This is a genomic window from Empedobacter sp. UBA7252, from assembly GCF_002472765.1.
Classification (GTDB): Bacteria; Bacteroidota; Bacteroidia; order Flavobacteriales; family Weeksellaceae; genus Empedobacter; species Empedobacter falsenii_B.
In genome coordinates, this window is sequence record NZ_DKSQ01000051.1 from 1 (window position 1) to 42,221 (window position 42,221).

35 protein-coding genes are annotated in these 42,221 nt (G+C 31.3%); 22 read left to right on the forward strand and 13 right to left on the reverse strand.

Features of this window, described 5'->3' with window-relative positions; translation table 11 throughout:
* The 3 genes from B2X73_RS07505 to B2X73_RS07515 all read left to right on the forward strand — a co-directional run.
* A partial coding sequence (locus B2X73_RS07505) for a S41 family peptidase (RefSeq protein WP_291096116.1) occupies positions 1-624 on the forward strand: 624 nt, incomplete at its 5' end.
* An 80-nt stretch (positions 625-704) separates the two neighbouring features.
* Entirely contained in the window at positions 705-1,697 is a 993-nt protein-coding gene (locus B2X73_RS07510; protein ID WP_291096118.1) for a hypothetical protein, read from the forward strand.
* Positions 1,698-1,877: 180 nt separating this feature from the next.
* Positions 1,878-2,342, forward strand: coding sequence for a GNAT family N-acetyltransferase (locus B2X73_RS07515; protein WP_088161568.1), 465 nt, complete (start codon positions 1,878-1,880; stop codon positions 2,340-2,342).
* A 111-nt stretch (positions 2,343-2,453) separates the two neighbouring features.
* Here B2X73_RS07515 and B2X73_RS07520 read toward each other — a convergent pair whose 3' ends face one another.
* The gene (locus B2X73_RS07520) at positions 2,454-3,635 is read right to left on the reverse strand and encodes an MFS transporter (RefSeq protein WP_291096122.1); all 1,182 of its coding nucleotides are present in this window, start codon (positions 3,633-3,635) and stop codon (positions 2,454-2,456) included.
* Positions 3,636-3,760: 125 nt separating this feature from the next.
* On the opposite strand from B2X73_RS07520, the gene B2X73_RS07525 reads away from it, so the two are divergent.
* The 4 genes from B2X73_RS07525 to B2X73_RS07540 all read left to right on the forward strand — a co-directional run bounded on the left by B2X73_RS07525 (position 3,761) and on the right by B2X73_RS07540 (position 8,868).
* Positions 3,761-4,609, forward strand: coding sequence for a DUF6929 family protein (locus tag B2X73_RS07525; RefSeq protein WP_171622147.1), 849 nt, complete (start codon positions 3,761-3,763; stop codon positions 4,607-4,609).
* Between the two features lie 121 nt (positions 4,610-4,730).
* On the forward strand, positions 4,731-7,646 hold the full coding sequence (gene secD / locus B2X73_RS07530) for a protein translocase subunit SecD (RefSeq protein WP_291096124.1): 2,916 nt from the start codon (positions 4,731-4,733) through the stop codon (positions 7,644-7,646).
* A gap of 92 nt (positions 7,647-7,738) precedes the next feature.
* The gene (locus B2X73_RS07535) at positions 7,739-8,293 is read left to right on the forward strand and encodes a twin-arginine translocase TatA/TatE family subunit (RefSeq protein WP_236688155.1); all 555 of its coding nucleotides are present in this window, start codon (positions 7,739-7,741) and stop codon (positions 8,291-8,293) included.
* On the forward strand, positions 8,293-8,868 hold the full coding sequence (locus B2X73_RS07540) for a phosphatase PAP2 family protein (protein ID WP_221854685.1): 576 nt from the start codon (positions 8,293-8,295) through the stop codon (positions 8,866-8,868). Before B2X73_RS07535 ends, B2X73_RS07540 begins: the two co-directional genes overlap by 1 nt.
* A gap of 111 nt (positions 8,869-8,979) precedes the next feature.
* On the opposite strand, the gene B2X73_RS07545 is transcribed toward B2X73_RS07540, so the two are convergent.
* From B2X73_RS07545 to B2X73_RS07560, 4 genes are all read right to left on the reverse strand, one after another.
* On the reverse strand, positions 8,980-9,411 hold the full coding sequence (locus B2X73_RS07545; protein WP_219034573.1) for a hypothetical protein: 432 nt from the start codon (positions 9,409-9,411) through the stop codon (positions 8,980-8,982).
* A 33-nt stretch (positions 9,412-9,444) separates the two neighbouring features.
* Complete coding sequence (locus B2X73_RS07550) at positions 9,445-10,593, reverse strand: AI-2E family transporter (protein ID WP_291096126.1); 1,149 nt, start codon at positions 10,591-10,593, stop codon at positions 9,445-9,447.
* 145 nt (positions 10,594-10,738) lie between these two features.
* Entirely contained in the window at positions 10,739-12,907 is a 2,169-nt protein-coding gene (locus tag B2X73_RS07555; RefSeq protein ID WP_181816304.1) for a S46 family peptidase, read from the reverse strand.
* Between the two features lie 196 nt (positions 12,908-13,103).
* A complete protein-coding gene (locus B2X73_RS07560) occupies positions 13,104-13,724 on the reverse strand; it encodes a hypothetical protein (RefSeq protein WP_125350692.1) in 621 nt (206 codons plus the stop codon).
* Between the two features lie 147 nt (positions 13,725-13,871).
* On the opposite strand from B2X73_RS07560, the gene lipB reads away from it, so the two are divergent.
* The 10 genes from lipB (at position 13,872) to B2X73_RS07610 (ending at position 28,869) form a co-directional block, all read left to right on the forward strand.
* Positions 13,872-14,585 carry a lipoyl(octanoyl) transferase LipB gene (gene lipB / locus B2X73_RS07565; protein ID WP_125350693.1) on the forward strand — a complete coding sequence of 238 codons (714 nt, stop codon included), beginning with the start codon at positions 13,872-13,874 and terminating at the stop codon, positions 14,583-14,585.
* 60 nt (positions 14,586-14,645) lie between these two features.
* The gene (locus B2X73_RS07570) at positions 14,646-17,363 is read left to right on the forward strand and encodes a helix-turn-helix and ligand-binding sensor domain-containing protein (RefSeq protein WP_291069938.1); all 2,718 of its coding nucleotides are present in this window, start codon (positions 14,646-14,648) and stop codon (positions 17,361-17,363) included.
* Positions 17,364-17,541: 178 nt separating this feature from the next.
* Positions 17,542-20,472, forward strand: coding sequence for a SusC/RagA family TonB-linked outer membrane protein (locus B2X73_RS07575; RefSeq protein ID WP_291046557.1), 2,931 nt, complete (start codon positions 17,542-17,544; stop codon positions 20,470-20,472).
* Between the two features lie 19 nt (positions 20,473-20,491).
* Positions 20,492-21,925: a RagB/SusD family nutrient uptake outer membrane protein gene (locus B2X73_RS07580; RefSeq protein WP_286495499.1), complete on the forward strand. Its 1,434-nt coding sequence runs from the start codon at positions 20,492-20,494 to the stop codon at positions 21,923-21,925.
* Positions 21,925-23,265, forward strand: a complete 1,341-nt coding sequence (locus B2X73_RS07585; protein ID WP_221855170.1) for a glucoamylase family protein — start codon at positions 21,925-21,927, stop codon at positions 23,263-23,265. Before B2X73_RS07580 ends, B2X73_RS07585 begins: the two co-directional genes overlap by 1 nt.
* Before the next feature lie 10 nt (positions 23,266-23,275).
* Entirely contained in the window at positions 23,276-25,522 is a 2,247-nt protein-coding gene (locus B2X73_RS07590) for a glycoside hydrolase family 3 N-terminal domain-containing protein (RefSeq protein WP_291046564.1), read from the forward strand.
* Between the two features lie 93 nt (positions 25,523-25,615).
* On the forward strand, positions 25,616-26,068 hold the full coding sequence (locus B2X73_RS07595; protein WP_219034582.1) for an endonuclease/exonuclease/phosphatase family protein: 453 nt from the start codon (positions 25,616-25,618) through the stop codon (positions 26,066-26,068).
* 29 nt (positions 26,069-26,097) lie between these two features.
* Positions 26,098-26,454: an endonuclease/exonuclease/phosphatase family protein gene (locus B2X73_RS07600; protein ID WP_349676192.1), complete on the forward strand. Its 357-nt coding sequence runs from the start codon at positions 26,098-26,100 to the stop codon at positions 26,452-26,454.
* 5 nt (positions 26,455-26,459) lie between these two features.
* Complete coding sequence (locus B2X73_RS07605; protein WP_219034584.1) at positions 26,460-27,914, forward strand: glycoside hydrolase family 30 protein; 1,455 nt, start codon at positions 26,460-26,462, stop codon at positions 27,912-27,914.
* Positions 27,915-28,017: 103 nt separating this feature from the next.
* Positions 28,018-28,869 carry a carboxylesterase family protein gene (locus B2X73_RS07610; protein ID WP_219034585.1) on the forward strand — a complete coding sequence of 284 codons (852 nt, stop codon included), beginning with the start codon at positions 28,018-28,020 and terminating at the stop codon, positions 28,867-28,869.
* A 373-nt stretch (positions 28,870-29,242) separates the two neighbouring features.
* Here B2X73_RS07610 and B2X73_RS07615 read toward each other — a convergent pair whose 3' ends face one another.
* Genes B2X73_RS07615 through B2X73_RS07630 form a run of 4 tightly spaced genes read right to left on the reverse strand, consistent with a single transcriptional unit; the run spans position 29,243 to position 31,487 of the window.
* A complete protein-coding gene (locus tag B2X73_RS07615) occupies positions 29,243-30,169 on the reverse strand; it encodes an alpha/beta hydrolase (protein WP_291053337.1) in 927 nt (308 codons plus the stop codon).
* Positions 30,166-30,762, reverse strand: a complete 597-nt coding sequence (locus B2X73_RS07620) for a hypothetical protein (protein ID WP_291053334.1) — start codon at positions 30,760-30,762, stop codon at positions 30,166-30,168. The genes B2X73_RS07615 and B2X73_RS07620 overlap by 4 nt, the downstream gene beginning before the upstream one ends.
* Positions 30,743-31,222, reverse strand: a complete 480-nt coding sequence (locus B2X73_RS07625) for a PH domain-containing protein (RefSeq protein ID WP_291053330.1) — start codon at positions 31,220-31,222, stop codon at positions 30,743-30,745. Before B2X73_RS07625 ends, B2X73_RS07620 begins: the two co-directional genes overlap by 20 nt.
* Positions 31,215-31,487: a DUF2089 family protein gene (locus B2X73_RS07630; protein ID WP_038331614.1), complete on the reverse strand. Its 273-nt coding sequence runs from the start codon at positions 31,485-31,487 to the stop codon at positions 31,215-31,217. The genes B2X73_RS07625 and B2X73_RS07630 overlap by 8 nt, the downstream gene beginning before the upstream one ends.
* 125 nt (positions 31,488-31,612) lie before the next feature.
* On the opposite strand from B2X73_RS07630, the gene B2X73_RS07635 reads away from it, so the two are divergent.
* The gene (locus B2X73_RS07635) at positions 31,613-32,155 is read left to right on the forward strand and encodes a lipocalin family protein (protein ID WP_219034590.1); all 543 of its coding nucleotides are present in this window, start codon (positions 31,613-31,615) and stop codon (positions 32,153-32,155) included.
* A 60-nt stretch (positions 32,156-32,215) separates the two neighbouring features.
* Here B2X73_RS07635 and B2X73_RS07640 read toward each other — a convergent pair whose 3' ends face one another.
* Positions 32,216-33,586, reverse strand: coding sequence for a peptidylprolyl isomerase (locus B2X73_RS07640; RefSeq protein ID WP_291053327.1), 1,371 nt, complete (start codon positions 33,584-33,586; stop codon positions 32,216-32,218).
* Positions 33,587-33,722: 136 nt separating this feature from the next.
* Positions 33,723-34,589, reverse strand: coding sequence for a hydroxymethylglutaryl-CoA lyase (locus B2X73_RS07645; protein WP_291096129.1), 867 nt, complete (start codon positions 34,587-34,589; stop codon positions 33,723-33,725).
* A gap of 64 nt (positions 34,590-34,653) precedes the next feature.
* On the opposite strand from B2X73_RS07645, the gene pepT reads away from it, so the two are divergent.
* Positions 34,654-35,895 carry a peptidase T gene (pepT, locus tag B2X73_RS07650; protein ID WP_115000674.1) on the forward strand — a complete coding sequence of 414 codons (1,242 nt, stop codon included), beginning with the start codon at positions 34,654-34,656 and terminating at the stop codon, positions 35,893-35,895.
* Between the two features lie 88 nt (positions 35,896-35,983).
* Complete coding sequence (locus tag B2X73_RS07655; protein ID WP_125350349.1) at positions 35,984-36,652, forward strand: head GIN domain-containing protein; 669 nt, start codon at positions 35,984-35,986, stop codon at positions 36,650-36,652.
* 33 nt (positions 36,653-36,685) lie between these two features.
* Here the strand turns inward: B2X73_RS07655 and B2X73_RS07660 are convergent, their stop codons facing one another.
* Both B2X73_RS07660 and B2X73_RS07665 read right to left on the reverse strand, forming a co-directional pair.
* Complete coding sequence (locus B2X73_RS07660) at positions 36,686-37,777, reverse strand: DUF3810 family protein (RefSeq protein ID WP_291096131.1); 1,092 nt, start codon at positions 37,775-37,777, stop codon at positions 36,686-36,688.
* Positions 37,758-38,732, reverse strand: a complete 975-nt coding sequence (locus B2X73_RS07665; protein ID WP_115002064.1) for a bile acid:sodium symporter family protein — start codon at positions 38,730-38,732, stop codon at positions 37,758-37,760. Before B2X73_RS07665 ends, B2X73_RS07660 begins: the two co-directional genes overlap by 20 nt.
* Before the next feature lie 158 nt (positions 38,733-38,890).
* Between B2X73_RS07665 and B2X73_RS07670 the strand changes: the two genes are divergently transcribed.
* Complete coding sequence (locus B2X73_RS07670; RefSeq protein ID WP_038331633.1) at positions 38,891-39,229, forward strand: hypothetical protein; 339 nt, start codon at positions 38,891-38,893, stop codon at positions 39,227-39,229.
* Between the two features lie 151 nt (positions 39,230-39,380).
* Complete coding sequence (gene uvrA, locus B2X73_RS07675) at positions 39,381-42,182, forward strand: excinuclease ABC subunit UvrA (RefSeq protein WP_291096133.1); 2,802 nt, start codon at positions 39,381-39,383, stop codon at positions 42,180-42,182.
* Positions 42,183-42,221 lie beyond the last annotated feature (39 nt).

Sequence of the window (42,221 nt, forward strand, 5' to 3'; positions counted from 1 at the left end):
TTCGCAGTAGATCTAAACTACTTCGCCGAAAATTCAAATGAATTGTTGTATTATAAAGTTATAAATGAAAACACGGGGTATGTCAAAATCAATAATTCATTGGGGAATAACAACTTGATCGGTGAATTTGATAAAGCTCTTGACAGTTTGATTTCTAATAAAAACCTTATTTTGGATTTGACTGAAACTCCTAGCGGCGGAAATTCAACTGTTGCGAGGGCTATTATGGGGCGGTTTGTCAATAAAGTTCTGCCTTATCAGATTCACGAATTTGATGAGAAGGATTATGACACAAAACGACATTGGGTAGAGTATGTAAGTCCACGTAAGAAAACCTACAAGGGTAATGTGTATATCCTCGTGGGACACTGGACAGGAAGTATGGGAGAAGGGATAGCTATTGGTTTTGACGCGCTAGATAGAGCTACAGTTATTGGCACACCTATGGCGGGACTATTAGGCGCAATTTCAAATTTCCGTCTCACAGAAACAAAAATTGGATTCCAATTTCCGACTGAAAGATTGTATCATATCAACGGAATACCAAGAGAGGAATTTATTCCCAAGATTTTATGTAAAAATATCGAAGAAACATTAGAAAAAGCTAAGGAGGTGGCTTTTTAGATTAAGTAGGGGATTCCGACTCAGTTTGTCCTAAAACTTGTGGAGCAATGTTTTGATCAATGTGAACAAATAAAAAGTTTATGCTTAATAAAGTTAACGATACTTTTATCCTTCTTTTGTTTATGCTTCTTTCCAACTACTGCAAAGCACAAACGGAAAATAAGAGCTTAAATATACCTGTATTTGTTAAAGGATCTACCTTTTTTAACGCGGATAAAAAAAACTGCATAGCGCTTCCATTTGGCTATTCAAATATTTCAAAACAACTGCCTGTCGACTCCATATTGTCTGCTATACAAGATCATCGTGGCTTAGAAAATCTTTATGCGCTCAAATTTGAGCAATTACTCAAAAACAATCTCGTGGTGCTACCAGAAGCATATGACGTCTCTTTTCCATTTGAGCAAGCTATCGGCAAAGAATATAATCAGATTGGAATTGCCTCTAATTTTATCCGTTATAGGGGGTATTCGCTGCATTTTTTAGCTGTATATAATGCAGTCCGTTATAACGAGCCATTCGTGGAAAAAATATATCTAATTTCAGTAAAGAATGGGAATCCAGTTGATGTAAAAAGAATATATCTTTATCATGAGGGAGAAATGGGATTCACGAACTATACATTATTTTATATAGATAAAAATTTTATAATCTCATTGCGGGATTATGAGTTTAATGAGAATCCCTTTAGACAAAAACCTGTTTATCAATTTCAGCTTTTACGTAACGGAGTATTTGTCAGATATTATGCTCAGAATTGTTTATATAAAACTGATGAAGAACAGGGCTCAATAAAAAATCACCACAAAGACGGAAATTGGATAGAATTTAAAGCAAATCGGTATGTGGATTTACAAGAATATCCATCATTTACAGATTCGTATACGTACTTGGAAGCAAGGTATAAAGGAGGTCTTCCTGATGGCAAATGGAAGTGTTATAAATTATTACAAGAATATAATGAAGAAACGGGGGAACCAATAATCAACACAAGAAAAAGAGGCCCGTTGGTTTATACTGAACTATACAAAAATGGGGTATTGGAAAAACGAGAGTATGTTCTTGATAAATAGGCCGTCTGTTATAAGTGATAAAACATGTAACTTGTATTTGAAAAGGCAAAAAGGTTCTTAAGTTCCTTTCTACAAGAACTTAAAATATGAAAATAATACTATAGTTGCTATTCGTTTTGTAATTTGCAAACAGTGGATATAGCCAACAAAAGGCAAAATAATAGACGTAGATTCTTAATTATGGAAATAATCATCAGACAAGCAAAAGAAAGCGAAATCAATGTATTAATTGAGTTTGAACAGGGAATCGTTGAAGCGGAACGACCTTTTGATAATACATTAAAGTTAGGCGAAATTCATTATTATGATCTCCTAGAACTGATCAAGTCCAGGGAGGCTGAAGTTCTTGTTGCAATTGTTGACGATCAAGTTGTCGGATCAGGATATGCGAGATTATTGGATGCAAAACCTTATCAAAAATATGAAAAGTATGCTTACCTCGGATTTATGTTTGTTAAACCCGAATATCGAGGTCAGGGTATCAACAAAATGATTTTACATCGATTGATCAACTGGGCAAAAGAAAGAAATATTTCAGAAGTAAGACTTCAGGTTTATGAAGAAAATACGAGTGCAAAAAAAGCCTATGCAAAGGCAGGATTTAGACCAAATCTTCTGGAAATGCGTATGGAAATCGATGACTGATACTAATGAAAATTCATTGGGATAATTTCTATAACAAATTAAAAAAAAGACAGCTTTTAAAAATTTAAAAGCTGTCTTTTTTTTGGCGTTATGCACTCATTCGAAACCGATTTATTCATTATTATGCTCAATTTCGGCAATGATTTCTTTAGCAGATTTGATGACTTGATTATTCAGCTGAATAATCATATTTGCTTGAGATGCTGCATTGATAAGGATTCCTTTTACTTTTGGCGATGCATTAACTGCTTTATACATCATATCGGGATTTATATTTGCATTAGGAATGGATACTAGTTCATCGGCGAGCTTAAAAACCAATGCGTTGTAGTAGGTTTGCCAATCGTCTTTTGATGGCACTACGGTTTGATAATATTCCAAAATTCCTGTTTTTAATTTTCGATCCTTGATGAGACCAATTTTGCCACTAGATCGGAATCCTTCATAATTTCCGGTATTTCTGATCTTAAAGATCGGATTAAGGTTCATCTTAATACGGTCATTCGGGTTGACTTTCACCAAGCTATCAATTTTTTGTTGGTTTAGTTCTCCATAAAATTTACAACCTTCAGCTGTATTTGTCAAGTAGGAATTTTGCTTTTCCAAGTCGTGGACATCTTTTTGGAGGTCGACTTTTAGATCTTCCAAAAATTCTTTTACTTCTTGTTGTTCAATTTCCTTTGCTTCTTCTTCTACTGTGTTTCGTTCTTTTCTACCATAGAAAAAAGAAACGAATACAATTCCTGCGATAAGTGCTGCACCTGCATTACAATAGAAAAGCAAATCGTACGAATAATTGGATAAGAATCCGCCCATCGATGGTCCAATAGAAAAGCCTAAATTAATTGCCATACGGTTTAAAGAAAATGCACGGGTAATGTTTTGTTTTTTAGCATAACGTGTAATGGCAACCGAGTTAGCTGGACGAAACATTTCGCTTATTGTACTTAAAATAAGCATGATGATTGAAAACGATAAGACCGTTGAAAAATAAGGCAAGATTAAAAATAAAGGCGCACTCAAAAATAAACTTAAAGCTTGTACTTTGAAGTTACCAATTTTATCGGTAATCCATCCGCCAAGCCATGAACCTAAAACTGCTCCAATTCCATAACAACTTAAAACAATTCCAGATTGTTCTAAACTAAAATCAAGTTCAGAAATCAAATAAATTCCTAAAAAAGGTAAAACCATCGAACCCATCCGATTTAACAACATGACGATGGCTAACATCCAAGATTCCTTCGATAATCCACTGTAAGCGTCAATGTAAATTTTCAGAATTTTTTTCATCTCTTCATTTTCTTTAAAAAGTGGTACAAAGTTAAGTCCTTTTTTTGCAAAAAGTCGTTTATTTATCAAGCTTTCTGATATTCTTTGATTACTTTTGAGACCAGTAAGAAAATAAACTCATCACTATGCTATTTTATCACTTCATTCTAAAGATCTTAATTGTCATCAATGGGCTTGGAGCTGCCTCAGGATTGGTTGTAGATAAACGCTATGTTTATACTATTTCTGATGATAATCCACATTTATTTGTCTACGATAAGAAGAAAAAAGAAGTTGAAAAAATAAATTTGAATCCTGAAGTAAAGTCTGAAGGAAGCCATAAAAAAGATAAACCAGATTTTGAAGCAATTACGAAATACAAAGATCATTTATATATTTTAGGTTCAGGATCAAAAGAAAATCGTTTCGATTTGATTTCATATAATCTTAAAACGAAGCAAGTAGAAAATAAAACGTATCGTGATCTTTTTGAAAAGTTTTTAAGTGTTTCGAAATTATCTAAAAAAGATTTTAACATCGAAGGTATCATTACAGATGGATATTGTACTTATTTTTTTAACAGAGGAAATGGACCTGCTGCTGCAAATGGAATTTATAGAGTGGGAGGTGCTTTAAATGATTTGAAAAATAAACCAATTGACTATTTTCCAATTACATTACCAAAATTAAATAACGAAATCACAACTTTTTCTGATGCGATTATGGTTGATGGTAAAATATTGTTTACGGCAACGGTAGAATCTAAAAGTACAACTCAGTTTAATGGAGAAATAAAAGGCTCTATTATTGGCGAGTTGGATTTAGCCATTATGGAGGTTACACGTTGGCAAAAAATATCAGACGATAAGAAAATCGAAGGATTAGCGTTATACAAAGAATCTCGAAAAAACTATACCTTGTATTTGTGCGAAGATAATGATGATGATTCGAAAAATGCATCGATTTATATCTACAAATATCAAAAAGAACTTTAAATTTTAGAATAACGATGATCAAAATACGGACATTGATTTTCGATTTATTCTTAAAAAATTGTGAAAGTATTTTCAAGACTATTATATTTGTCCGTCAAAATTTATTTATCAATTAAACATTATGCGAGGAAGATGGCTCATTGCAGCATTTGCAATCATTTTAAGTCTCTTGTGTATCAGACAACTAAGTTATACTTGGTACACCACTAAAGTAGAGAATGAGGCTGCGCGTTTGGCGAGTAAGCCAGAAGACGAACCAAGAATTTTAGATAGCTTGGCTCAGCATCCTCTTGATTTAGGAATTATCAAGTACGATTACGAGTATGCCAAAAACAATGAAATCAATTTAGGATTAGATTTGAAAGGTGGTATTAACGTAATTTTACAAGTTTCTGAAAGAGATTTATTACTAAATTTATCAGCGAAAAGTCAAAATCCAATGTTGGCAGCAGCTTTGGACGCTACTGATAAAGCCCAAAAAACAAACGGTAACGTACCTTATGTAGAATTATTTTTTCAAGAGTTTGATAAAATAAAAGGAGGAACAAAATATGCAGCTGCGGATTTGTTTGGTAACAAAAACAATGCAGATAAAATTGCTTATAACGCTTCTGACGATCAGGTAAAAGAGGTGATTCGTAAAGATATCGAAGCTAAAGTTGCCACTGCATATGATGTAATAAAGTCTCGTATCGACCAATTTGGAGTTGTAGAACCAGTTGTTCAACGATTAGGAGATAAAGGTGATGGACGTATCTTGGTAGAATTACCAGGTGTTTCTGATACTGACCGTGTAAAAAAATTATTACAATCTACAGCAAAATTAGAGTTTTGGCAGGTTGTTCGTCAAGATCCAACAGTTTTGCAATATTTTTCTGGTGTAAATACAGAAAAGTACAATGTAAAAAATGACAAAGGACAAACGATTAAATCGTTAGCTGAAGTTATGCAACCAACAGGTTCTAATGCGAGTTTTGTTGTAAATGTTAAAGATACCGCTGTTGTTAATCGTGTGTTACAAGACAAAAGTTTTGTGCCTGGTTTACCAGCAAACATCAGAGGATATAAATATTCTTGGGCGAATAAGCCAATGAATTTAGGAAATCAAGCTAATGATAAATCAGCGCCTAAATTATTAGAATTTTATGTTTTAAAAGGGAAAAATGGTTCTCAAGAGCCATTAATTGAAGGTGATAAAGTAGTTTCAGCTTCTGCAGATCGTAACCCAGGCTCTATTACAAATGAACCAGTAGTTTCGATGCAAATGAATCCAGTAGGCGCACAAGAATGGGCACGTATTACGGACGAATTAAAACCTTCTTCAATTGATCGTGACGGTCAAGGTGTTGCAATTGTGTTAGATAATATGGTGTATTCTGCACCGAATATTAAAAACCAAATTACAGGAGGTAACTCTCAAATTTCGGGTAACTTTACGTTAGAAGAAGCAAAAGATTTAGCAAATATTTTACAAGCAGGTTCTTTACCAGCTTCATCTAAAATTGTTTCAGCGGAGGTTGTAGGACCTTCATTAGGACAAGAAGCAATTAACAGTTCTTTGATTGCATTTGGTTGTGCGTTTACATTGGTATTAATCTGGATGTTGTTCTACTACAGCCGTGCAGGTATCTATGCGAACATAGCATTAATCGTTAACTTATTATTCTTATTAGGATTCTTAGTTTCATTAAAAGCTACTTTATCTTTACCAGGTATCGCCGGGATTATCTTGACGTTGGTAACAGGAATGGACGCGAATATCTTAATTTACGAACGTGTAAAAGAAGAATTAAGAAAAGGAAAATCATTACGACAAGCAGTAGATTTTGCTTACTCTTGGAAAGGTGCTTTCTCTGCAATTATTGATGCGAATTCAACATCATTTATCACAGCTTTAATTTTATTCTTCTTTGGTAAAGGTCCAGTTGTAGGTTTCGCAACAACGTTTATGATTGGTATTTTTACTTCTACATTTACAGCGATTTTTATTACACGTTATTTTGTAGAAGGTCGTTTAGCAAAAGGAAAATCAGTTCCTTTCTATACATCTTTTACAGCGCATTGGTTACAAAATATCAAAGTTGACTTATTAAAAACAAGAAAGATTTCGTATGCGATTTCAGCTGTTTTAACTACTGTAGCATTGATTTCTATTTTCACAAAAGGATTTGATATGGGTATCGAGTTTCAAGGTGGACGTACATATACAGTTCGTTTTGATAAACATGTAGATCCTCAGCAAATTTCTGAAAGTTTAGGTGATGTCTTTGTTTTGGACGGAGAAAAAATGCAACCTCAAGTAAAAACATATGGTGGTCAAAACCAAGTAAAGATTACAACTGCTTACAAAGCAGATGAGGATGGAACTAATGTAGATGACGAAATAAAAGATAAATTATATACAGGGCTTAAATCTTATTTACCAGCTAGTATGTCTGAGAAAGATTTCTCAGAAGATAATGCGACAATAGGTTTAATGTCTTCTGCAAAAGTAGGTCCTACAATTGCTGATGATACGACAAGAGCTTCATTTATTGCAGTTTCTTTAGCATTAGTAGCAATTTTCTTCTACTTAATCATCATGTTCAAACGTTGGCAATTCTCATTATCAACTATCATTGCTTTGGCGCATGACGTAATTATTGTATTAGGTGTTTTCTCTTTATTTAAAGGTGTTTTACCATTCAATATGGAGATTGACCAAGCCTTTATTGCTGCGATTTTGACAGTAATTGGTTATTCGATGAATGACTCGATTATTATCTTGGATCGTATTCGTGAGAATTTAACAGTTGAGAAAAACCACAACTTGTACGATATTATTAATATTTCTACTTCAGAAACATTATCACGTACAATTAATACGTCTTTATCAACGTTCTTAATCGTATTAATCATTTTTGCATTTGGTGGAGAATCAATCAAAGGATTTATGTTTGCGAAATTAATCGGTATCGTAATTGGTACATTCTCGTCTATTTTCGTTGCATCTCCTTTATTGTACGACTTTACTAAAAAAGGTCAAATGAATAAATAAGATTCAAATTTTAAATAAATTTTAAGAAAGCCATCAAAGAAATTTGATGGCTTTTTTTCTTCTACTAAATTTAGATTTTATACATTTGTTTAGTGAATAGTTTAGTAATATACCCAGCGTTTTTAGACTTCCAGGAAGTCGTGATTATTATGGTGGTTGCTGTAGTGATTTTTGGACCAGATAAAATTCCAGAAATTGCTCGTGGTTTGGGAACTGCTGTGCGCAAATTAAAAGAAGCATCTGAAGATATCAAGCAAGAGATTATGAATCCTGTTCAGGATGTTGATCCTACAAAAGAGATTCAGAATACCATAAAAGAGTTAAATCCAATGAATGAAGTCAAAGATTCTTTTGCGAAAATTAATCCAATGGAAGATTTTCAGAAATCATTTGATGAAGTTCGTAATCCAGTAGATGAAATGCATCAAGCTATTCATCAAGACAATACAGTAAATGCAGCGTTGAAAGATGATGCACCAACTATGAAAGCTGTAGATCCTGTACAGGATTTGGAATTGGATGTGCAAGAAACAACAGAACCCGTTATAGAAAATGTGGTTGAGCCAATTGTGGAAGAACCTGCGGTTGTTGTAGAACCAAAATCTGTAGACGAAGCATTAGGTTTAGGCGGATCAGTAAGTAGGTAATGATACAAGATTATTTTGATTGGGACGTACAAATATTTTTGTATTTCAATAATTTAGGGAATGAAAAATGGGATTGGTTTTGGTTATTAGTAACCGATAAAAAAACATGGATTCCGTTGTATATCATCTTTCTCATCTTACTTTATGTAAAACTTGGTTGGAAAAAAACCTTATTGGCTGGAGTTTGTATTGCACTGATGATAGCGTGTGCAGATCAATTTACAAATATCTTGAAAAATTCTTTTCAACGTTTTCGCCCATGTTACACCGAATCGATTCAAGGATTATTTCGCCCGATAGATTGCGAGGGTAGAGGTAAATACGGTTTTACTTCGGCGCATGCATCTAATCATATGGCGATTGCAATTTTTATTGGAATACTGCTAAGACGCCATTACAAATGGTTACTTTATGTCTTACTTGTTTGGGCGTTAATGGTTGCTTACAGTAGAGTTTATGTCGGGGTACATTTCACAGGAGATATATTTTTCGGAACACTAATCGGAATATTTTTCTCGATTCTTTTCTTGAAATTGTATTATTTCTTAGAAAAAAAATATTTGAAGAAGAATTAGATTCATAATAAATAAATACAAAAAAAGTCTATAACAAATTGTTATAGACTTTTTTTGTATTGTCAAACTGAATTTATTTCAGTTTCTCATCCTATTTGATAAAATAAAATTTTATTTATAACGATCTATTATTTTAGAAATATTCTTAGTTTCTTCATTAAATGTTTTCCAATCACAAACAGAATTTAGATTAATAGAATAAGTGCTATTATGATTGGACATACTAATATTTATTTTCCCCACATAGTCTGTGCAAAATATTTCATTTTCATATGGAGTTGTAACTATTTTATAAATATTCTCTTCCAATGCTTTTTTATCGTTCTTAGAAATTTTGAATGATTTTGTTGTGTAATCATTGATATTCTTCCATGTTATAAATTCTATTGAATCAGAGTAATCATAAATTCTTATAGATAAATTTCTATCATCAATTGACATCGTATTATACATATATTTTTTATTTACTTCTTTTTCTAACTTCTTTTCGCAAGAAATACTGAAAATCAATAAACTAAAAATGAACAATAAATTATATTTCATAAATAGCGATAATTATGTAAAATAGAAATCAGACTATTCCAAATTCTCGTCCAACATCTTTGTTTTTTTCTTTGATTTTTTAGCTTTCTTTTTGGCTAAAAATGTATTTAAATCATCATCAATTTCTGTAGAATCTTCATCACCCAAAAGATAACCCCAAGGTTTTAATTCAGCCACATTATCAAAAACAATTTTCATCAACGCAAGTATTGGAATCGATAATAGCATGCCCATAATTCCCCACGTCATTTCTCCAATTACTAATCCAATAATCACAATCAAAGAATTAATTTTTACTTTAGAACCTACAATTTTTGGCATCACTACATTTCCATCAATTGCATGAATTGCAATAAATGCAATTAAAACAAAGAACAATTTTGAAGCTGACATTGTGGCAAATGTGATTATTAGCGTTATAATTAATGAAATAACAATTCCTACATAGGGAACAACATTTAGAACACCAGTTAAAATAGCTAAAACAAATTTGTATTTAAGTCCAAGGATAGAAAATGCAATAAAAGATAAAATTGATACGACTAACATTTGTAAAAATAAGCCAATCAAATATTGTTTGACCATTTTTTGAATAGATGTAATGACGTTATAAACCTGGTCGTGTGTATTTGAATTGAATGCGTAATATAAGAATTTTACTAAATGACGACGATAAATCAACAAGAAAACAATGTATAAAAAAGTGAACAAGACTGTAACAGCCATCGATGAAACAATAGAAATTACTTTTTCGATTACAATTGTACTCGTTTCGATAGTCGTTTTGACATTCTTTGTCAAATATTCCATTTGCGCATGCGAATTAACACCAAAGGTATGGTGAATCCAATCTTGCAAATTCATAAATGCTTCTATGATTTGTTTCTGAAACGTAGGCCATTCATTTGCTATTTCAGCCATTTGTATAGCAATCAAATAGAAAATTCCTAAGATAAATGCTGCAAAAAGCAAGGTGGTAATGATACTTGAAATAACACGTGGAATGCGTAAATATCTTTCGAAAAATGAACAAACGGGTGCTAATAATATTGAAATTAAGAAGCCTAATATTAATGGAACTAAAATTCCTTTACCTATTATTGAAATAAATGTTAAACAAATGATTGACAATAATGTGCAAGTTAGTTTTAAATAAAAAGGCCATTTTCTAATGACTTCCATAATTATGAGTGTTTTATTTTGACAATTTTTTAGATAAGTTGTATAAATATAGTTTTATTTCTTAAGACTTTATTTGAATCTTACGTTTATTTCAATAAAAAAACCACGTTATAAAAACGTGGTTTTCAGAATATAGTGAAAAATATTATTTTTTCTTTGCATTTTTGCTTTCGTCAACGATAGTCATTTCATCAATCAAACGTTGCGCATTAGCATACTTGTCAACTACCCACAAAATATAACGAGAGTCCACCATAATATTACGACAAATCTCTGGATCATAATTTAAATCTGACATTGTTCCTTCCCAAACACGGTCAAAATTCAATCCGATTAATTCTCCTTTTGCATTCAATGCAGGAGAACCAGAATTACCACCAGTTGTATGGTTTGTTGCAATAAAGTTTACAGGTAATTTTCCGTTTTTATCGGCGTATTTTCCGTAATCTTTTTTATCGTATAAACTTAACATTTGTTTTGGTAAATCATACTCATAATCTCCCGGAATATATTTTTCCATTACACCTTCCATGTGCGTTACAGGTTCGTAATAAACCGCATCGCGAGGTTGGTAACCATCAACTTTTCCGTAAGTTACACGTAAAGTTGAATTTGCATCTGGGAAGATTTTCTTGTCTGTAAATACATCCATTTGCGCTTTCATATACGTACGCATCAACTTGTTGATTTTATCTTGATTCGCTAAATATGTAGGCGTTACTTTCGTTTGATTTGCATCTAAAATTAAACGAATTTGAGCAATTAAGGCATCTTCTTTTAAGGCTTTGATAAACTCAGCATCATTTTCAGCCAAAGTTTTGATATTTCCTAAAACAGATTGACCATTAATTTTTTTCGTTCCGTTGATTACCGAATTTCCTAAAGCTGTTTTGATATTTGCAGCAGTTGTAGTTGGTAATAAATTTTGAGGAACAACTTTGAAATAATTATCTGCTAAATCAGAAGAAATTGTTTTATCCAATTCTGGATTATAATCCTTGTGCATAGACGCAACTGTATTCAACGCTTTAGCTTTTGTTTCTGCGTAATTTTTTTGTCCAACCGCATTCAAAATATTGTTCAATGTTAACGCCATTCTGAATGTTTCTGAATTTGAGAAAAACGTTTCAGAATACATTGTGTACGCTAAATTGTAATCTTGATTTGCTTTATTAACTTGATTTAATTCAGAAATAATATTCGAATATTCACCTTTTAATTTCGGATTTTTCGCAATACGATTCATGAATTCTTGTTCATATTGTTGACGTTTTTCTACAGCTTTCGAACGGTTTAATCCTAAAACTTCGCCAATCCATTTTTTATGTGCATTCGAAATACGCGCTTGTTTAGACGCATAAGCGATACGAGTTGCATCGTCTTCACGCATTTTTTTATCAATATGAGATAATGCAATTGTACGCACATTGATACGCGCAGGATCAATTACATCTTTTATTTGCTGGATAGAAGAAGCTGGTAAATATTCGTCCGTCGTACCTGGGAAACCATATACAAACGTGAAATCGTCCTCACTAATTCCCGAAATATTAATTGGTAAGAAATGTTTTGGTTTGTACGGAACATTGTCTGGTGAATAATCTGCAGGTTTGTTGTTTTTATCTGCATAAATTCTAAACATCGAGAAATCTCCTGTATGACGTGGCCAAACCCAGTTGTCTGTATCATTTCCATATTTTCCAATTGCAGAAGGTGGCGCACCAACTAAACGAACATCTTTGTATGTTTCTGTCGTAAATTGGTAATATTTATTTCCTTTGTAAAAAGGTTTGATAAATACTGAACGATAAGCTTCTGTTTTAGTTTTTGCATTAAAATCTTCAATATTTTTCTTGATGATTTTGTTACGATCTTCCTCCGACATATTATCGTTAACACCAGCTAAAATTGCAGTAGTTACATCTTTAATGTCTACAATAAAAGTCGCTGTTAAACCTTCGTTTGGTAATTCGTCTTTCAACTCTTTAGCCCAAAAACCATCTGTTAAATAATCATTTTCTAAAGATGAATGTGCTTGGATTTCTCCATAACCACAGTGATGATTCGTTAATAATAAACCATTTGGAGAAATAACTTCAGAAGTACAACCGCCACCAAAGTGAGCAACTGCATTGTTGATACTTTTATCTCCTGTACTGAAAATGTCTTTTGATGAGATTTTCAATCCCATGTCTTTCATTTCCTTTTCATTCAATTCTGTCGGAATCCACATTCCACCACTTTGTTGTGCAAAAACGCTAAAGTTTGCAAACAAAGCCATTAAAATAGATCCTTTAACGAATAGTTTCTTCATTTTTATTTGATTATTTTATTCTACCGATTTCTTAGAATTCCAAAGATAAAGATTTTTATTCAATCGTTAATGAATTGCTTAAAACCATTATTATTAGTGAGGTTTTAAAGAATAATTTATTCATAAACTTCGATTTTATTAAGATCAATTGAACCAACAATATAGGTGATTAAAAGTGACTGAATGTTTTTATTTATTAAATTTTACCAATCATTTCTATTATTTCTAAAAAACTATTTTCTTTACTAAAACTTTTGATTTTTTCTATTACTTCAGGATAGTCTTTAAATAAAATATACAAATCCGCTTTCGCTTTTTCATATTTTTTGTCTTTCATTCTGATTAAATAAGGATAAGCAATAAGTTTATTGTTTAGATTATTTGCATCCTGAAAAATAAAGTTGAGATAATCTTCTCTAGTTCTACTAATTGGATTATACCCTGCTATAGTAATTAAGTAAATATTAAATTTTCCTTTAGAAACGACTTGCGCAAAAGATTCTTTAATTTTCGTAGTTTGTCCTATCAAAGCATAATTATCAGAGTAAACAACAAGATTTTTTAAAGAGACAAAACTCATTTTATCAATTGTAAAACCAATAATTTCATTCGGATTGTATTTTATCACTTTATCATCTTTCGTTTTTCTAAATTTTAAGTCACTATCATGACTTGGAGTCCATTTAAGCTCTCCATTTAATTCAGATAGATCATTTAATGTAACTTTTCCAGCAACAAAATCTTTGGCAAAAGAATATTCTTGAGCGTTTATAACAAGAGAACTAATCATTAGTGTGATTAATAGAATTGTTTTCATAAAAAATAAATTATTTATGAATTCGAAATTACTTTAAACAATTTATATATGCAATTTTGTTAGATGAAACGATTTAAAGAATAGCTAAGCTAAAATTAATTATTAACTGATTCTTTCGTAAATTTGACATTCGAAACACATTGTGAAATGAAACAAATTGTCGAATTCCAAGATTTAGGAATTAACAGAGATTACCAAGAAATTTGGGATTATCAAGAAAGTCTTTTAGCAGAAAATATAGCCGTAAAACAATATAACAGAGCGCAAGAAAAGGAGGGAAGTTCAGATTTTAAAAACACTAAAAATCATTTACTTTTTGTAGAACATCCGCATGTTTATACACTTGGAAAAAGTGGACATTTAGAAAATATGTTAGCTTCGAGTGATAAATTAAACGAAATAAATGCAACTTTTGTGAAAACGAATCGTGGTGGAGATATTACCTATCATGGACCGCAACAATTAGTTGGTTATCCTATTATGGATTTGGATAACTTCAAGCCAGATATTCATTTGTATATGCGCAATTTGGAGGAAGTGATTATCAAAACTATTGCCGAATATGGACTAAAAGGTGAGCGTTCTCAAGGAGAAACTGGCGTTTGGTTGGATGTAGGTCGACCTTTTGCTCGAAAAATTTGTGCAATGGGTGTTAAGGCTTCACGTTGGGTAACGATGCATGGTTTTGCACTAAATGTGAATACAGATTTGCGTTATTTTGAATACATCGTTCCATGTGGAATTCAGGATAAAGCTGTTGCTTCATTGGAAAGAGAACTTGGACATCAGGTAGATATGAACGAAGTGAAAGCGTTTACAAAAAAACATTTTGCAGAAGTTTTTGATGTAGAATTTAAATAAGATAATTCAAAAATATAATCTATTTTTAAAGACCGTTTTTACGGTCTTTTTTATTGCACAATGAGAAGCTTATTTATTCTATTTTTACTTGTTTCCACTTATAGCAAATCTCAATCGTTTGCGCCAATTATTTCGAATTATTCTAAAAGCGAATATTTGGGCGAATCGCCTATTTGGGATATTACAGAAAATAACAAGCAAGGAAAAGTATATTTTGCGAACAATAGAAATATCTTAGAATATGACGGTAATTTTTGGGAAAAATATTCGCCAAATAGCTTAACAATTATACGTTCTGTTTTTACAATGAATAATGTATTGTATTCAGGTGCATTAAATAATTTTGGATATTGGAAAACGATTGAAGGAAAGAAAGTTTACATTTCAATTTCAGATAAATTCAAAAGTTTTGAAGGATTAGAACAAGAAGAAATCTGGAAAATATTTTATCATAATCGTTCTATTTATTTTCAATCGTTCAATTATCTTTTTCAATTTGATGGTAAAACAGTTAAACGATACAAATTACCTGCGCTTTCTTCTTACGTTTATCTGGTGAAAGGTAAAATGTTAGTAGCGACTATTTCTAAAGGTATTTTCGAATTTAATAATGGACATTTTGAGCCGTTATTTGAAATTGAAAAAGGTAAATCAATTGTAATTCATGGAATAGAAAAATATGATAATGATTATTTAGTTGGTACATTAACAGAAGGAATTTTCAAGTACAACAAAACAGCTGGTTTACAAGAGTTCAATGTGGAATTCAATAAAATGCTAAAGAATTATTTAGTGTTAAAAATGATTCGATTAGAAGATAAATTAATCATTGGAACATCAAATAATGGGATTTATGTATATGATTTAAAAACTAATTCTTACAAAAATTACAATCAAAACTCTGGGTTAATCAGTAATACAATCCAAAATATAAGAATAGATTCTAAAGGAAATGCTTGGCTTGGAACGGACAAAGGTATTTCGAAAATAGAATTGAAAAACAAAACTCAACTTTTATATGATTACAATGGTCATTTAGGAAATGTTTTTTCGTTCGACTTTTATAAGGATAATATTTTGCTGGGAACAAATCATGGATTTTATAATTATTCAAATACTTCAAACCAAACAAATTCAGTTCTCGAAAAAGGTTTAATTTGGAATATAACAAATATTGATAATACAATTTATGTTTCGGATAGTTGGGGAACTTACATTTATTCAGGACTATTGAATAAGATTTCTTCTACAAATGGAGGTTTTAAATTGATCAAAAATGGAAATAAATTATATCAATCATCTTTTACGGGAATCAATGAATATATACAAGGTTCTCATAAAGAATCTACTAAAGTTTCTAGTTTAACTATTCCTATTATTGATTTTGTTATTGTCGAAAATAAAATTTTAGGAACTGGAAAAAATGGTGGTTTATATTTATTTGATCTTAAAAATAGAACAGGTAAGGAGATATTTTACCAACATAAAAAATTAGTTAATCCGCAAACTATTCTCGAAGATAACAAGGTTTTTGTACTGATTGACGATCAACATTTAGTCCGTTATGATATAAATAAAAATTTATTTTCTGATGAGAATTTAGATTCAAAATTAAAGAATATTAATCGAATTCGTTATTTAAAGGAGAATCGTTATTTAGTTGAAGCGGATAATATTCTGTATTATTCTAAAGTGGAACAGAATAAATTGATTCATTATTTAATTCCAAAAAAATTGTATGATGGAAAATTGGTTGATGACAATTTAACGGCTAAAATCAACGATCAGTTTTTATATATTAACCTCGAAAACGGATTATTGAAATATGATTTAAAATCTATACGTCGTGAATTACCAAAGATTAAAATTAAAGCAAAAATCAATCAAACGGTTTTGAATAATGAACCTAATATAGAGTATTCAAATAATTATATAGATTTTTATGTTTCAATTTTGAATGATGATTTTGCGAATTATCAATTATATTATCAATTAAATAACTCTAAAATTCAACCACTTAATCAGCCAATAATTAATTATAAACAATTAGAAAGTGGTTCATATCAATTGTCAATTTATGCTTTAAAAGATGGAAATTTTGTTGAGTTGAATCATTTTGATTTTCGGGTTAAAAAGATTTGGTATTTATCAAATTTGATGATATTATTTTATATTTTATTAATTGTTGGATCGATTTTGGCTATTTATAAGTATAACAGAATGAAGTTGAAACAAAGTTTCAGAATTAAACAAAAGCAATTTGAATATGAATTGAATTTGATGGAAATGAAACATCAACAAGAGTTGAAAGAATTGAATCATCATAAAGAAAAACAACATTTAGAAACTTCTTTACAAACAAAATCTACAGAATTGGCAGGACAAGCTTTGAAATTAGCTAATCAACGTGCTATGATCCTAGAAATTAATCAATTGTTTTCTCAATTGGAAATGAATGAAATCAATAAAAAGTTAAAAAAGAAATTTGAGAAAACGTTTTCGGAATATAGTTACAACAGAAATGAATGGCAAAATTTCGAATTAAATATTCAGGAAATTCACCAAGATTTTATTAAGAGATTAGCTGACAAGTATTCTAATTTAACTGCGAAAGACTTAAAACTGTGTGTATTCCTTCGAATGAATTTATCAACCAAAGAGATTGCTCCTTTAATGCACCTTAATTATCGATCAGTAGAACTACAACGATATAGATTACGCAAAAAAATGCAAATTCCTTCTGAAATAAACCTAAATAAGTATATGATTAATTTTTAAATATCGGAAAATAAATTACATCATAACTACATCATGTTGTAAATGTAATGATTTATAATTATTTGGTATTTAGTATTATATATTTTATTTTTTTAGAAAATTATTCTAACTAAAATTATTACTTGTTAATCAAGTGTTAAAACATTCTATTTTTGAAATAACCATTTATTGAAATAGAATGAAAAAATATTTTCTTCCATTATTTATTCTCGGGTCTTTCTGTGTAAATGCCCAAGTTACTAACGATTCTATACAGATAGGAGATCCTTTTGAAAGTGATTCTATTATACTAGATCAAGCCGTTGTGGTTGGATATGGTACTGTTAAGAAATCAGATCTTACATCAGCTGTTTCATCAGCTAATGCTAAAGACATTACGCAAATTGCAAGTACAACTGCCATGCAGTCTTTGCAGGGTAAATTAGCTGGTGTTAATATTATTAATACGGATACTCCAGGAGGTACACCAACTGTTTTGGTTCGTGGAATGGGTACAGCTTTGGGAGGTAAAGCTCCTTTGTATGTTGTGGATGGGTTAATTGTTCCAAATATTAATAATATTAATCCAAATGACATTGAAAAAATTGATGTTTTAAAAGATGCAGGATCTTCAGCTATTTATGGAGTTCGTGGTGCAAACGGTGTTGTTGTTGTAACAACTAAACGTGGTAAAACAGGAAAGATAAGAGTTAACTATGATTCATATATTGGAGTAAGAAATACTATGAATATGGTAGATATGGCTGATGCTAATCAGTACATAACTTATTTTAACGAGCAAAGAAAAGCAACAGGAGGTTCTTTGATTTCTACAAATCAACAATATAACACGAATTGGTTTGATGAAATGTTAACCACAGGACAGTTAGTTAGTAATAATGTTTCGTTGGCTGGTGCTGGAGAAAATATTAATTACATGTTCAGTATTAATAATTTCGAAGAGAAAGGAATTTTAGAAGGAAATAACTTCAAAAGAACAACTGTTCGTAGTAACAACGATTACAAATTGTTTGATGGAGTTTTAAAGATTAAACAAAACGTTAGCGCTACATTTTCTAGAGAAGTTCCTAAACCATATGGAGCATTTGATACAGCTTACCGTCAGTCACCATTAGTTCCTGTAAAATATGATAACGGAAGATGGGGTTTACCTATTTTTAATACAACTACAGGAGAAGTAACATACGTTGCAAAACCAGGAGAGGTGACAAGTAATTTGAACTCTCATGGTAATCCAATGTCTACTTTATTCTATGATAATCAAAAAGCTAATTCTACTACGCTTCAAGGAAATATTGAAGCTGAACTAAAATTAGCAAAAGGTTTAACTGTAACTTCTCGTGCTGGAGGAACAAAATATTGGTACAAATACAGAGAATTTAATCCAATTAAAGAAAGATGGATTGCAGGTAATCCAATTAGAACTGCTGCTGAATTTGAAGATTTAAAAGCGAAAAATCCAGCAAGTTCAACTTATATGAATAACTCTCTAAATCTAAATAATGTAGAAACATTTAGATGGTCATGGGAAAATTTTGTAACATTTGATCGCAAATTTGGAGATCATTCGTTCAATGTTGTTGCGGGAGTTTCTGCTGAAAAAATGGGTATTGGTCAATATTCAGATATCACAGTATATGATGTTCCTGATAAAGAACAATATTGGTCAGCTCATCATGCTTCTGGACAATACAAGGCTGCAATGGATCAAAATAATTACACTCCAATTGCTTATGCTTCTTATTTTGCGCGTTTACAATATAATTACGCAAATAAATACTACGTTTCTGGAATTATTCGTAGAGATGGCTCAAGTCAATTTAAACAAAACGAAAAATATTGGGGAACTTTCCCATCAGTTTCTGCTGCTTGGAATATTTCTAACGAAGAGTTCTTAAAAGATAGTAATGTAATTTCTTTCTTAAAACTTCGCGGAGGTTGGGGACGCTTAGGTAATGCAGATGTGCCATACAATTATACAACAATTTCTACTTCAACAGGTAGTGATAATGCGAATTATGTTTTTGGACCAGGTCAAGATTTAATTTATGGAGCTTATATCGGATCTCCAGCTTATGATATTTCATGGGAAATTGTAGATGAATGGAGTGCTGGTCTAGATTTCGAGTTATTGAAAGGTAAATTATCAGGAAGTTTAGATTACTACAACAAGACCACGAAAAATGCCATCTTAAATATTAAACAAATAGGATCGTCTCCTTATGAAAAAGATTTTTATGACCATGCTGCAAAAGTAGTAAATCAAGGTTTTGAAATTGCTTTGAATTATCGTAATGAAACAGCTGGAGGATTTAGATATTCGATAGGTGGTAACTTTAACTACAATGAAAATGAAGTGAAATCTGTGAAAGAAGGATATTCTGGAATGACAGGAGGTTCTTTAGGAAATGGACAAATTGCAAAACGTTTAGAAGCTGGTCAACCACTTGGTTCTTTCTGGTTATATGAAGTAGAAGGTGTTTGGCAAACACAAGATGAAATAAATAGCAATGCTCATTTATCAAGTGCTCGTCCAGGACATTTACGCTACAAAGACCAAAATGGAGATGGAGTTATTGATGATCGTGATAAAAAATTCATGGGATCATATATTCCAAAATATAACTACGGAATCAATGTTAGTTTAGAATATAAAAATTTCGATTTAACGATTAGCGGTTACGGAGCTGGAGGTAACAAGATTTACAATGGTATCAAAAATACACGTTTAGGAGGGGAAAATATAACAGTTGATATGTTTAACGATCGTTGGACAGGAGCTGGTAGTACAAATTCTCATCCAGGAGCGGAGCGTGATCAAGTTGCTTCTTCTTACTATTTAGAAAAAGGTAATTATTTCAAATTAAGTAACATGACAATAGGATATAATTTTAGAGATAAAATTGATTTTATCAGAAACCTAAGATTATATGTTAGTGCACAAAATGTATTCATGATTACGAAGTATTCAGGATTTACACCGGAATTAACTTTAGATAATGTAAAAGGAAAACGTTATGATGGAAGTCCTTATGGAACGACAGGTATGGATTTCTCTGCATATCCAAATGTTAGAACATTTTTAGTTGGATTAAACGTAGAATTCTAATCTAGAAAATTTTAAAAAAATGAAAAAAAATATATTTAAAATAGTAACATTAGCTTCTATTCTTTCAATCGGAACATTAAGTTCATGTACAAGTGATTTTTTGAATGTAGATTCTCAAGAAAATATAGCTATTGATGATCAAGCTTCTCAATCTCCAGAAAAATATGTGAATGGTATTTACGGAATGTTTACAGATTGGGATTATGCATTCTCTTGGTTAGGAGTTACTGAAATGATTTCTGATAATGCAGATAAAGGAAGTTCCTCTACAGATAATGGTGGAGATAAAAGAGATTTAGACGAATTATTACATAGTTCTACAACTGGTTCTATCGAAGCTATGTGGAAACGTTTTTATAAAACAATTGGTAGAGCGTCATATTCTATAAAATATACGACAGAATCATCAATCACAGATGCAGAAAAAAATAGATTAATTGGGGAAGCAAAATTTTTGAGAGCTGTTTCTTATTTCTATTTGGTTCGTATGTTTGGAGATACTGTGATACAGGAGTTAGATGTTCCGGCGTCTTATTCAGTACGTAAACCAAAAGCAGAAGTTTATGCATACATTGAAGCAGATTTATTAGATGCAATATCAAAACTTCCTACTAAAAATGAATATGCTGCAAAAGATTTAGGACGTGCAACAAAAGGAGCTGCTCAAGCTTTATTGGCAAAGGTATATTTATACCAAGGAAAAAATCAACAAGCGTACGATATGGCTACAACCGTTGTTAATTCTGGTATTTATGATTTAGAAAGTGATTACGCAACAACTTGGAGAAAAGAAACTGAGAATGGTAAAGAGTCTTTATTTGAAATCCAAGCTCGTGGAGATGCTGTTGCGCATGGCGTTCAACAATATTCAGAAACTCAAGGAGCTCGTGGTACTGGAGGTTGGGGATGGGGATTCAATGTTCCTTCTCAAAATTTATTAGATGCTTTTAATGCTGAAGGAGATGCTATTCGTCGTGATGCAACAATCATTTTTAGAGGTGAAACTTTATATGACGGTCGTTTAGTTCCAACTTCTGTAGAAAACCCGATGTATAACGAAAAAGCGTATTCAAGTGCGAATCTTGGTTCTGCGGATGGAGACAAAAACATTCGTGTAATTCGTTTTTCTGAAGTTTTATTAATTCAAGCTGAAGCAGCAAATGAAATTGGGCAAGATGCTTTAACACCTCTTAATCGTGTTAGAACACGTGTAAAATTAGCTCCAATAGCAAGTATGTCTAAAGATCAATTACGATTAAAAATTTGGAATGAAAGACGTTTGGAGTTAGCATTTGAGCATGATCGTTGGTTTGATTTAGTTCGTACTGGTCAAGCAAAAGAGATGATGGCGAAAAATGGTAAAACTTTCGTTACTGGAAAACATGAATTGTTCCCAATTCCAAATGGACAAATTATTCAAACTCCAACAATGACTCAAAACCCAGGTTGGTAATGATTAAATTAAATAAAACAATAGTTACTTGCGCTTTTTTATGTGGCGCAAGTGCTTTTGCTCAAACAAAACAAGAAAATAAGCTGTTAGATAAAGTTCAAAAACAGACGATTCAATATTTTTGGGATTACGCTGAACCTCATTCAAAATTAGCTCGTGAACGTTTTCATCCTGATGGTTTTTATCCAGAAAATGATTCAAATATCATTACAACAGGAGGAACAGGATTTGGATTAATGAGTTTAATTGTTGGTATTGATCGCGAATTTATTCCAAGAAAAGAAGCAACTGAACGAATTTTAACAGGATTGAAATTTTTACAAAATGCAAATCGTTTTCATGGAGCTTGGCCACATTGGTTAAATGGCGAAACAGGAAAAGTAAAAGCTTTTAGTACATACGATAACGGAGGTGATTTGGTAGAAACTGCATTTCTTGCTCAGGGTTTAATTTGTTTGAAAGAGTATTTCAAAGATTCTAAAAATGAGAAAGAAATAGAGATTTCGCAATTAGCTGATCAACTTTGGAAAGAAATCGATTTCAATTTTTATACACGAGGAGAAAATGTGTTGTACTGGCATTGGTCTCCAAATTACGAATGGAAAATCAATTTTCCTTTAAAAGGATTTGATGAAACCATGATTACGTATGTTATTGCTGCGGCTTCTCCAAAACATTCTATCAATTCAGAAGTTTATTACAATGGTTGGACGAGAAATGGTGATATAAAATCAAATGATTCTGCATACGGAGTTCCATTGATTGTAAAGCATAACGGAGCTAATAAAAATGTTGGACCTTTATTTTGGGCACAATATTCATTTATTGGACTTAATCCGAACAATTTAATAGATGGAATTGGTATTGATTATGGAAAAGTAGTGAAAAATCAAGCAAAGATTCATTACATCTACAATCAACAAAAAACGGAAAGTTTCAAGAAGTACAAAAAAAATATGTGGGGATTAACGGCAAGTTATACCTTCAATCGAGATGGAACAGAAGGTTATACAGCACACTCTCCATTAAATGACAATAATGTAATTACGCCTACAGCTGCGTTATCGTCTTTCCCATATGCACCGAAAGAATCTATGGATTTCTTGAAGTTTATTTACGAAAAACAAAACAAAAGCTTGATTGGAGTAGCAGGTCCGTATGATGCGGTTGATGTAAAAAATGATCGAGTGATTACGAAATATTTGGCGATAGATCAAGGAACAATTACACCAATGATAGAGAATTATCGCTCTGGATTATTGTGGAAATTGTTTATGCAAAATGAAGATGTACAAAGAGGTTTAGACAAATTGAAATTCAAAACAACAGCCTCGAATTAAAATCAAAAAAATGAAAAAACTAATTTATTCAATTGCTTTCTTAGGATTAGCATTCAATACTTATGCGCAAAAAATAAAGTTTGATAAATCGAAATCGAAATCAGAGTTTATTGATTATGTGATGAGTCAAATGACGATTGATGACAAAGTGGGTCAGATGGTACAATATACCTATGATGGAGGTGATGTTACAGGCTCTGCAATTGATAAAAATTATATAAAATACACGAAACAAGGTATGATGGGGTCTGTATTTAACGCTACGACAACAGATATTACCAAAAAATTACAAAAAATTGCTGTTGAAGAAACACGTCTTGGAATTCCATTAATTTTTGGATACGATGTAATTCATGGTTATGAAACTATTTTTCCAATTCCACTTGGTGAAGCTTCTTCTTGGGATTTAAAAGCAATTGAAAAATCGGCTCGAATTGCTGCTGAAGAAACAGCTGCTGGCGGAGTTCATTGGACTTTTGCTCCGATGGTTGATATCGGTTTTGATCCTCGTTGGGGACGTGTTTCTGAAGGTGCAGGTGAAGATACTTTCTTAGGAAGTAAAATTGCAATAGCGCGTGTTAATGGTTTTCAAGGTAAAAGTTTATATGATTTAAATACCGTTTTAGCGTGTACAAAACACTTTGCAGGATATGCTTTAGCGCAGGCTGGTCGCGATTATGGTTCGGTAGAAATTTCTGATCGTTTCTTAAGAGATTATATTTTGCCGCCTTTCAAAGCGACTGTTGATGCAGGTGCTGGATCTTTCATGACGTCTTTCAACGAAATTGGAGGAGTTCCTTCTACAGCAAGTAAATATTTGTACGATCAAATTTTGCGTAAAGAGTGGAATTATAAAGGGTTTGTTGTAACAGATTATACGGCGATTCAGGAATTAGTTCCTCATGGAATTGCAAAAGATTTGGAAGAAGCAACTCTAAAATCGGTTGAAGCAGGAATTGAAATGGATATGATGAGTGGTGCTTTTCTTAATCATTTATCAAAATTGGTAAAAGAAGGAAAAGTAAAGCAAGATGTGATTGATACTGCGGTTCATAGAATTTTGGAAGCAAAATATGACTTAGGACTTTTTGAAGATCCATATCGTTATTCAAATGCAAAACGAGAGAAAGAAACGGTAATGAAACAAGAGTTTTTAAATGAAGCTCGTGATGTTGCGCGTAAATCAATGGTTTTATTAAAGAATGAGAAACAAATTTTACCATTAAAAGAATCTCAAAAAGTTGCGGTAATTGGACCTTTAGTTAAAGATGAAAAAAACATCATCGGAAACTGGGCTGCACGTGGAGATCGATACGGAAAAGCGTGGTCTGTTTGGGAAGGTTTGAACGATGTTTTAGGTAAAAATGCAAAAATTACTTACGCACAAGGAACAGAACTTAATTCGTCTAAAACTGATGGTTTTCAAGAAGCAATTAATTTAGCGAAAAACTCGGATGTAATTGTTGCGGTTATGGGAGAAAACGAGAATCAAACAGGTGAAGCTGCTTCTCAAACAAATATAGATTTACCAGGAAATCAGAAAGAATTATTAAAAGAATTAAAGAAACTTGGTAAGCCAATTGTTTTAGTTTTAATGGCTGGTCGTCCAATGACAATTTCGTGGGAAAATGATAATATGGATGCAATTTTATACGCATGGTATCCAGGAACAATGGGAGGTTTAGCGATTACAGATGTGTTGTATGGAAAATACAATCCTTCGGCCAAAACACCGATGACATTTCCTCGTTCTGTAGGTCAAATTCCAATTCATTACAATCAAAAAAATACAGGTAGACCTTATTTAGGAGAAAGTGATGCAGAGCAAAAATATAAATCTCGTTATACAGATTCTCCGAATTCGCCTTTATATCCATTTGGTTATGGTTTAAGTTATACAACGTTTGATTATAGTAACTTAAAAGTGAATAAATCAACGATGAAGAATGGAAAAGATGAAATAAAAGTCACTGTAAATGTTAAAAATACAGGAAACTACGATGGAGAAGAAGTAGTACAATTATATGTTCGCGATTTAGTAGGAAGTGTGACGCGTCCAGTTCGAGAATTGAAAGGTTTTGATAAAGTGATGATTAAGAAAGGAGAAACAAAAACAATTACGTTTACATTAACTCCAGAAGATTTAAAATTCCACGATATCAATATGAATTATGTTGCTGAAGCTGGAGATTTCGACATTTTTGTTGGAGGAAATTCAGACGCAACGCTTAAAACAAGTTTTACTTTAGTTGATTAAATTCCTCATTTATAGTTTTAGTTAGAAATTTAATTTATTTCTCATCCAAGTAAGTATTGTTGTGCTTACTTGGAATTTTTTAACATCACACACATGAAAAAATATATTAGTTTAAGTTTAGTTTTAATCATGACAATGATAGGTTTTGCACAACAAAATTTATCAATTATGTCTTACAATATTAGATTAGCGTCTGTTGATGATGGCGCAAATCATTGGAATATTCGCAAACAAAAATTGGTTGATTTAATCAAGTATTATGATGCTGATTTTGTTGGTGTACAAGAAGCGCAAGTTCCTCAGTTAGATTTTATCAAACAAAATAATTCGAGTTTAGATTTTATTGGATCTCCTCGAAATGATGATAAAAATGCTGAATATTCTGCTATTTTCTACAAAAAAGATCAATATAAAGTTTTAGAACAACATACTTTTTGGTTATCAGAAACGCCAGAAAAAATGTCGAAAGGTTGGGATGCTTCTTATTATAGAATTATCACTTACGGATTATTTCAAGATAAAAAAACGAAAATACATTTTGGATAATCAATACACATTTTGATAATGATGGAAAAATTGCGCGTCAAAAATCGTTAGAAATGATTGATAATTTAATTCAAAAGTTAACTGAAAAGAAAAACGTTCCAGCATTTTTTATGGGAGATTTTAATATGAATCAAAACGATGAATCTGTTAAATATATTCAAAACAAATATTTAGATACTCGTCTAAATGCGCAAATGGTTTATGGACCAGATTTTACATGGGAAGATTTTAAATTCAATGTAAAAGGAACAGAAATTTTAGATTACATTTTTTACAAAAAGAATTCAAAAGTAACGTGTAAAAGTTTCAATACGATTGATGATTTCTACGATTTCAAATATCCATCAGATCATTTACCAATTTTAGCCAAATTTTTAATTCAATAATAATTATGACAAAATCACATTTGAAATATCCTCTTATTGCAGCTTTATTGTTAAATTATTTTGCCGTAAATGCGCAAGATTTTAAACTTTCGAACAAGAAAATCGAAATATATACAACTGCTAAAAATACGAATCAACGTATCGCAAAATGGACAGATAAGTTAGCTGTAAAAAAGTTTCCACAACCAAAAGAAACAGATATTGCAATTTTTATTGATCCAAAACGTAAATTCCAAAAATTTGAAGGAATTGGAGGAGCTATCACAGATGCTTCAGCAGAAGTTTTAGCAAAATTGCCAAAGAAAGCGCAACAAGAAATTATCAAAGCTTATTATAGCGAAAAAGAAGGAATTGGTTATTCGTTGATTAGAACAACAATAAATTCGAGTGATTTTTCGAGCGATAGTTACACGTATGTAAAAGATAATGATAATGAGTTAAAAACTTTTGACATTGCACATGATTTGAATTATAAAATTCCGATGATTAAAATGGCAAAAGCAGAAATGAAAGATGCTTATCGTTTATATGCAAGTCCTTGGAGTCCGCCAGCTTGGATGAAAACGAATAACAGTATGTTAAAAGGAGGTTCTTTGAAACCTGAATATTACCAAACTTGGGCTAACTATTTTGTGAAATTTATCGAGAATTATGAGAAAATTGGTTTACCAATTTGGGGAGTTTCTATTCAGAACGAACCAATGGCAACGCAAACATGGGAATCGTGTATTTATACAGCTGAAGAAGAACGTGATTTCTTGAAAAATAATTTAGGTCCGACTTTTCACCAAAAAGGATTAAAAGACAAAAAAATTATTGTGTGGGATCATAACCGTGATTTAATTTACCAGCGTGCTTCAACTATTTTGAATGATCCTGAAGCTGCTAAATATGTTTGGGGAGTTGGTTTTCACTGGTACGAAACATGGAACGGAAGCGTGAATTTATTCAATAATGTAGCGTTAACTCACGAAGCTTTCCCGAATGTTAATCTAATTTTTACAGAAGGTTGTAAAGAACAATTTGATTACAATCAAATGGGAAATTGGGCATTGGGTGAAAAATATGGTTACAATATGATCAACGATTTTAACTCCGGAACAGTTGCTTGGACAGATTGGAATGTTTTGTTGGATGAAAAAGGAGGACCAAATCACGTAGGAAATTTCTGTTTTGCACCAATTCATGGTGATACTAGAAATGGACAAGTTACGTATACAAATTCGTTTTACTACATTGGTCAATTCTCAAAATTTATTCGTCCAGGTGCGCAAAGAATTGCAGCATCGTCTAATCGTTCAGATTTAATGACGACTTCTTTTGTAAACAAAGACGGAAAAGTTGTGGTGGTTGTGATGAATCAAACAGATAAACCTTATCAATATAATTTATGGATAGAAGGAGAAGCTGTTGAGGTGAATTCGCAAGAACATTCGATTAGCACAATCATTATTTCGTAAAAAAATAGAATAATTAAAGGGAAAATTATTTATAGTAAATTGCTTGACAAATTGACAACGTAAGAAGTTAAAGTCAAGCAATTTTTATTTAAAATAGAAGAAAATGAAATATTTAGTTGCCTTATTTTTAATGATAAGTTATACATATGCGCAGAAAACGATAGTATATGATAAAAAAAATAATTTAGCGTTTGATATTTATTATCCGAAAAACTATAAAGAGAATCAAACCTATAATGTATTTGCTTGGGTACACGGAGGCGGATTTTCAGGAGGAACAAGAGCGGATAAAGAAGAAATTGAACGAATGAAAGATGCTCAAGAAAGAGGTTTCGTAGCTGTTTCTATCTCGTATAGATTATTGGCAAATTCTTCGGCTGGTTTTGGGTGTGATTTGCCAAAACAAGAAAAGTTGATGATTTTTAAAGAAGCCTCTTTTGATGTTTTAACTGCGCTAAATTTTATTCAAAATAATTCAAAAGAACTTAAATTCTCGATTAATAAATTAATTTTAGGAGGAAGTAGTGCAGGAGCGGAGACTATTCTAAATGCTTATTATTTGAGAGATTTATGGTACGGAAATCAATTCAATCAAGTTAAAATTGATGGATTAGTAAGTTATGCAGGAGCGATTGTAGACAATCGTTATGTTACAAAATCGAGTGTTTTGCCAACAGTTTATGTACATGGTTTAAGCGATGATGTTGTACCAGCTTACAATGCGCCACACAGAAGTTGTTTGGATAATCAACAAGGGTTTTTTCCTTTAAATGGTTCTGCTACTTTAGAAGATTTGAATAGAAAATATAGTCAGGCATCTTTTGCTATTTTCTCTAATTCAGGAAAACATGAATGGTCTGGATTAAGAAAGCAATATTTAGACGAAGTTTTCAATTTTATTAATCAATCAATAATTGGAAATAAAAAAGTAAATAATCGAATAATTGTTGACTAATAAAAATATAAGTACATGATAAATTATTTAATGATTATAAATATAAAACAAACAAAGAGCAAAATTTCTTCTGCTCTTTGTTAAATAACCTAACCAACTTTATACTATGAAAAATCTGTATAATCTTTAAACTCCTTTGTTACGAATCACAAATAAGAATTGTAAATTTAGAAATACAATTATTGTTTTAAATTGATGTAGATCAAGAAATAATAATTAAACAAAATGTAGAATCTGATTCAGTTTTAGCTAATGGAACAATGACAATCACTCGAAAATCTGATAAAAAAAACTACAGTGATAAATTTTGAAGGAGGAACAGCTTGTTAATTCTTAAATAAAAAGACAAAGCAATTTGCTTTGTCTTTTATAGTTAGTTTTTGAGGATAAAATTAGAAATGACTTCTACTAATTCTATATTTATTGGAAGTTCTGGGTTGTTGTAAGAAGATAAATCATCTTTTGAAGTAACATTTTTTAAAACGTGATTCATCCCTTTGATAATAACAGCAGATTTAGGAGATAGGTTTTTAGCGTTCTCCGTATCAACTTGAATATCCATATCACCTTGAATCACTAAAAAAGGAATAGTTAATTTATTGATTTCATTTACAGGATTATATTTAATCCAAGAAATTAAATAAGGTTGTACACTTTTACGAAATAATGAAGATAAATTAGGATTAATATTATTTACAGTATTTCCATTTTTCAAAGAATCTATAATAGCATACGATTCGGTTTTTAATTGTTCAGGAAGTAGATTTAATTGTTTTTTAAGTATTTGGTCAATAGATTCTCCTGCACCAGAAATCGAGATGAATTTGTCGACATTTTTTGAAGATGCAAGCATTCCAATTAATGAACCTTCGCTGTGTCCAGCTATTGAAATAGAACCAAATCTTTTATCTTTTTTTATGAAAGTTATCCAATTCCTTGCGTCCTCAACGTAATCATCAAATGTAAGTTTAGACTCGTCCAAATTAGCAATAGAACTTTCTCCGATTCCTCTTTTGTCATAGCGAATAGATGCAATTCCTTTTTCAGCTAAACTATGAGCTAAATATTTCAAAGAGTTATTAATCATCATATTATTGTTTCCATTTCTATCTGTTGGTCCAGAACCAGAAATTAATAAAACAATTGGTATTTTAGATTTTGCATTTTGAGGTAAACATAATGTTCCAAATAATTTAACTTGATTTTCGTTAAGTTGAATATCTGATTCTGTGAAATCATTTTTTGATTGACCAAAAACTGTAGAACAAATAAGTATAAAGAAAAATAAAACTTTTTTCATATTTTTTGTGGTATTAATAATGATAATATTGTGGTTAAAACAATGATAAATAACAAGGTAGCAATGAAAGCAAAAACTTGTTTTGTATTTTTCATGTTTGTAACAGTTTTGAAACCTATGTATAAAAAATAGAGCATTATACACAAGAAAAATATCGCGATAAAAGCTACAATTACAAGTACAATCATTGTTGGAGCTTCGTGCAAAACTTCGAGATTATTTGTTGTAACTCCTTTCAAAACCTTGTCCATACTTTTGTTGACAATTGGAATAAAATCCGTTATGAATACAATGTAATAAGCGATTCTTGAGATTAAAACAACGTTTACAATGTCTATAATTCGTGTTCTGTTATTGATGATTTTTCCTAAAATGTAAAATATGAGGATTGCAATTACTAAATTTCTCGTATTTTGATACAACAAATCGAGATAAGAATAAGAAATTCCATTTTTCTTAATGCTTAAAAAATCAGGGAAAAAAGATTCAGTAATATTGGCGATATAAGTGAAAAGGAAATGCGAAAATAGTCCAATAATGAACAGTATTTTTTCATCGAAATATGCAAATGGATTAAGGAGTTTCTTTATCATTTTTTAGTGTATTTATTGTGTTAACAAATTCATCTGGCTGATCGCAGCTCACCAAATATTTTACATTTTCTAATTCAATAGCAACAAGTTTTGTACGATTTTTTATATTGCATCGATAATTGTCCATAGATCTTCCTATCAAACCATAAATGCCTCGTGCACCTATAATCATCAAATTATTTTGAGATTTTCTTGTAATAATTTTCACTTCATTTATCGGAATAATACTCGTTTTGACTTTTGAAATAAGATAAATATTATTCAAATCAACTTTAATTTTATTTAAAGAGATTAAAAAATAATACGCAAACAACGGATAAATAATGATTGCATAAATCACCGCAACATATACTTCTGTTTCTTTAAACAATATTCCTCCAATTAAGATTAATAATACAATTAAAATAGCAGTTGTAACCTTAAAAAATAGCGACATCGATACTGAAAATTCTTTATTCATCGGACATTGTTTTTATTTTATTAATCAAATCATCTACTTTATTTCGCATGGTTGGATAGCTGACTTCAAATTCTTTTGCCATGTCTTTTAAACTTCCTGAGTTGACAAAGAATTGCATAATAAATGCTTGTTCTTCATTTGTAAGTTTCAGAAATAAAGGAAGTTCATAGTTTCCTACAACTTGTGTTTCGCAATGGTTGCAAATTAATTTTTCGACCGCTAATTCTTCGGCACAGCTGGGACATATAACAGGAAGTTTTTTCATTTGGTTAAATAATATTAAAATTAATTTTAATAAAGTTAAATGAAAGTTTAATTAATTCAAAATTTGAAATCATATTTTTTCAACTTTAATATTATTGATACATTTGCAACCTAAGTTTTAGTAAAATGAATTTTAAGAAATTAGCTCTTGCAGCATTGGCGTTAGGGACAACAGCATATATCGTTAATCACAATAAGAAAAATGTAAAATATAAACCTGCTCAAAATTTTGATTTAGGTGGATTTTTAGGGCGTTGGTACGAGATTGCACGTTTGGAAAATAAAGCACAAAAAGGACAAACAAATGTGACGCATCGTTTTAATTTGAACGAAGAAAATGGGCAATTGGAAGTGATTGTGCGCGGCTACAATGCGAAGAAAAAAGGGTGGGAAAAGATTGAAGGAATTGCAGCACAAGATATCGAAAATGTTGGGTTGTTCTCGACAACGTTTTTACCAATTTTAGCAAAAAAATTATATGTAATTGATTTTGATAAAGATTACAATAATGTATTAGTTGCAAGTGAAGATTATAAAAAGTTATGGATTCTATCGCGTAAGAAAGAGATTTCGGATAAGGTAAAAGACAGATTTTTTGATTCGGCAAAGAAAGTAGGATTTGATCCAAGTAAGTTAATTTGGCCTTCTCAAGTTCCGATTGCGAAATAAGATTATTTATTTTTAAGACATAAAAAAAACCTCGAGAATTTCTCGAGGTTTTTTGTTTTATTATTTTTGGTTTTTCTTTTCCCAATCGATCGGGAAATTACAACTTTGGTATTCTTTTCCAATTTTAATGTAAGCATCACCAACTTGACGTTTTACCCAATCCATCAACAATGTACGTTCTTTATCTTGAACCGCAAATTTCTGAATTCTATAGTAATCATCTTGATAATTGATTTTATGCTCTGGATAAAATTTATTGATTTTTAAGATTCTTAAAGCTTTTCTGTTATCAAAATCATCTTCGAAAACTTGAGAAATATCTCCTTCATTTAATGTTGCAATTGCTGTAAACATTGGTAGAGGCAAAGCCATTTTCTCGAAACGATCGTCACCAGAATTTTGGTTCATGATATTTCCTGAGTTAAATTTTGTGTATTTATCATCAGAAAATCTTAATGCAGCATCTTTAAATGTCATTTTTCCGTCGTTAATTAAAACTCGAATTGAATCTAATTTATTATAAGCCTTTTTTATTTCGTCTTCTGTTGGTTTCAACGTAATCAAGATATGGCGCAAATCTAATTCTTGTCCACGACGTTTTTCTAACTTAATAATATGATATCCAAAATCAGTTTTGAATGGATCAGAAATTTCACCTTCTTGTAAGTTAAACGCCACCGCATCAAACTCTTTTACCATTTTACCACGAGAAACTTTTTTGTATTCACCTCCGTTACTTGCAGAACCTGGATCTTCTGAATATAAAATTGCTTTCGTTGCAAAAGAAGCACCTTCTTCAATTTCTTTTTTGATTTCTTTTAATTGATCAATAATCTTTTGTTGATTTTCTTGCGAAACTTCAGGATAAGTTACAATATGGCTAATCGAAACTTCGTCTTTTACGTCTGGTAACTCACCTTGGTGTTTTTCGAAAAACAAACGAACTTCTTCTGGCGTAGCATCAGCACCTTTTACAACCATTTCTCTTTTGTTACGTGCATAAATATTATCTTCTACGATATATTTAGTTTCGTTTTTCATTTCCGCCATTGTACGGAATCCGAAATAGTCTAAAATTTGTTTTTCTCCTCCAGCTTGAGCAATCCAACCTTCGATTTGGTTGTTTAATTGACGAGTTACCTCATCTTGTGTCACTTTGATTAAAGTATCTTGTTTTGCACGATCAACCAACATTTTGTCTAACATAATGTCATTTAGGAAATCACATTTGTCTTCGACTTGCATCCCTTGTTGTTTTGACATTAAATAATCTCGATCTACATCAGACTCTAAAACAATCTGATCTCCGACAACAGCAGCTATACCATCTACTTTAGCAAGACGTTTTGGTGTTGGTTTTGCTGTTTGTGCAAAAGTATTTACCGTAAATAATGCTGCAATTAGCAACATCATACTCGATTTAAATTTCATATACTTTAATTTCATTTTAATATTCTAAGCTCGATAAAAAAACTTACCGATGAGCAAATTTAACTTTTTTTGTTAAAGTCCAACATATTTTAATTTCCTTTAACAAAAGAATTGATTTTTTAGTTTATTGTTAAGATTAAACTAAGCCAAATGTACGCAAAGAAACATTCCAAGCAGATTCGAAATCAAAAAGATTCAAACCATGTTTTTCTTTGTGCTCATTTGCGAAACTAATTAATTTCTCGGTTGGCATATTTCCGACCATATCACTTTTTGACATTGGACATCCGCCCAAACCTTTTATAGCGCCATCAAAACGACGACAACCATTATCATAAGCGGCTTGTACTTTGGAATGCCATTCGGTATAAAGGGTATGAAAATGTGCGCCAAATTCAATTTCTGGATAATGAGGAATCAAATTTTGGAACAAATCAACAATTGTTTTTTCGTCTGCAACACCAATTGTATCTGATAGATTGATTGAAGAAATTCCGATATCCGCCATTTTTTTAGACCATTCTTTTACGATTTCTTCATTCCAAGTTTCTCCATAAGGGTTTCCAAACGCCATCGAAAGATAAATTAACATATGTTTACCATTATCATTTGAGATTTGGTTGATTTCTTTCACCATTTCAAACGCTTCTTCACGACTTTTATTCGTGTTGAATTGTTGAAAATTCTCTGAAATAGAAAAAGGAAATCCAATAATATCCACTTTTTCGTGTTCTGCAGCTTTCATTGCGCCACTTTTATTGGCAACAACAACAGATAATTTCGATTTTGAATTGGTTTTATCAATATTATCTAAAACTTCTTTTGTGTCCGCCATCTGTGGAATCGCTTTTGGCGAAACAAAACTTCCACAATCTATCGCTTCAAAACCAACAGTCAATAAACGATTTAAGTAATCGATTTTCTTATCAGTCGGAATAAAATCTTTGCGTCCTTGCATTGCATCACGAGGACATTCAATAATTTTAAAAGTTAGCTCACTCATTTTTTTGGTTTATTTGCGCCTTAAAGGTAGATAATTTAGTAAATTTGACAAAAATTAAAACGCAATGCAAACAGAATGGAGAGAAAAGTTGGTAACACGCTTTTTGAAATATGTTAAAACTTACACTGAAAGTGAAGCTTTTTTAGATAAATTTCCAAGTACAGACCGTCAATGGGATTTAGCAAATTATTTGGTTGAAGAGTTAAAACAAATCGGTTTAGAAGATGTTTCAATAGATGAAAACGGGTATGTTTTTGGATATGTTCCTTCTACAGTTGATCACGAAGTGCCTACTATTGGTTTTGTTTCTCATATGGATACATCGCCAGATTTTTCTGGAGAAAATGTACAACCTCAAATTTGGGAAAATTACGATGGTGGAGATATCAAATTGAACGAATCAATGATTTTATCACCAAACGAGTTCCCTGAATTATCTCAATATAAAGGTCAAACAATCATTACAACTGATGGTACAACATTATTAGGTGCTGATGATAAAGCTGGTGTTGCTGAAATTGTAACAGCTGCAGAATATTTGATTGCTCATCCAGAAATTAAACATGGACGTATCGCTATTGGATTTACACCTGACGAAGAGGTTGGTCGTGGTGCAGATTTCTTTAATGTAGAGAAATTTGGTGCTGAATGGGGTTACACAATGGATGGTTCTGAAATTGGAGAATTAGAGTACGAAAACTTTAATGCTGCATCTGGAATTGTTACAATCAAAGGTAAATCTGTTCACCCAGGTTATGCAAAAGATAAGATGATTAATGCATCTAATATTGCAATGGAGTTTGCTGCGCAATTACCAAACGACGAAGTTCCTGAATTAACTGATGGTCGCGAAGGATTCTTTCATTTAGCTAAAATTACAGGAAATGTATCTGAAGCAAAAATGGTTTACATTATCCGTGACCACGATATGGAGCAATATGAAGCGCGTAAAGCTTTATTTTTACAAATTGCTGCTGATATTCAAGAGCGTTTTGATCATGAAGTAATTACAGCAGAAGTTTCTGATCAATATTTTAATATGATTGAGAAAGTAAAAGAGAAATTCCAATCTGTTGAAATTGCTGAACAAGCTTTGAAAGATTGTGGAGTTACGCCAAACATCAAACCAATTCGTGGAGGTACAGATGGTGCTCGTTTATCTTTTATGGGATTACCTTGTCCTAATATCTTTGCTGGAGGTCATAATTTCCACGGACCTTACGAATATGTTCCGGTAGAATCTATGGAAAAAGCAACAGAAATTATTGTACGTATTGCAGAATTAACAGCTGAAGGAGCGAAATAATTCTTACAATATATCTTAAAAATAACTTAAGTTTTCTTTTTTGGTTTAAATTTTGCATAATTTCAAATCAAATTAGAAAACTTTTTTTATGAAAAATATCGTATTATCAGCAGCCGCTATATTTTGTTCAACTTTTGCATTTGCGCAAGAAGAGATAAATGTTGGAGATTTTAATATCTTAAAAGTTTATGATAAAATTCCAGTTGAATTAATTTCATCAAACGAAAACCTAGTGAAAGTAGATGGAGTTAATGCGAGCGATGTTCAAGTTGAAAATAACAAAGGTGAACTGAAATTGAAAATGACAGGAACCAAATTGATGCAAGGAGGAGAAGCAACGGTTAAGGTTTATTACAAATCATTATACGAAATTCAGGCAAGTCAAGGTTCTCGCATTTATTCTGATGATGTTGTAAAATCACAAGCATTGTATTTGACATCTAACGAAGGTTCATCTATCAAATTACCAATCGAAACATCAAAATTAGAAGTCAAAATAAATTCTGGTGCTGAAGTAATTTTAACTGGTGATACTGAATTTCAGACTGTAATTGCAAATTCTGGAGGGAAATATTATTCGAAAACATTAAATTCTGATACAGCAAGTTTAACAACAAATGCAGGAGGAGTAATAGAAGCGAGAGCGGAGAAATCTGTAGATGCAAAAACTAGAGCAGGAGGAGTGATTGATATTTATGGTAATCCAACGCAACGTAATCAGAAAAAATTAGCTGGTGGAAAAATTAATTTTAAATGATTTAGAACTTTAACAATAATATAAAAGCAACGATTAATTCGTTGCTTTTTTTGTCTGATATAACAAATAAATCAATTCGACATATTTGCTATAACTTATAGTTCCTTCTTGATTATTAGCCTTCAAAAACTGATTATTTAACTCAGAAAAAGTATCGCTCGTAACACCTTCATATTTCAAATAATGTTTTAATTCGGCTTTTCTGTCTTGCTTTATTTTAGAATGCATATTATCCAATTCCATTTTCACAAAATACGGATCAGATTTGTAAATAGCACCTAAAAGCGTATAAATACTTTTATAATAAAACGAATAATTAATTTCAGGATTTCTAGATTTTGTACCTAAATAATAAGCTAAAAAATTAGCTTCACTTTCTGATGCAAATCCCATTTGGTGTCCAAATTCGTGGAAAAGTGTTGCAGGTTGTTTCAAATTTGTATTGTATCTGTTCAGATTTGCTTCTGCCGTAAAAGGGTTATAGTATCCCAAAATACCCATATAATTTTGCATTTCCGAAATCCAAGATAATTTGTATTGTGTATCTTTTAATAATCGATAATTTTTTAACCATTTTACATTATTTACTTGGTGTTGTAAAGCAAAAAATTCTTGATTATAATCTTTTAAATTAGATTTGAATTTTATCGTTGTTGTTGAATCATTGTGTTCGATTAAATTTCTTGCTGATATTGCTTTATCAAGTTCGTAGCAATAGATTTCTTTCAGAATTTTAGGTTGAATAACGATTTTTTCTTTGTCAATAGTTAACGTTTGTTTTTTGTACATCACGCTCCAAGCAAACGTGTAAATAAAATAGATACAGTTTACAAAAATCATAATGCAATAAATTGAATGCGAAACTTTTTCTTTCGATTTGAAAAAACTTCGAATCAATTTAAAAATCAATACAAAACCGATTATTCCAATGATTAAATAAAACAATTCTCCAACAGGAAAATGAACTGAATTCGTAATTTTTGCAATAAATCCTGAAATTGGAAATGTAAGATGATTGACGATGAAATCATCAACGCTTTCGATTGAAAATAGTATCGAAAATAAAATAATTTGAAATAGAAAAATAAGGATACTTCGATAAGTTTTATTCAACTTCTTTAGCATATTGATTAGCGATATAACTGATATAAATTAACTGAAAAGTGTGGTAAAGCATAACCGGAATCAAATAAATACCGATATCTCCCGTAAAAATAACTGCTGCAATTACCGAGCCATGAACCAATGATTTTTTAGTCGAACAAAATTGAATTGTGATATCATCTTCTCGATTAAAATTCATTTTCTTACCAATCCATTTTGAAAGTTTGAAAAAGAAAAAGAATAACGCAACTACAATTATGAAAACTGCCAACAACGGAAGAACGCCTAATTTTGTAAATAATCCATCCAAAAAAGTATGACTAAAACTGTTGTAAACAATAAGTACAATGGTTAGTTTATCTAAATTACCGAATTGCTTTTTATATTTATTGTAAAAGAACCCTAAATAAGGTTGAAGAAGAGCTCCGATAAAAACAGGTAAAATAATTTTAAGAACTAAATCCAAAAAAGTTCCTAATAAATCAAATTCACCATTACTTTTTGATAAAAACAAACTCATCCAAAGCGGTGTAACAACAATACCTATTAGTCCAGAAATACTTGCGTTAAAGATAGCACTTGGTATATTTCCTTTCGCAATAGAAACCATTACAACTGACGAAGAAACTGTACTTGGTAACGCGGCTAAATAAAATATTGCGACATACAGAGTAAAATAAATTGGGTAATTTTTTATGAAAGGATAGAAACACAAGACTAATAATGGAAAAAATATAAATGTGATGGATTGAATCAAGACATGCATTTTCCAATTTGCTAAATCTTTAAAAACTTCTTTCCAATTAAGTTTTAATCCATAAAAAAAGAATACTAAGATAACTCCAATATCAATTATTGTATTCAGATTGAAATCCTTGTAAGACCACAAACTAATATCTGGGAAAAAATATGCGACAACAATGGCAACGAATAAAAACAGAATAAAAGGGTCGGGTAATTTATTTAGAATTTTCAAAATCAATAAAATTTAAACAAAAATAATAAATAAGATGATAAACATTTACTAAATATTTAATACTTTCGTTTTAAAGTAGAAAAGGGTATAATGTTAAGTATTTGTAAATTGATTAACTTTTTTTTATATTTGTATTTAAATAACCTAAAATCTATCTTATGAATACGTGTCTTCAATGTAACCAAACTTTATTTGGTCGAAAAGACAAAAAGTTTTGTAACGATTTTTGTCGAAATTCTTATAATAATAATCTTAATCGTGATAAAGTAGAAATTGTACGAAATATTAACAACAGATTAAGAAAAAATAATCGTATCTTAAAAACTTTATTAGAAGAAGGAGCTCGTTCGGTAAATAAAAACGAATTGAGTTTGAGAAACTTTGATTTTAAGTACATTACAAATGTAGATGAATCAAAAAATGGCACAATTTTTTATGTGTACGATGTTGGATATCAAGAGTTAAACGAAGAAAATTATTTATTATTTCAGGAATAAATTTTTATTTTTTTATTGAAAAAAGCGCGTCAACATGTTGATGCGCTTTTATATTTTAACTAAATCTGTTCTTTTTTATACGTTATATTTTATGACTAATTTTTGTTGCGATTAAGTTTAACTTTCTAAAATAACTTAACTTTGTGCCAAGATGAAAAAAGATATCAATCAACTTGATCCGAAAGAATTTATTCTGATTAAAGGTGCAAAATTGCACAACTTAAAAAACATTGATTTAGCGATTCCAAAAAATAAATTAGTCGTGATTACTGGGATGTCTGGTTCTGGGAAATCTACTTTGGCTTTTGATACGTTGTATGCGGAAGGTCAGCGTCGTTATGTCGAAAGTTTATCGTCTTATGCACGTCAGTTTTTAGGAAAATTGGATAAACCTCAAGTTGATTATATCAAAGGAATAGCGCCTGCAATAGCGATTCAACAAAAAGTAAATTCTACGAATCCGCGTTCTACAGTTGGAACAACGACAGAAGTTTACGATTATCTAAAGTTGTTGTACGCACGAATTGGGAAAACATATTCACCGATTACGGGAGAATTAGTTCAAAAAGATTCGGTAACGGATGCGATTGATTATCTAAAAACTTTTGCGGCTGAAACTAAATTTATTCTTCAAATAAAATTAGTTGTGCCAGAGGAACGTTCGTTTGTTGAACATTTAAACATTCTTCAACAACAAGGGTTTACACGTTTGAGTGTAGATGGAAATCAAGTGAAAATTGAAGATTTAATTTCATTTAATTTCGAACCTCAACCCGAAAATGATATTCATCTTGTCATTGATCGTATCGCTTTGCCAACAGAGGACGAAGAATCTTTTTATCATCGTTTGGCAGATTCTATCGAGACGGCTTTTTTTGAAGGAAAAGGAGAAATAGCGATTGTAAATGTAGAAGATAATTCGGTAAAATATTTCTCAAATAAATTCGAATCAAATGGTTTGATTTTTAATGAACCAACGATTCATTTCTTTAGTTTCAATAATCCTTATGGAGCTTGTCCAACTTGCGAAGGTTACGGGAAAGTAATTGGAGTTGAGGAGAATCTTGTCGTTCCAAATAAATCGTTGTCAATCTACGAAGATGCGGTTGTAGCTTGGAAAGGTGAGAAAATGGGCGAGTGGAAAAATCATTTTATCAAACTTTCTCAAAAAGTAGATTTTCCAATTCATAAACCATATTTTGAGTTATCCGAAGAGCAAAAAGACTATTTGTGGCATGGAGATAACGACTGGGAAGGATTGGATGGTTTTTTTAAAATGGTTGAGGAGAATACATACAAAATTCAATATCGTGTAATGTTGTCTCGTTATCGTGGTAAAACAACTTGTCCAACTTGTAAAGGAAAGCGTTTGCGTAAGGAAACGAATTACGTGAAAATTGCGGATAAATCGATTAATGATTTGGTTGATTTACCTTTGAATGAGTTGAATGATTTCTTTACAAGTATTACATTTAACGAATATGATCAGCAAATTGCGGGTCGAATTATATATGAGATTAAGTCGCGTTTAACGTTTTTGTTAGATGTTGGTTTAGAATATTTAACGCTAAATCGTGCTTCGAATACGTTGTCTGGAGGAGAATCACAACGTATCAATTTAGCAACTTCTTTGGGAAGTAGTTTGGTTGGTTCGATGTATGTGTTAGACGAGCCTTCGATTGGTTTACATTCGCGTGATACAGCTAAATTTATTACAATTTTACATCGTTTACGCGATTTAGGCAATACAGTGATTGTGGTAGAGCATGATGAAGATATCATGAAAGCTGCTGATTATATCATCGATATTGGTCCAGAAGCAGGAACAAATGGAGGTGAAGTAGTTTTTGAAGGAACCTATGATGAATTATTAAAAGGTGATACATTAACATCTAAATATTTGAATGGAAAATTAGAAATTGAAGTTCCTAAAAAACGTCTAAAATCTCCTAATTATTTGAAAATTATTGGAGCAAGAGAAAATAATCTAAAAAATATTGATGTTAAATTTCCTCTGAACGAATTAACCGTTATTACAGGTGTTTCGGGTTCAGGGAAATCTACCTTAATGAAAGATATTTTAGCACCAGCTGTTCAGCGTCATTTCGAGATTTTTGGAAATAAAATCGGTGATTTTGATGAGTTAGTTGGAGATCTGAAACAATTGGAAGGAATTGAGTTAATCGATCAAAATCCAATCGGTAAATCTTCGCGTTCTAATCCTGTGACGTATGTAAAAGCTTACGATGATATCCGAAATTTATTTGCCAATCAGAAAGCGAGTAAAGTGATGGGATTTCAACCAAAACATTTTTCGTTTAATGTAGATGGCGGACGTTGTGATGCATGTAAAGGAGAAGGGACAATTACCATCGAAATGCAGTTTATGGCTGATGTAGAGCTGGTTTGTGAAGATTGCCATGGCGAACGTTTCAAGAAAGAAATCTTAGAAGTTAAATTCGAAGGAAAATCGATTTCAGATATTTTAAATCTAACAATTGATGAAGCAATTGACTTTTTTGCAACGCATCAACAAAATAAAATTGTCGAAAAGCTGAAACCATTACAAGATGTTGGTTTGGGTTATGTAAAACTTGGGCAATCGTCGAATACACTTTCTGGAGGAGAGGCACAACGTGTGAAGCTGGCTTTTTTCTTGACGAAAGGAGAAACGACAAATAAAACCTTGTTTATTTTTGATGAGCCTTCTACAGGTCTGCATTTCCATGATATTCAGAAATTGATTAAAGCATTACGTGCTTTGATTGATTTGGGACATTCGGTTTTTGTAATCGAACATAATATGGATATTATCAAAGTTGCCGATTGGGTGATTGATCTTGGTCCAGAAGGAGGGAAGAAAGGCGGTTATTTGGTTGCCGAAGGTACGCCAGAAGAGATTGTCAAAGTAAAAGAGTCCTACACAGCTCAATTCTTAAAAGAGAAATTATAACAGAAATAAAATAAAATATTAAAACCGAGTTTAGTTCGG

Coding starts and splice junctions, on each gene's coding strand:
- B2X73_RS07585 (WP_221855170.1), top strand. CDS start 21,925: ATGATTAAATTAAATAAAACAATAGTTACTTGCGCTTTTTTATGTGGC.
- B2X73_RS07610 (WP_219034585.1), top strand. CDS start 28,018: ATGAAATATTTAGTTGCCTTATTTTTAATGATAAGTTATACATATGCG.
- B2X73_RS07550 (WP_291096126.1), bottom strand. CDS start 10,593: ATGGAAGTCATTAGAAAATGGCCTTTTTATTTAAAACTAACTTGCACA.
- B2X73_RS07570 (WP_291069938.1), top strand. CDS start 14,646: ATGAGAAGCTTATTTATTCTATTTTTACTTGTTTCCACTTATAGCAAA.
- B2X73_RS07630 (WP_038331614.1), bottom strand. CDS start 31,487: ATGAAAAAACTTCCTGTTATATGTCCCAGCTGTGCCGAAGAATTAGCG.
- B2X73_RS07670 (WP_038331633.1), top strand. CDS start 38,891: ATGAATACGTGTCTTCAATGTAACCAAACTTTATTTGGTCGAAAAGAC.
- B2X73_RS07590 (WP_291046564.1), top strand. CDS start 23,276: ATGAAAAAACTAATTTATTCAATTGCTTTCTTAGGATTAGCATTCAAT.
- B2X73_RS07660 (WP_291096131.1), bottom strand. CDS start 37,777: ATGCTAAAGAAGTTGAATAAAACTTATCGAAGTATCCTTATTTTTCTA.
- B2X73_RS07520 (WP_291096122.1), bottom strand. CDS start 3,635: ATGAAAAAAATTCTGAAAATTTACATTGACGCTTACAGTGGATTATCG.
- B2X73_RS07605 (WP_219034584.1), top strand. CDS start 26,460: ATGACAAAATCACATTTGAAATATCCTCTTATTGCAGCTTTATTGTTA.
- B2X73_RS07575 (WP_291046557.1), top strand. CDS start 17,542: ATGAAAAAATATTTTCTTCCATTATTTATTCTCGGGTCTTTCTGTGTA.
- B2X73_RS07625 (WP_291053330.1), bottom strand. CDS start 31,222: ATGAATAAAGAATTTTCAGTATCGATGTCGCTATTTTTTAAGGTTACA.
- B2X73_RS07525 (WP_171622147.1), top strand. CDS start 3,761: ATGCTATTTTATCACTTCATTCTAAAGATCTTAATTGTCATCAATGGG.
- B2X73_RS07640 (WP_291053327.1), bottom strand. CDS start 33,586: ATGAAATTTAAATCGAGTATGATGTTGCTAATTGCAGCATTATTTACG.
- B2X73_RS07555 (WP_181816304.1), bottom strand. CDS start 12,907: ATGAAGAAACTATTCGTTAAAGGATCTATTTTAATGGCTTTGTTTGCA.
- pepT (WP_115000674.1), top strand. CDS start 34,654: ATGCAAACAGAATGGAGAGAAAAGTTGGTAACACGCTTTTTGAAATAT.
- B2X73_RS07615 (WP_291053337.1), bottom strand. CDS start 30,169: ATGAAAAAAGTTTTATTTTTCTTTATACTTATTTGTTCTACAGTTTTT.
- lipB (WP_125350693.1), top strand. CDS start 13,872: ATGAAACAAATTGTCGAATTCCAAGATTTAGGAATTAACAGAGATTAC.
- B2X73_RS07560 (WP_125350692.1), bottom strand. CDS start 13,724: ATGAAAACAATTCTATTAATCACACTAATGATTAGTTCTCTTGTTATA.
- B2X73_RS07595 (WP_219034582.1), top strand. CDS start 25,616: ATGAAAAAATATATTAGTTTAAGTTTAGTTTTAATCATGACAATGATA.
- B2X73_RS07655 (WP_125350349.1), top strand. CDS start 35,984: ATGAAAAATATCGTATTATCAGCAGCCGCTATATTTTGTTCAACTTTT.
- B2X73_RS07580 (WP_286495499.1), top strand. CDS start 20,492: ATGAAAAAAAATATATTTAAAATAGTAACATTAGCTTCTATTCTTTCA.
- B2X73_RS07510 (WP_291096118.1), top strand. CDS start 705: ATGCTTAATAAAGTTAACGATACTTTTATCCTTCTTTTGTTTATGCTT.
- secD (WP_291096124.1), top strand. CDS start 4,731: ATGCGAGGAAGATGGCTCATTGCAGCATTTGCAATCATTTTAAGTCTC.
- B2X73_RS07620 (WP_291053334.1), bottom strand. CDS start 30,762: ATGATAAAGAAACTCCTTAATCCATTTGCATATTTCGATGAAAAAATA.
- B2X73_RS07635 (WP_219034590.1), top strand. CDS start 31,613: ATGAATTTTAAGAAATTAGCTCTTGCAGCATTGGCGTTAGGGACAACA.
- B2X73_RS07515 (WP_088161568.1), top strand. CDS start 1,878: ATGGAAATAATCATCAGACAAGCAAAAGAAAGCGAAATCAATGTATTA.
- B2X73_RS07645 (WP_291096129.1), bottom strand. CDS start 34,589: ATGAGTGAGCTAACTTTTAAAATTATTGAATGTCCTCGTGATGCAATG.
- B2X73_RS07545 (WP_219034573.1), bottom strand. CDS start 9,411: ATGAAATATAATTTATTGTTCATTTTTAGTTTATTGATTTTCAGTATT.
- uvrA (WP_291096133.1), top strand. CDS start 39,381: ATGAAAAAAGATATCAATCAACTTGATCCGAAAGAATTTATTCTGATT.
- B2X73_RS07540 (WP_221854685.1), top strand. CDS start 8,293: ATGATACAAGATTATTTTGATTGGGACGTACAAATATTTTTGTATTTC.